Source organism: Microvirga aerophila, from assembly GCF_003332305.1.
In the GTDB taxonomy this organism is placed as follows: Bacteria; Pseudomonadota; Alphaproteobacteria; order Rhizobiales; family Beijerinckiaceae; genus Microvirga; species Microvirga aerophila.
Genome location: NZ_QOIO01000022.1, coordinates 1 through 56,043 on the forward strand (window position 1 = coordinate 1; position 56,043 = coordinate 56,043).

General features: G+C 62.7%; 51 protein-coding genes, 1 tRNA gene and 2 pseudogenes (1 of these 54 only partly in view). 29 read left to right on the top strand and 25 right to left on the bottom strand.

Annotated features, from left to right (window positions below; genetic code table 11):
- Nucleotides 1-241: SDR family NAD(P)-dependent oxidoreductase (locus tag DRB19_RS13315; protein ID WP_114186522.1), on the bottom strand; the 241-nt coding region annotated here is incomplete at its 3' end.
- Between the two features lie 503 nt (nt 242-744).
- Nucleotides 745-3,057: a penicillin acylase family protein gene (locus DRB19_RS13320; protein WP_162815681.1), complete on the bottom strand. Its 2,313-nt coding sequence runs from the start codon at nt 3,055-3,057 to the stop codon at nt 745-747.
- 552 nt (nt 3,058-3,609) lie between these two features.
- On the opposite strand from DRB19_RS13320, the gene DRB19_RS13330 reads away from it, so the two are divergent.
- Together DRB19_RS13330 and vapC are read left to right on the top strand one after the other, a co-directional pair.
- Nucleotides 3,610-3,828 carry an antitoxin gene (locus tag DRB19_RS13330; protein WP_114186525.1) on the top strand — a complete coding sequence of 73 codons (219 nt, stop codon included), beginning with the start codon at nt 3,610-3,612 and terminating at the stop codon, nt 3,826-3,828.
- Nucleotides 3,828-4,241, top strand: a complete 414-nt coding sequence (gene vapC / locus DRB19_RS13335; RefSeq protein ID WP_114186526.1) for a type II toxin-antitoxin system tRNA(fMet)-specific endonuclease VapC — start codon at nt 3,828-3,830, stop codon at nt 4,239-4,241. Before DRB19_RS13330 ends, vapC begins: the two co-directional genes overlap by 1 nt.
- Before the next feature lie 156 nt (nt 4,242-4,397).
- Here vapC and DRB19_RS13340 read toward each other — a convergent pair whose 3' ends face one another.
- The gene (locus DRB19_RS13340) at nt 4,398-4,676 is read right to left on the bottom strand and encodes a hypothetical protein (protein ID WP_114186527.1); all 279 of its coding nucleotides are present in this window, start codon (nt 4,674-4,676) and stop codon (nt 4,398-4,400) included.
- A gap of 216 nt (nt 4,677-4,892) precedes the next feature.
- Nucleotides 4,893-5,066 carry a hypothetical protein gene (locus DRB19_RS29940; RefSeq protein ID WP_162815682.1) on the bottom strand — a complete coding sequence of 58 codons (174 nt, stop codon included), beginning with the start codon at nt 5,064-5,066 and terminating at the stop codon, nt 4,893-4,895.
- A 1,026-nt stretch (nt 5,067-6,092) separates the two neighbouring features.
- Here DRB19_RS29940 and DRB19_RS13345 point away from each other — a divergent pair.
- On the top strand, nt 6,093-8,159 hold the full coding sequence (locus tag DRB19_RS13345; RefSeq protein WP_147022095.1) for an HWE histidine kinase domain-containing protein: 2,067 nt from the start codon (nt 6,093-6,095) through the stop codon (nt 8,157-8,159).
- A 45-nt stretch (nt 8,160-8,204) separates the two neighbouring features.
- Here DRB19_RS13345 and DRB19_RS13350 read toward each other — a convergent pair whose 3' ends face one another.
- On the bottom strand, nt 8,205-9,059 hold the full coding sequence (locus DRB19_RS13350; RefSeq protein ID WP_114186529.1) for a phytanoyl-CoA dioxygenase family protein: 855 nt from the start codon (nt 9,057-9,059) through the stop codon (nt 8,205-8,207).
- Nucleotides 9,060-9,409: 350 nt separating this feature from the next.
- On the opposite strand from DRB19_RS13350, the gene DRB19_RS13355 reads away from it, so the two are divergent.
- The 5 genes and pseudogenes from DRB19_RS13355 (at nt 9,410) to DRB19_RS13375 (ending at nt 14,949) form a co-directional block, all read left to right on the top strand.
- The gene (locus tag DRB19_RS13355) at nt 9,410-10,390 is read left to right on the top strand and encodes an ABC transporter substrate-binding protein (protein ID WP_162815683.1); all 981 of its coding nucleotides are present in this window, start codon (nt 9,410-9,412) and stop codon (nt 10,388-10,390) included.
- An 89-nt stretch (nt 10,391-10,479) separates the two neighbouring features.
- Nucleotides 10,480-12,006, top strand: coding sequence for a sugar ABC transporter ATP-binding protein (locus tag DRB19_RS13360; protein ID WP_114186531.1), 1,527 nt, complete (start codon nt 10,480-10,482; stop codon nt 12,004-12,006).
- Nucleotides 11,999-13,000 (top strand): ABC transporter permease, encoded by a 1,002-nt coding sequence (locus DRB19_RS13365; RefSeq protein ID WP_114186532.1) that lies wholly within the window; start codon nt 11,999-12,001, stop codon nt 12,998-13,000. The genes DRB19_RS13360 and DRB19_RS13365 overlap by 8 nt, the downstream gene beginning before the upstream one ends.
- A gap of 4 nt (nt 13,001-13,004) precedes the next feature.
- Nucleotides 13,005-13,985 (top strand): annotated as a pseudogene (locus DRB19_RS13370) (ABC transporter permease).
- A gap of 34 nt (nt 13,986-14,019) precedes the next feature.
- Nucleotides 14,020-14,949, top strand: coding sequence for a ribokinase (locus tag DRB19_RS13375; protein ID WP_114186533.1), 930 nt, complete (start codon nt 14,020-14,022; stop codon nt 14,947-14,949).
- An 89-nt stretch (nt 14,950-15,038) separates the two neighbouring features.
- On the opposite strand, the gene mscL is transcribed toward DRB19_RS13375, so the two are convergent.
- On the bottom strand, nt 15,039-15,506 hold the full coding sequence (gene mscL, locus DRB19_RS13380) for a large conductance mechanosensitive channel protein MscL (RefSeq protein ID WP_114186534.1): 468 nt from the start codon (nt 15,504-15,506) through the stop codon (nt 15,039-15,041).
- A gap of 296 nt (nt 15,507-15,802) precedes the next feature.
- Here mscL and DRB19_RS13385 point away from each other — a divergent pair, with 296 nt between their 5' ends.
- From DRB19_RS13385 to DRB19_RS13395, 3 genes are all read left to right on the top strand, one after another.
- Nucleotides 15,803-16,411, top strand: coding sequence for a hypothetical protein (locus DRB19_RS13385; protein ID WP_114186535.1), 609 nt, complete (start codon nt 15,803-15,805; stop codon nt 16,409-16,411).
- Between the two features lie 463 nt (nt 16,412-16,874).
- Entirely contained in the window at nt 16,875-17,813 is a 939-nt protein-coding gene (locus DRB19_RS13390) for a sensor domain-containing diguanylate cyclase (protein WP_114186536.1), read from the top strand.
- 119 nt (nt 17,814-17,932) lie between these two features.
- Complete coding sequence (locus tag DRB19_RS13395) at nt 17,933-19,222, top strand: lytic murein transglycosylase (protein ID WP_245439490.1); 1,290 nt, start codon at nt 17,933-17,935, stop codon at nt 19,220-19,222.
- 346 nt (nt 19,223-19,568) lie between these two features.
- Here DRB19_RS13395 and DRB19_RS13400 read toward each other — a convergent pair.
- The 3 genes and pseudogenes from DRB19_RS13400 to DRB19_RS13410 form a co-directional block, all read right to left on the bottom strand.
- Nucleotides 19,569-20,620 (bottom strand): annotated as a pseudogene (locus tag DRB19_RS13400) (IS110 family RNA-guided transposase).
- A gap of 216 nt (nt 20,621-20,836) precedes the next feature.
- Complete coding sequence (locus DRB19_RS13405) at nt 20,837-21,514, bottom strand: DUF4286 family protein (RefSeq protein ID WP_114186537.1); 678 nt, start codon at nt 21,512-21,514, stop codon at nt 20,837-20,839.
- A 6-nt stretch (nt 21,515-21,520) separates the two neighbouring features.
- A complete protein-coding gene (locus DRB19_RS13410) occupies nt 21,521-22,546 on the bottom strand; it encodes a TRAP transporter substrate-binding protein (RefSeq protein WP_114186612.1) in 1,026 nt (341 codons plus the stop codon).
- Between the two features lie 142 nt (nt 22,547-22,688).
- Between DRB19_RS13410 and DRB19_RS13415 the strand changes: the two genes are divergently transcribed.
- From DRB19_RS13415 to DRB19_RS13425, 3 genes are all read left to right on the top strand, one after another.
- The gene (locus tag DRB19_RS13415; protein WP_114186538.1) at nt 22,689-23,498 is read left to right on the top strand and encodes an IclR family transcriptional regulator; all 810 of its coding nucleotides are present in this window, start codon (nt 22,689-22,691) and stop codon (nt 23,496-23,498) included.
- Between the two features lie 510 nt (nt 23,499-24,008).
- Nucleotides 24,009-24,998 (top strand): sialic acid TRAP transporter substrate-binding protein SiaP, encoded by a 990-nt coding sequence (locus DRB19_RS13420; RefSeq protein ID WP_114186539.1) that lies wholly within the window; start codon nt 24,009-24,011, stop codon nt 24,996-24,998.
- Between the two features lie 167 nt (nt 24,999-25,165).
- Nucleotides 25,166-26,215: an L-idonate 5-dehydrogenase gene (locus DRB19_RS13425; RefSeq protein WP_114186613.1), complete on the top strand. Its 1,050-nt coding sequence runs from the start codon at nt 25,166-25,168 to the stop codon at nt 26,213-26,215.
- Nucleotides 26,216-26,248: 33 nt separating this feature from the next.
- Here the strand turns inward: DRB19_RS13425 and DRB19_RS29945 are convergent, their stop codons facing one another.
- Complete coding sequence (locus DRB19_RS29945; RefSeq protein ID WP_162815684.1) at nt 26,249-26,413, bottom strand: hypothetical protein; 165 nt, start codon at nt 26,411-26,413, stop codon at nt 26,249-26,251.
- 478 nt (nt 26,414-26,891) lie between these two features.
- On the bottom strand, nt 26,892-27,155 hold the full coding sequence (locus DRB19_RS13435; protein ID WP_114186541.1) for a CBU_0592 family membrane protein: 264 nt from the start codon (nt 27,153-27,155) through the stop codon (nt 26,892-26,894).
- Nucleotides 27,156-27,489: 334 nt separating this feature from the next.
- Between DRB19_RS13435 and DRB19_RS13440 the strand changes: the two genes are divergently transcribed.
- Both DRB19_RS13440 and DRB19_RS13445 read left to right on the top strand, forming a co-directional pair.
- Entirely contained in the window at nt 27,490-27,921 is a 432-nt protein-coding gene (locus DRB19_RS13440; RefSeq protein ID WP_114186542.1) for a response regulator, read from the top strand.
- Nucleotides 27,922-27,982: 61 nt separating this feature from the next.
- Nucleotides 27,983-28,306 (top strand): hypothetical protein, encoded by a 324-nt coding sequence (locus DRB19_RS13445; protein ID WP_114186543.1) that lies wholly within the window; start codon nt 27,983-27,985, stop codon nt 28,304-28,306.
- A gap of 142 nt (nt 28,307-28,448) precedes the next feature.
- Here DRB19_RS13445 and DRB19_RS13450 read toward each other — a convergent pair.
- Both DRB19_RS13450 and DRB19_RS13455 read right to left on the bottom strand, forming a co-directional pair.
- Nucleotides 28,449-28,524 (bottom strand) — tRNA-Ile (locus DRB19_RS13450).
- A 211-nt stretch (nt 28,525-28,735) separates the two neighbouring features.
- Nucleotides 28,736-29,920 carry an adenylate/guanylate cyclase domain-containing protein gene (locus DRB19_RS13455; protein WP_245439494.1) on the bottom strand — a complete coding sequence of 395 codons (1,185 nt, stop codon included), beginning with the start codon at nt 29,918-29,920 and terminating at the stop codon, nt 28,736-28,738.
- Between the two features lie 180 nt (nt 29,921-30,100).
- Here DRB19_RS13455 and DRB19_RS13460 point away from each other — a divergent pair, with 180 nt between their 5' ends.
- Nucleotides 30,101-30,721, top strand: coding sequence for a TIGR02466 family protein (locus DRB19_RS13460; protein WP_114186544.1), 621 nt, complete (start codon nt 30,101-30,103; stop codon nt 30,719-30,721).
- Nucleotides 30,722-30,763: 42 nt separating this feature from the next.
- Here DRB19_RS13460 and DRB19_RS13465 read toward each other — a convergent pair whose 3' ends face one another.
- A complete protein-coding gene (locus DRB19_RS13465) occupies nt 30,764-31,987 on the bottom strand; it encodes an MFS transporter (protein WP_114186545.1) in 1,224 nt (407 codons plus the stop codon).
- Between the two features lie 159 nt (nt 31,988-32,146).
- The gene (locus DRB19_RS13470; RefSeq protein ID WP_114186546.1) at nt 32,147-32,623 is read right to left on the bottom strand and encodes a YkgJ family cysteine cluster protein; all 477 of its coding nucleotides are present in this window, start codon (nt 32,621-32,623) and stop codon (nt 32,147-32,149) included.
- Between the two features lie 252 nt (nt 32,624-32,875).
- Between DRB19_RS13470 and DRB19_RS13475 the strand changes: the two genes are divergently transcribed.
- Nucleotides 32,876-33,961: a serine hydrolase domain-containing protein gene (locus tag DRB19_RS13475; protein WP_245439492.1), complete on the top strand. Its 1,086-nt coding sequence runs from the start codon at nt 32,876-32,878 to the stop codon at nt 33,959-33,961.
- On the opposite strand, the gene DRB19_RS13480 is transcribed toward DRB19_RS13475, so the two are convergent.
- The 4 genes from DRB19_RS13480 to dnaG all read right to left on the bottom strand — a co-directional run bounded on the left by DRB19_RS13480 (nt 33,958) and on the right by dnaG (nt 39,532).
- Nucleotides 33,958-34,683 carry an LrgB family protein gene (locus tag DRB19_RS13480; protein ID WP_114186547.1) on the bottom strand — a complete coding sequence of 242 codons (726 nt, stop codon included), beginning with the start codon at nt 34,681-34,683 and terminating at the stop codon, nt 33,958-33,960. The genes DRB19_RS13475 and DRB19_RS13480 overlap by 4 nt on opposite strands.
- Nucleotides 34,676-35,077: a CidA/LrgA family protein gene (locus tag DRB19_RS13485; protein ID WP_114186548.1), complete on the bottom strand. Its 402-nt coding sequence runs from the start codon at nt 35,075-35,077 to the stop codon at nt 34,676-34,678. The genes DRB19_RS13480 and DRB19_RS13485 overlap by 8 nt, the downstream gene beginning before the upstream one ends.
- A gap of 372 nt (nt 35,078-35,449) precedes the next feature.
- Nucleotides 35,450-37,447 (bottom strand): RNA polymerase sigma factor RpoD, encoded by a 1,998-nt coding sequence (rpoD, locus tag DRB19_RS13490; protein ID WP_114186549.1) that lies wholly within the window; start codon nt 37,445-37,447, stop codon nt 35,450-35,452.
- Nucleotides 37,448-37,639: 192 nt separating this feature from the next.
- Complete coding sequence (gene dnaG / locus DRB19_RS13495) at nt 37,640-39,532, bottom strand: DNA primase (protein ID WP_114186550.1); 1,893 nt, start codon at nt 39,530-39,532, stop codon at nt 37,640-37,642.
- A 216-nt stretch (nt 39,533-39,748) separates the two neighbouring features.
- Between dnaG and DRB19_RS13500 the strand changes: the two genes are divergently transcribed.
- The gene (locus tag DRB19_RS13500) at nt 39,749-40,324 is read left to right on the top strand and encodes a L,D-transpeptidase (RefSeq protein ID WP_114186551.1); all 576 of its coding nucleotides are present in this window, start codon (nt 39,749-39,751) and stop codon (nt 40,322-40,324) included.
- A 163-nt stretch (nt 40,325-40,487) separates the two neighbouring features.
- Here the strand turns inward: DRB19_RS13500 and DRB19_RS13505 are convergent, their stop codons facing one another.
- Nucleotides 40,488-42,320 (bottom strand): peroxidase family protein, encoded by a 1,833-nt coding sequence (locus tag DRB19_RS13505; protein WP_114186552.1) that lies wholly within the window; start codon nt 42,318-42,320, stop codon nt 40,488-40,490.
- Nucleotides 42,321-43,364: 1,044 nt separating this feature from the next.
- On the opposite strand from DRB19_RS13505, the gene DRB19_RS13510 reads away from it, so the two are divergent.
- The gene (locus tag DRB19_RS13510) at nt 43,365-43,652 is read left to right on the top strand and encodes a hypothetical protein (protein WP_114186553.1); all 288 of its coding nucleotides are present in this window, start codon (nt 43,365-43,367) and stop codon (nt 43,650-43,652) included.
- A 117-nt stretch (nt 43,653-43,769) separates the two neighbouring features.
- On the top strand, nt 43,770-44,048 hold the full coding sequence (locus DRB19_RS13515; RefSeq protein ID WP_114186554.1) for a hypothetical protein: 279 nt from the start codon (nt 43,770-43,772) through the stop codon (nt 44,046-44,048).
- A 45-nt stretch (nt 44,049-44,093) separates the two neighbouring features.
- On the opposite strand, the gene DRB19_RS13520 is transcribed toward DRB19_RS13515, so the two are convergent.
- Complete coding sequence (locus DRB19_RS13520) at nt 44,094-44,504, bottom strand: hypothetical protein (RefSeq protein WP_114186555.1); 411 nt, start codon at nt 44,502-44,504, stop codon at nt 44,094-44,096.
- A gap of 190 nt (nt 44,505-44,694) precedes the next feature.
- Nucleotides 44,695-45,150 (bottom strand): GatB/YqeY domain-containing protein, encoded by a 456-nt coding sequence (locus tag DRB19_RS13525; RefSeq protein ID WP_114186556.1) that lies wholly within the window; start codon nt 45,148-45,150, stop codon nt 44,695-44,697.
- 142 nt (nt 45,151-45,292) lie between these two features.
- Here DRB19_RS13525 and carA point away from each other — a divergent pair, with 142 nt between their 5' ends.
- The 4 genes from carA to DRB19_RS13545 all read left to right on the top strand — a co-directional run bounded on the left by carA (nt 45,293) and on the right by DRB19_RS13545 (nt 48,407).
- On the top strand, nt 45,293-46,495 hold the full coding sequence (carA, locus tag DRB19_RS13530) for a glutamine-hydrolyzing carbamoyl-phosphate synthase small subunit (RefSeq protein ID WP_114186557.1): 1,203 nt from the start codon (nt 45,293-45,295) through the stop codon (nt 46,493-46,495).
- Between the two features lie 184 nt (nt 46,496-46,679).
- The gene (locus DRB19_RS13535) at nt 46,680-47,054 is read left to right on the top strand and encodes a hypothetical protein (RefSeq protein ID WP_114186558.1); all 375 of its coding nucleotides are present in this window, start codon (nt 46,680-46,682) and stop codon (nt 47,052-47,054) included.
- A gap of 75 nt (nt 47,055-47,129) precedes the next feature.
- Nucleotides 47,130-47,681 carry a cupin domain-containing protein gene (locus tag DRB19_RS13540; protein ID WP_114186559.1) on the top strand — a complete coding sequence of 184 codons (552 nt, stop codon included), beginning with the start codon at nt 47,130-47,132 and terminating at the stop codon, nt 47,679-47,681.
- A 36-nt stretch (nt 47,682-47,717) separates the two neighbouring features.
- Nucleotides 47,718-48,407 (top strand): class I SAM-dependent methyltransferase, encoded by a 690-nt coding sequence (locus DRB19_RS13545; RefSeq protein ID WP_114186560.1) that lies wholly within the window; start codon nt 47,718-47,720, stop codon nt 48,405-48,407.
- Here DRB19_RS13545 and DRB19_RS13550 read toward each other — a convergent pair.
- Both DRB19_RS13550 and DRB19_RS13555 read right to left on the bottom strand, forming a co-directional pair.
- Nucleotides 48,404-49,639 (bottom strand): MFS transporter, encoded by a 1,236-nt coding sequence (locus DRB19_RS13550; protein WP_174799970.1) that lies wholly within the window; start codon nt 49,637-49,639, stop codon nt 48,404-48,406. The two genes, DRB19_RS13545 and DRB19_RS13550, sit on opposite strands and share 4 nt — an antisense overlap.
- Nucleotides 49,640-49,808: 169 nt before the next feature.
- Complete coding sequence (locus DRB19_RS13555; RefSeq protein WP_308494301.1) at nt 49,809-50,408, bottom strand: GtrA family protein; 600 nt, start codon at nt 50,406-50,408, stop codon at nt 49,809-49,811.
- Between DRB19_RS13555 and carB the strand changes: the two genes are divergently transcribed.
- The 3 genes from carB (at nt 50,389) to DRB19_RS13570 (ending at nt 55,108) form a co-directional block, all read left to right on the top strand.
- Nucleotides 50,389-53,859 carry a carbamoyl-phosphate synthase large subunit gene (gene carB / locus DRB19_RS13560; RefSeq protein ID WP_114186618.1) on the top strand — a complete coding sequence of 1,157 codons (3,471 nt, stop codon included), beginning with the start codon at nt 50,389-50,391 and terminating at the stop codon, nt 53,857-53,859. The genes DRB19_RS13555 and carB overlap by 20 nt on opposite strands.
- A 104-nt stretch (nt 53,860-53,963) precedes the next feature.
- Complete coding sequence (greA, locus tag DRB19_RS13565; RefSeq protein ID WP_114186619.1) at nt 53,964-54,440, top strand: transcription elongation factor GreA; 477 nt, start codon at nt 53,964-53,966, stop codon at nt 54,438-54,440.
- Between the two features lie 173 nt (nt 54,441-54,613).
- Nucleotides 54,614-55,108 carry a hypothetical protein gene (locus tag DRB19_RS13570; RefSeq protein ID WP_114186561.1) on the top strand — a complete coding sequence of 165 codons (495 nt, stop codon included), beginning with the start codon at nt 54,614-54,616 and terminating at the stop codon, nt 55,106-55,108.
- A gap of 4 nt (nt 55,109-55,112) precedes the next feature.
- On the opposite strand, the gene DRB19_RS13575 is transcribed toward DRB19_RS13570, so the two are convergent.
- Entirely contained in the window at nt 55,113-55,598 is a 486-nt protein-coding gene (locus DRB19_RS13575; RefSeq protein ID WP_114186562.1) for an Lrp/AsnC family transcriptional regulator, read from the bottom strand.
- 115 nt (nt 55,599-55,713) lie between these two features.
- Between DRB19_RS13575 and DRB19_RS13580 the strand changes: the two genes are divergently transcribed.
- On the top strand, nt 55,714-56,043 hold the 5' portion of the coding sequence (locus DRB19_RS13580) for a mitochondrial fission ELM1 family protein (RefSeq protein ID WP_114186563.1). 681 nt of this gene lie beyond the right edge of the window; the window shows 330 of its 1,011 coding nt (coding positions 1-330); it begins with the start codon at nt 55,714-55,716; its stop codon lies off the right edge, out of view.

A 56,043-nucleotide genomic window follows, 5' to 3' on the forward strand; every position in this document is an offset into this window, starting at 1 on the left:
TGTCGCCTCGCACCAGCACGCAGCGGCGCCCTGCCGCCTCGACATGACGGGCCGTCTCGCGAGCGTCCTCATCCTCCTGCTCGTTCAGGTAGCTGATCAGGATGTCGGCACCCTCACGGGCGTAGGCAATGGCCACAGCCCGGCCGATCCCGCTGTCCCCGCCGGTGATCACAGCCACCCGTCCGATAAGCTTGTCGCTGCCGCGGTAGCTTGTCTCGCCGTGGTCGGCCTGCGGCGTCATCTCCGCTTCGTTGCCGGCGGGTCGATATGGTCCTGGTCGGATTGGCTCATGCGGGTGCTCCTTCTCGGGTGAACCTGTCAGTCGTCCGGTCCTCGGGAAGTCCCCGCTAGTCAATTGAACAGGTCGTATTCGGAGGTTCAAGCTGAGGCGGCCTCAATTACTTGGTTCGTGGGGCTGGTTGAGCGGCTTCTACCAGCGCCCATTTGTACGGAACACTCGGTAATGGGCTACCCTTGCGGGGCGCCCGAGCGAGACGTTGAGTCGTGCAGCTCGAACGCCAGGAGCCGCTCCGCCGCGGAGTGTCTCCCAGGGTCAGAAGGCAAAGTTCCCTGCCCTTCTTGAAGTTCCGCTTACCTCGCGCTGTCCAACCGAAGCGCAAGGTCCAAGAACTGCCGACAGGGGCTGTTCCTTATTGGTAGTGGACTGCGAGCTTCAAGCTACCTGCCTCAAGATGCGGTTGCAGAACTGCTTTCCAAGACTCCTCGCGCAACACCGGCGCCCGCTCAGGGTGGCTGGAACACCAGGCGCCACTTGGGCGCGCCCGGCAGGAACGGGGTCGCTCGGCCTCTCACCCAATCTTCATGTCCAACGTTATAATAAGGAGATAGGGGATGACCTGACTGGCTGGTGGGCATGTGGAAGATCCCCGTTGCCTCACGCCCTGGGGCGACGACAAACCGCTCCGAGGCTCCGCTTGAAGGGGCAGCGACCCGAGGCTGGTAGAGATCACCGGGCTGCGGTTCATTCGGTGGGTCGAGAAAGAACGATAATCCGGGTACGACCCGAGTCAAAGGATGTCGGATCTCGGCCCGGTTGGCCGCGCCCCAGGTGAAGGCCTCGAGCCTGCCACCAGCCTGCGCGGCAATGGCCGCCAGGGTCTTTGCGATTGCGGCGTCCACAAGCGCATCCCAGTCTCGGTAGGCAAGGGGCACGAGATGCGCCGGACGCTCCGTCAGCAGTCGCCAAACCGGCTCATCCGCCTGCTTTGGTGCAACAGGCTGGGAGGAACGTTGATCTGATCCTGCCGCCTCTCCGGCCCGCATCGGCGCCGAATACGCGCCATAGACTGCGCGGATCAGTTCAGTCCGAAACGTTCGGACAAGGCGATACCCAACGGAGTCCGGGACAGCCCGGCCGCCCCAGTTCTCTACTTCCGGCACCAGGGAGGCGTACTGGGGATTTCCGGCACCAACCCGCAGGCGGTGAAGCATCAAAGCCTGCCACCGCTCCAGCAACACCCCACGGTCGTCGAGTTGGATCATCAGCATGTCGTGCTCATCGAAGCGGTCTTTGGCAAACAGGCTGTCCCTGATCTGACGGGCCCGGGATCCATGGGCATAGGCGCCAATGCCGAGCCTCGCCAACGCCTCGCCACCGACCACCCGGTTGTTGGCGGTCCAGATCCGGTGATGCTCGGGGTTGTAGATCACCGGCACTTCCTGTGGCGCCAGATAGCCGCTCCATCCCTTTGTCCCGTCCGCCCATGACATTGGCTCACGCCCGTCGAACCCGAAGCGCCGCGGCAGCACGGAGGTAACCGTCCAGCCGATGTTTCCCTGAGCGTCGCCCACGACAAGGTTCTGATGCGGAATGCCCAGCCGGTGACCGATCTCCAGCGCCGCGTTTGCCGTTTCGGCACGCTCGAGCTCCAGCATGCCGCGCAGGTTGACCGCAGCGGGATCATGGGCAATCCAGCGGTAGGCCAGCTTGCGGCCTTGATGGTTGGTGCCGATGATGGGCCCCCAGAGACTCTCCTCAACCGGCAGGATTTCGCAGGCGCCCTCTCCCGAGCAGAGGCGCTCCTCCACGCGAATGAGAGGCTGGGGACCTGTAGGCGTCTGATAAAGGTTGGGGTCTTCTGCAGGTTCGAGGATCACCACGTCACTGGTATCGACAAAGCTGTTGGTAAAGCCCCACGCGATTTTGCCGTTGCTGCCGGCCACAATGTTAGGGGCACCAGGAAGCGTGACGCCTGTGATGGTCAGGGTGCGGCCCGGGTTCTTGTCGTCAAGCACGAGCCGGGCTCGGTACCAGATGTTGGGAACCCGCAGGCCGAGGTGCATGTCGTTGGCAACAATGGCAGCCCCGCGGCTGCTGAGAGTTCCGCCCACTGCCCAGTTGTTGCTCCCGAAGCTTGCTGTCTCTACGGCCCACTCTCCGTCGGCCCTGATCGGCGCGTCCGCTCTATTGGCCGCGTGACGGTCCGGCATTGCCAGCGCCGAGAGCTCGGACCCATCCAGTGAAGCGTCCCAGGATGTTCCCTCGGGAAAGAGAAAGGTGGCTAGAGGCTGTCCGAGTGCTTCCTTGGCCCGACCTCGTCGGCGCTCGGTGGCTCCATCCTGTTCCTGCAGGTCTAGGTACATCGCGTACACGGTCAGCACGGTGTCGACCGCCGTCCACGGTGCTGGCGTCGATCGTAGGACCGTGTACTCAAAAGGCGCGGCCCTCAAGTCGCCCAAGCCGCGGTTCACCCCGGCGACGTAGGCGTCCAGGACCCGGCGTTCGTCATGGGTCATCGCGGCCAGCACCGCCGCCGCGCGGCTGCGGAAGCGGTGCATGCGAACCTCTCGGTCCAGGCTTAGGGCGGCCGCTCCCGCCAATTCCGCAACTTGACCGGCGGCAAGGCGGCGCTGGCCATCCATTTGGAAGAAGCGCTCCTGCGCATGGAGATAACCCAGGGCCCAGGCAAGATCATCACGGCTGCGCCCCACCAGCGTCGGCACGCCCTGCGCATCACGCACCACCTCGACGGGCGCAGTCAGTTCTGGAGCCGCAATGGTGCCTTCCAGAACCGGAAGGCTGGATCTCAACAGCATGAACGCTCCAGTACCAAGGACCATGGCAATGACCACCAATCCTGCGACAATGCTCAGACCCCGACGGATCCAGCTTTGCTTTGGCGCGAGAGGTTCGAACAGCCTCATGAGACCACACCCGCAGCAGACCAGACAGTCCACACATGGCTCAAAGCTAAGCGTCGAAATCAGGCGAATTCCCGTTGGTTTGGGTGTTTCGCGTGGCGGCCGATAAGGTGGCAACCTGTGCAGTTGCTCGCCAGCTTCACCCTGGAGGACCCCACGCTCGCCGCAACGGCTCTAGACCTGGTGGCGGGGGCATGGACATCGCGGATGCGCTCCATCTCGCAAAGGTGGAAGGCAATGTCGCCTTTGTAAGCTCCAGCCGCCAGCTCGCGAAGGTCGCACGGAGGCTCAGTAAAGTTGAGGTTCGCCAACCCTAGGTGCTTTCAAAGCGTCGACAATAATTGGTGTTTGGCCCATGGGGGTGGAGCATGGCATACGGATTGGCGCCAGCGGCTTGAAAGGCATGCGGCTCTATGTATATACTTTCTCGTATATACGGAGGCTCTGATGGCCAAGGCCAAGGTTTTCCAGTCCGGTAACAGCCAAGCAGTCCGACTGCCAAAACAGTTTCGCTTGAACAGCGATGAGGTTGAGATCTTCCGCCGTGGGGATGAGATTGTCCTGCGTGAGACGATGAAGGACCTCACCCGCGCCTTTGAACTTCTCTGCGACCTGCCCGGGTTCGATCGTGAGGACGCGCCTCCGCAGGAGCGTGAGGGCCTGTGATGGTCGAACCCCGCTATCTCTTGGACACGAACATCTGCATCTACATTCGCCGCGAACGCCCCAAATCGGTCCTGGAGCGCTTTCAAGTGCTTGCTCCTGGCGCAACGGCTATTTCTGTTGTGACCTATGGCGAACTCATCTACGCGGTTCGCAAGAGCTCTGATCCCGAGAAAGGCACGTTGGTCCTGCAGGAATTGATTGCCTTGGTCCCCGTTTTGCCAATGGCAGTCAACGTGGCGGAAACCTATGGATCGATCCGCAGCGCTCTTGCGGTCCAGGGGGATCTCATCGGCAACAATGATCTTTGGATCGCAGCCCATGCCAAAAGCCTCGGGTTGACCTTGGTCACCAACAACGAGAGCGAGTTCCAGCGCGTGGACGGTCTCATCATCGAAAAGTGGGTGAAGAGGTAAGCCCAAACCCGGACTGCGCCAGCCCTCGATCCAAGCCCCGCCAGGGAACGGGGCTCGGACCGTTTGGTCTCGCCCGAGCGAGGTCAGGCCACGGCGTTCATAGCGCTTCGATAGCGGGCAAAGCTTACCCGAACCGTAACCGTCCTGATCTGCCTCTCAGTGGGCCCTTAATAGCGACGGGTCCACCAACCGCAGAAGGTTCTCTTGCGTCATACTGTTGAGGAACGGCTCGAAACGTTGACGCTTCTGCTCTTCAAGCATCCCGTTCTGACAGCTTGCCGCAATCTCATAGAAGACATCCAGACACGCCTTTCGGATCGCGATTTGCGCGAGGCTGTCCTCACTGACCGCCATCGTCACGGTCCTCCCCTCGGCTTCCTCCAACAGCGCCTTGACTATGTTTATGACTTCGAGAAGCTCTTGGAGCTTGGTCACAAATCACCCTGATGTGTGTATCACAAGGTACACACATCAGCAGACTGTGCTGTAGCTCGCGTGTTATACCTTTGGTATTCTCAATGGGGCTGTCGGGCAATCCTCACGCCATGCCAGGACCGCATCAAACCATTCGTTGGATCCCGACTCTTCATCCGCACGTAGTGCGCGGACCGGCTGACGCGATCGGTCGGACGCCTCAATCACCTTTGGTTCCTAAGCTCGGCCCTTTGGCTCAGCCCCCTCGAGCCAAGTCTCGTCTTCCACCGTCACCAGCTCACGCAGCATACGAATGATGTCGGCCGCCTCCAGGAGGAGAGCCGAGAGCTCCTCCGGCACCTCGTCAGCAGCCCGGCCCAATCGCTCGGTGATGTCGTCGGAATTGCTCACCCCGAACCTCCTCCCAAAAACATAATGCTGACACGCAGCCGGGGCAAACACCGTCGCGAGACGACGGGTGACTTTCCCCTGCGGGGGCTCATAAGCCCTTGTTGATCGGTCAACTTCAGACAGAACCCAAACCGCGTTCGAACAAGGTGCCCCGTCACTGCGCTCAGCCCTGATGTCACCCCCCTGTCTTCACCATGATCCCATCGCTCCGCGCATCAGGAGATCGGCCGTGCCCTACCCTTAGCCAAGGTGCCAGGATTCCGTCAGCTGTCAAAGGAGCGAGGCTCGTGTGCTCAGCCTTATTTAATTGATCTTCTCCTGCAGCCTTCGCGAGCGCCTTAACAGCATATTTAGGGCATTCTGGTTGCACTTTGGCGTGCCTTGACTCTGTCGCACCGCCATGCATGCGGCAGCGCCGCTTGTTCAATCGCGCCCACTGCGGCCTCCGGACCCAAGCAACCTCGGGAGAGACTAGCACAGTTCCCGCCGAGCCCAGACCTAAGGATACTGTGTATGGAGTTGAATTCTCGAATTCGATAGAAACCCTCTCGTGCCGCGCCAAAGGCAGGGACGGGGAACCAGCGTCTGGCAACAGGCGAATGTGATTCCGGCGGTGGGCACGTCTTGCCATCCGACCTAATCCAAAGTGTATGCTGCGACCGAACGCCTTGACCAAACGCAGGCAACAACTAGCTGATGAGGAGAGTACTGGTTTTGCCCGAGCATCATATGATCCGGCCAGTTCAAAACAGGCGAGCATATGCACGGTAGGGCAGTTCCGGACTTCATCTCCAGCACCACCGAGACAGGCAGCCTCCTCGGGGATCTCGACTGGTCGGGCTCGTCCCTAGGGCATCCGGAAACCTGGTCCCAGGGCTTCCGCTCGATCATCCGCGTGCTGCTGGCCTCGAAGTTCCCCATGTTCGTAGTCTGGGGACCGGGCCTCACCTTCCTGTACAACGACGATTACGCGCCCATCCTCGGGGGCAAGCACCCGGCCGCCATGGGCAAGAGCCTGGCGGATGTGTGGCCGGAGATCTGGGACGAGATCAGCCCGCTCGTGGGCCACGCTTTCTCGGGGAATCCGCCGCTTACGAGAACATGCCGCTCACCGTCACGCGCAACGGCTTCGAGGAGCAGACCTGGCTCACCTTCTCGTACACGCCGATCCGCAACGAAGCCGGAGAGGTGGCGGGTCTCTTCTGCGCCTGCCGGGAGACCACCGACAAGGTCCTGGCGGATCGGCGGCTGGCGTTTCAGATGGAGTTCAGCGACCGGCTGCGCACCCTGTCGGATCCGCACGTGGTCCAGGTGGCGGCGGCGGAAACCATCGGGCGGCACCTTCAGGTCGCTCGCGCCGGCTACGGCGAGATCGACGCGTCGGAGGAAGTCGTCACCGTCTATCGCGACTGGACCGACGGCACGGTTGCGAGCCTTGGGGGCGAGGCCCGGCTTCTCGACGGTTTCGGCCCGGCGGTGATTGCGGAACTGCGGGCGGGACATACCCTGCGCGTCGACGGCTGCCTGACCGATCCGCGATCCATGGGCGAGACCTACGCAGCCACCTGGGCCAGCATCGGCACCCGGTCCCTCGTGGCCGTTCCACTCATCAAGGACGGGCGCTTCAGGGCCATTCTCTACCTGCACGAGCCTGCCCCGCGCCGTTGGACTTCCACCGAGATCGCGCTTGCGGAAGATGCTGCACAGAGAACCTGGGAGGCTGTCGAGCGGGCCCGCATCGAGGAAAGGCTGCGCGACAGCGAGGCGCGGCTTCGCTTGGCCATCGATGCCGGGCGCATGGCCGTATGGGAGTGGGACGCCGCCACCAACTCCATTCAAGGCTCGCCCGAACTCAACAGGATTCTCGGCTTCCCGCCCGGGCACGTGCCCAAGCGAGAGGAGACGCAGGCGCGCTATTACCCCGGCGAGCATGCGCGGCTGCAGGCCGCCGGACAGGCGGCCCTCGCCCGCGGCGAGCGCTACTTCGAGGTGGAATTCCGATACGGCTGGCCAGGGCCGCCGCGCTGGCTCCTGCTGCGGGCCGAGTTCATTCTCGACGGAGGCGGTGCGCCCTCCGGGGTCGTCGGCGTCCTTCTCGACATGACCGACCGCAGGAACGCCGAGGAGGCGCTGCAGCAGCGCGAGCGTGAACTGAAAGCGGCCTTGGGAGCAGCCTCCCTCGGAACCTATGTCTACGATCATGTGACAGGCGAGCTGAAATCATCCGGCCTGAACGTGATCTACGGTTACCCTGAGGATCACGAGCTGACCCTTGCCGATCTGCGAGCCCGCTATCATCCGGATGACCTTGAGAGGCTGGGCAGGATCTTCGGGGAGGCGCTCGATCCGAGCGTCAGTCAGTTCGAGATGGAATTCCGGCTGCGGTTTCCCGACGGCACAGTGCGATGGGTCTACGGCAAGGGCGAATACGTGCGTGACGCCGACGGCCTGAGATCATCCCGCGGTGTCGTCATGGACGTGAGCGACCGCAAGAAATGGGAAGAGCACCAGCAGCTTCTCATCAACGAGCTGAACCACCGGGTGAAGAACACCCTCGCGACCGTGCAGTCCATCGTTTCGCAGACTCTCAGAAACGCCACAACGGCCCATGATGCGAAGGACGCGCTTGAGAGCAGGCTCTTCGCCCTGTCCCGTGCGCATGACGTGCTGACCCGGGAGAACTGGGAAGGCGCAAGCCTCTACGAGATCGTCGCCCAGGCGGTGGAGCCCTACAGCAGCCGCGGGGAAGACCGGCTCCATCTGAGCGGACCGGATGTTCGCCTGTCTCCGCGTATGGCGCTGGCGCTGGCCATGGCGCTTCAGGAGCTTGCCACCAACGCGGTCAAGTACGGGGCGCTCTCGAACGGCGGCGGGGAAATCCTGATCACTTGGGCGGTCGACCGTGCCCGCGCTCGGCCTCGCCTGCCACTCTGCTGGGAAGAGAGAGGCGGGCCGCCGGTCGAACCTCCCAAGCGCCGGGGCTTCGGGTCGCGGCTGATCGAACGGACCCTTGCGCAGGATCTCGACGGAGAGGTGCGGATCGATTTCGCCGCCACCGGAGTCGTCTGCAGGGTGGATGCGCCTACTGAATAGGCAGAGGCGCATCGCAGTTCATCGTGCTTGCGATCTCGTTCGAGATCACTCCGTGCCCATCACGAGGCCTTCGATGTCATGCTTCTGCGTGACCGGAATGAGCTTGTCGACGACGCGGCACACCAAGTGGTCGCGCACGGATTGAGGCAGCGCGTCGTAGTAATCCTGCGTCACCATCAGATCGTGCAAGGCCGCATGTCCCGCGCCGGGAGCATCGACGCCGAGCACCATGACCGGACGGGCGATCGGAGACGGGTGCATCGTGCCGCGGTGGATCGTGAGGGCGGAACGGCATGAGATGTCGCCCATCTGCGGATATTTGCGCACGCCGCGCTCTGCAAAGCGGGGCCAGATGTCCTGCGGCGGGAACATCTCGTATTTCCATTCCCGTCCATCGTCCCATTGCGTGCCGGGCGCAACTTCGAAGGGGCCCATATCCTGTGTCACGTCGACACCGGTGAGGTTGAACGCCAACGACGTGATGCGCCGTTGCTCGTAGGATTCGGGGGGCGATGGGAAATCGCGGTGCCAGGGCTGGTTCTTCGCGCCCTGGAACGGGGTGTCGAAACCAACCTCGACGATTTCATATTTCGGACCCAGCACGGTTTCACAGATGGCCGTGACCCACGGATGCGTGACCAGATCCACGAAGCCCCGGAAATCCTGCGGATGGATTTCCACGTACCAGCGCCGCGGCCCCCGTCCGACCGCTCCGCCCGGCCGCTGAATGGCCTCCCAGAACGCGGTCATCATGTCTTCGCGCATCTGCTCCGCCCACTCGCGGGAGAACGCGCCTTTCAGGCCTACGATGCCGTCGCGGTAGAGCGTCTCGACGCTCTCCGTAACGTCATAGGATTGGCCGGATACGCTGTGCGTGGCTTGGGGCTGGGCGGCTGTCATTGAGGAGCTCCTGGCGTTTTATAGTCATTGGAGTGAGCGTAACAAACACTTCAAACGACGTGAAGTATCCGATTTTCCGTCCCGGGCGAGTGCTTGTCGGGTTCACCGATCTCCCGTGTATTTAGGCAAGCGGCTTCGAAACGAGTAGTCTACGATGTCATGTAAAAGCAGTTCTCCATGGCCAAGCTTGAGGTCATGACCTGTGCCTCCAAGTCCTCCACCACTATTCCGTATGGGCATTTCATGAGAGCGCGGAAATGGGGGAAGATCTTGGCTTGACTAGAATTTTCAGCAAGCGTTCAATGTTGTTACGGGGTGACATAGAAGCGCCCCCACCGCATCCGGAGGAAATGATGCTCAGAAGAACTTTTCTTGCTCTCGCGGCCGGCGTCGCGACGATTGGACTCGCCGCAGGCGCCGCTTCGGCGCAGGAGCTGCCGAAGCTCAAGCAGAAAGACAAGTACAAGGTTGGCTTCGCTCAAACCGAATCGAACAACCCCTGGCGTATCGCGCAAACGGAGAGCATGAAGGCCGAGGCTGCGAAGCTTGGTCATCAGCTTGTCTATACGGATGCGGCCGGATCCGCCGCCAAGCAGGTCGCCGACGTGAATTCCATGATCGCGCAGGGCGTCGATCTGATCTTCCTCGCACCCCGCGAGGAAAAGCCCCTGATTCCCGCCGTGATGGCCGCGAAAAAGGCTGGCATCCCGGTGGTTCTGCTCGACCGTAACGTGGACCAGAGCTTGGCCAAGGCCGGCAAGGACTACGTGACGTTCATCGGCTCGGACTTCGTCGACGAAGGACGCAGGGCGGCTGAGGCCCTCGACAAGGCCACCAACGGCACCGCCAAGATCATCCAGCTCGAAGGCACCACCGGGTCGTCTCCGGCCAACGACCGGCGCAAAGGCTTTGAGGACTACATCAAGAACAAGCCCGGCATGAAGATCATCGCGTCGCAATCCGGCGACTTCGCCCGCGACAAGGGCCGGCAGGTTGCCGAGACCCTGCTCCAGGCGCATCCGGACGCCACGGCAATCTACGCCCACAACGACGAGATGGCGATCGGCGCGATCTCGGCCCTCGAGGCCGCCGGAAAGAAGCCGGGCAAGGATGTGCAGATCGTCTCGATCGACGGCACCCGCGACGCGCTTCAGGCGATCATCGACGGCAAGATGCTGGCGACGGTGGAGTGCAATCCGAAGTTCGGCCCCAAGGCTTTCGAGACCCTGGCGCGCTATGCCAAGGGCGAGCAGATCCAGCCGTGGGTGGTCAACACCGACCGGTTCTTCGACAAGTCGAACGCGGCTCAGCTCATCTCCGACGCATACTAAGACGAACGAAGGGCGCTTTCCATCAAGGGACTGCGCCCTTCCTCTTACGCGAACCCTCTCGGCATGTCCGATGACGGAATAGGCCTCTGATGCCGCTGCTTCTTACCATGCAAAGGATCGACAAACGCTTTGCCGGCGTCCCGGCTCTGCGCTCGGCTTCACTCGAGGTGGAGCACGGCGAGGTTCATGCCCTCATCGGGCAGAACGGCGCCGGCAAGTCGACGATGATCAAGATTCTGACCGGCTACTACGCGAAGGATGCCGGCGAGATCGTCTTCGACGGAAAGCCCGTCGAATTCTCGTCCCCGCAGGATGCACAAAAGTCCGGCATCAGCACCATCTACCAGGAAATCAACCTGGTGCCCTACCGCTCGGTCACCGAAAACATCTGCCTCGGACGCGAGCGCCGTCGCTTCGGGCTGCTGAACTGGCCCGCGATGCATGCGGAGGCCGAAGAGCTGCTGGCCCGCTTCAACATCCGGATCGATGTCCGCCAGCCCCTGATGACCTACCCGACCGCCGTCCAGCAGATGGTCGCCATCGCCCGGGCCATCGGCTTCGACGCCAAGCTCGTCATCATGGACGAACCCACTTCCTCCCTGGACGACAAGGAGGTGGAGGTTCTGTTCGGCGTCATTCGTCAGCTGAAGGCCGCGGGCGTTTCGATCATCTTCGTCAGCCACAAGCTCGACGAACTCTACGCCGTCTGCGACCGCGTCACGATCATGCGTGACGGGCGAACCATTCGGGTGTCGCGCATGGACGACATTTCCAAGCTCGACCTGGTCACCGCCATGCTCGGCCGGGAGCTGAGCCGCGTGTTGCATGAAGACGGCGACAGCCAGCGCGCTTCAGGGCCGCGCGATCCTCTGCTGACCGTGGAGCACCTCGCCGTAGGCCGTAAGGTGCACGACGTCACGTTCGACGTTCGCGAAGGCGAGATCGTCGGATTGGCGGGCCTTCTCGGCTCCGGCCGTACGGAATCCGCCCGCGTCGTCTTCGGCGCCGATCGTCCCGAGGGAGGCAAGATTCAGTTCCACAATGTCCCCAAGCCCGCCGCCGAGCCGGCCGAGGCCATCCTGGCCGGTATGGGATTCCTCTCGGAGGACCGCAAGCTGGAAGGCATCATTCCCGACATGTCGGTGCGGGAGAACCTGACACTCGCGATCATGCCGCAACTGGCGAAGAACGGGGTGGTGGACGAGGCCCGCAGCCGCGAGATCGTGGACCGGTTCATCGAGCGGCTCGGCATCCGCTGCGCAAGCCCGGAGCAGCGCATCCGCGAGTTGTCCGGCGGCAACCAGCAGAAGGTTCTGCTTGCCCGCTGGCTCTGCATGAACCCGCGGCTGCTGATCCTCGACGAGCCGACCCGCGGCATCGATGTGGGCGCCAAGGCCGAGATCCTCAGTCTCGTGCGCGAACTTGCCGGTCAGGGGCTCGGCGTTCTCATCATCTCGTCGGAACTTGAAGAGGTCGTCGAGGCGGCCAGCAGGATCTTCGTGCTGCGGGACGGCAACACCGTCGCGCAACTTTCGGGCGACGCCGTGAACGAACAGGACGTGATGGCCGCCATGGCTCATGGGCACAACGAGCTTCGGGAGACGGTCCATGACTGAGTCCGTCACGACCTTGCCTCCGACCAGGAGCACTTCGGGCTTCGACATCAAGTCCTTCCTGACGCGCCACGGCGCATGGGTGGCACTGGCCCTGCTCATCTTGTTCAACCTGGCTTTCACGCCGAACTTCGCTACGTGGCAAACCCTCAACGTCAACCTGACCCAGGTCTGCGCCATCGTGATTGTCGGCGTCGGCATGACCCTCGTGATCGCAACGGGCGGCATCGATCTGTCAGTGGGCTCGCTCATGGCAATCGCCGGCTCGCTTGCCCCGCTGATCTTCCTTGGGAAGCTCTTTCCCCTGCCCCACCCGGCGGTGGGCATCGCCCTGGCGTTCGTCGTGCCTGTCCTGGTGGCCGGCGCGTTCGGTTGGTTCAATGGCTGGCTGATCACACGCCTGCGCATCCAGCCGATCATCGCGACCCTTGTCCTGTTCATCGCCGGCCGCGGCATCGCCCAGGTGATGACCAACGGCAACCTGCAAGTTTTCAAGGTTCCGGAATTCCAGTATATCGGCCTTGGACGCCTCTTCGGAATCCCGTTCCAGGCGGTGCTGATGGTCGTGATCGTGGTTGCGGCTGGGTGGATGCTGCGTCGCACCGTGTTCGGCCGTCAGATCCTGGCGGTCGGCGGCAATGAGCGCGCGGCGCGGCTTGCCGGCATCCCGGTGGTATCCGTCAAGCGCAAGGTCTACTGGATCAGCGGACTGCTCTCAGGGATAGCGGGACTGATCGTGATCGCCCGCAACTCCGCGGCGGACGCCAATCTGGTCGGTCTCGGCATGGAGCTCGACGCCATCGCGGCCGTTGCCGTTGGAGGCACTCTTCTCACGGGCGGACGGGCCACGGTCGTCGGCACCCTTGTGGGCGCGCTCATCATTCAGCTCGTCCGCTACACGCTTCTGGCCAACGGCGTGCCGGATGCGGCAGCCCTCGTGGCCAAGGCAGGCATCATCGTGCTCGCCGTTTGGCTGCAGCGCCAGAACCAGAGCTGAACCCATGCCCCATCTCAATACCCTGCAGTTGTTTCGTGGCGTCGGCCGCTATGGGGTGCTCCTGGCGCTCCTGGCGCTGATCGTCTTCGGTTGGCTGCGATACGAGAACTTTCTCGGCAGCTTCAACGTGCTGTCGGTGCTGCGCTACAACAGCATGTTCGCTTTGGTGGCGCTGGGGATGTGCTTCGTGATCATCACCGGAGGGATCGATCTCTCGGTGGGATCGGTTGCGGCCTTAGGCAGCGTCGTGGCGGCCCTGCTGTCGCCCTACGGGATCATCCCCGGGTTGATCGGCGGCTTGGCGGCGGGTCTGGCGGTTGGCCTGATCAACGCCTTCGTGATCATCCGCCTGAACATTCTGCCGTTCATCGCCACCCTCGCGACAATGCTCGCGGCCAGCGGCTGCGCGCTGCTCCTGGCAGGCAACCAATCCGTGTCGGTGTCGTACGAGTCCGGCTTCACCGAACTGGGCCAGGGAGATTTTCTGGGCTTCCCAATTCCCGCCTAGATCGCTCTTGCGGCCTATCTGGCCGGATCGCTCATGCTGAACCTGACGGCTTTCGGCCGAACCGTCCTGGCGGTGGGCGGCAATGAGGATGCAACGCGCCTGATGGGACTGCCCACCACCCGGGTGAAGGCCGCCGTCTACATCATGAGCGGCGGCCTGGCGGGGCTTGCAGGCGTTATCCTCGCGGCGCAGTTCGGCGCGGGCCAGCCCATCGAAGGCGTGGGCTGGGAGCTTTTCGCCATCGCATCCGTCGTGGTCGGCGGCACGCTTCTGACCGGCGGCGTCGGCTCCGTGGGCTCGACCCTCGCCGGCGTGCTGCTTCTCGGGTTGATCTTCAACATCCTGAATTTCGAGAACGGGCTCGGCTGGATCAGTCTGTCGGCCTATTGGCAATCCGTGATCCGCGGCGCCCTCCTCCTCGTCGTCGTCGCCATCCAGGCGCGCCTCATGGCGCGCACGGACGACGCGCACGCATGACGCGGCTCCCACCGCCCCTCGCTATGAGCTTCGGATGATTGTCGTCTTCGGTTCGATCAACATCGATCTCGTGTTTCACGCGAACAAGCTGCCGTCCGAGGGCGAGACGGTCCTGACAGATGCATTCACGACCGTCCCCGGCGGCAAGGGAGCCAACCAGGCGGTGGCCGCCGCAAGGGCCTGCGCCCCTGGAGCCGGCCCGGTCATGATGGCGGGCTGTATCGGACAGGACGCCTTTGCGGATCTGGCCCTGGCGGAATTGCGCAAGGCCGAAGTGGACCTTCGCATGGTTGCACCCGTTCAGCGCCCCACGGGCTGCGCGGCCATCACCGTCGACCGTCACGGCCATAACCAGATCACGGTGGCGAGTGGGGCCAACCTCGAGGCCTTGCATAGCCTTGTCCAACCCGATCTTCTGCGGCAAGGCACGCTCGTGGTGCTGCAGAACGAGGTTGGCGGGGGCGAGAATCTAGCGCTGGCCCGCAAAGCCGCCGCTCAGGGCGCATCCGTGATCCTGAACGCTGCGCCTGCCCGTCCGATCCTGCCCGAGGAGTGGGCCGGCCTTCTCTCGGTGCTCGTCGTCAACGAGGCGGAGGCGCGGGACATCGCAGGCGCTGCGGGTCGGGAGGCGCTTGTTTCCCTGGCGCGGTCCCTCCGCGCGACGGTCGTGGCCACATTGGGCGCGCAAGGGGCGTTGGCAGTCTCTCCCGACTGCTCCGGGCATCAGGTGAGCGCCCTCGCGCTCGAACACGTCGTCGACACCACGGGAGCGGGAGATACCTTCGTGGGAGCGCTTGCGGCGGCTGTCGAGGAAGGCCTGCCGTTGAGCGACGCCCTTCGCTTTGCGTCCGTGGCCGCAGGTCTTGCCTGCACCAGGGCCGGGGCGCAGACGAGCGTGCCAAGCCGGGCGGAGATCCTGGCCCGGCTCCACGATCTTGCGCCTGCCCAGTCAGTGTTGGTTTAGCCCGCGGGGCAGCGCTCCAGATCAACCCTTAGCTTCGAATACGGGATTGTCGGCCGTGCGCTCGCGCCCCCAAGGCCCGAGGGGAGAATTCAGAGCTTCCCTACGGGCTTGATGTCGCTCGCGCTCGCACCCCGGTCGGTGGCCAGGAGGTCTCTGATCTCGGACAGGAGCTTCACGTCAGCGGGAATTTCCGGAGCCTGAGGCACATCGGCCTTTGCGTCCTCCTGCCGCTTCAGGCGGTTCATCGCCTTGATGACGAAAAACAGCACCCAGGCGACGATGAGAAAGTTCAACGCGACAGTCAGAAACTTCCCGTAACCGATCACCGCTCCCTGCTTCTTCGCGTCGTCGTAGGACGCTCCCTCCTGCACGGTCGATGACAGGGGCAGGTAGTAGTTCGAGAAATCCAAGCCTCCGGTAACCGCGCCCACGATCGGCATGATGATATCTTCGACAATGGACGTCACGATGGCGCCGAACGCGACGCCGATGATCACGCCGACCGCAAGGTCGACGACATTGCCGCGCATGGCGAACTTTTTGAACTCGTCGAGCATCAGGTTGCCTCCAAGGCCGGCCCCGCCACTGTCGGTCTGCCATCTCCCGAGACTGCAGACCTGATTCAGTCATATACATCCAGCTTGAGGGGCGGCTAATCGTCTGAACGAATTTCCCTCCTGAGTACTTCCGAATGGCCCAAGTGGCAGAGAACGCCACAACGCGCGGAGCTCGTCTGCAGGTGCGGCCGGTCTCCCGACCCCCATACGCAGCATCGTTGCCTATCTTAAGATATATCGACCTGAAAGGAACCCGCTAACCTTGGCTTCGTTGCTCCCGAAAGGGGAGACGGGTCATGCCAGATTTCGTGCTGAAGCTCGTGACACTGGTGAAGCCTTGCGTCCTGACCTTATTGCTCGCCGTTCCATTCGCGGCTGGCGCGATGCCTGCGCGCGCGCAGGACATTTTCAGCTTCTTCAGGGCCCTCTCCCGCCCGGCTCAACCGGCTCCCACGTTCCAGCCCTTCGATTACACCCCTGCTCCGGCCATTGAACAGCCCAGGCGCAAGCCGCGGCCCCGTTCGAAGCCTGTCGTTGCCGAGCAACCCGCGATCAAGTTGCCGGTTACGCCGAAAGCTCCCGGTGACATCGAGAACCCTGTGCCGGCCCTTTTGGCCGACAGCACCTTGCGTCCCGGCGACATGGTGATGTTCCCAGACGGCCTGCGGGTTTTCAGCGGAAAAACCGGAGGTCCGCATAAGCTGGCGGACTTCAAGCTCCTGTCGCAAGCTGGCAAGGCCGTTCCGCAGGCGACGCGAAAGCTCGTCGCGAAACTGCGTCCTGGCGAGAACCTTGCATGGAGCTCGGACGGCCTCAGGTCAGAGGGCAAGCTCGCGGCCAACACCAAGGATGTGACGACCACCGGAAGTGTGCGGCGGACGGGAAGCCGGCAGGGCTCGCGCTGACAGCGGTTGAGAAGCTTCTCGATCTAGAACCTGTTCCGGGCTTCATCACCAATCCCGAACCGGAATGGGAACGGCTATTTGCGAGCGACGAGCATTTCGTCGGCTGCAGGTGCGGACTTTCTCGCATGCCCTCGTCGCTAAAGTCTGGCTTCTCCCTCGCGTCTCATCCTGAGGAGCGGCCGAGGCCGCGTCTCGAAGGAGGATCCAACAATTTCCGGAAACGCTCCGCTCTTCAACACGAGGGCTGTAGCAGTGACGTTCTATCGTAACCCGTGACCATGTTGAGGAGCGTGCTGAGCCGATCAGATTGATGCATGACGTCGGTGTGCTCGGAGGCAGCCTGTCGGGCTTGTTTCGTGGGGCGGCTCCTGTGTTGAAACCACAAAGGGCGTGCCGGATTTGACAGTCGCCATGGCGCTTGGCAGTGACTGGCTATCCTGATTTCCCATTACGTCAGACTTCAATGACCTTATTTCCATTTGATCCTGATGACACAGCTCTCCGTTGCCTTGTGGAGGCCCTCACGGAAAGTGGGCAGGCTGTGTCCATCTTCGACAGCGAGGACAACCTTCGGTACGCGAACAAAACCTACCAAGGCATGTTCCTCGGCGACTACGATGGTCCATTCACCTTCACGGACATCACCCGCCACGCGCACAGGAACGGGCTCGGCGTACGGATCGACGACGGGGATGTCGAGGCCTTCATTGCCAGAACCCTTTTCCGGCGACGGAGCGTGCCGCGCAAGTCCTTCGAAACCGATCTGGTTGATGGCCGCTGGTTCTGGATCGAGCACACGGTGCTCTCGAACGGGTGGGTGCTGTCGGTCGGCGCTGACATCACGGCCTTGAAGCACAATGAGAAGTCTCTGCGCCAAGCCCATGACGCGGCGCTCACGGCATCACGGACCGATCAGCTCACAGGGCTGTCCAACCGCCGCCATATCCTGGGACTGCTCGATGAGAAGCTTGCCGCCAACGAGAGCACAGGATCCGGCTTGTGCGTTGCCGTGCTCGACATCGACCACTTCAAGGCCATCAACGATGCGCATGGGCACGAGGCAGGCGACGTCGTCCTGGAACATTTCGCGCGGGCCTGCCGGGAGAGGGTGCGGACACAGGATCATCTGGGCCGGACCGGCGGGGAGGAGTTTCTGCTTCTGCTCCCCGAAACTCGGCTCGACGACGGCGTGCGCATCATCGATCGAATCCGGGACGGCTTCCCTCCGGCGCTCCTGGCGCACAGCAAGCTCGAGTTGCCTTGCACCTTCAGCGCCGGCGTGACCGAGGCCCTGCCGGACGATGACCGCAGCTCTATCCTCCGCCGGGCGGACCGCGCTCTTTACGCCGCCAAGGCAGAAGGACGGAACCGCACCAGGGTCGGTCTTGAAGGGAAACATTGAGGGCACCAGCCACTTCATGGCTTGAATTGGATCAGTGCCGGCAATGAAGGCGCTGTCGCCCGCTATCGCAAGGGTGGCACCCATTTGATCCTCGCCCGTCCTGTCCTAGTCTTCCTGCCATGACAGTCCTCGTCCACCGCCTCCGCTTCGCAACAGCGGCTCTTCTAACATTCGTCGCCTGCGCCATGCCCCTGGTGGGATCTTCACGGACGCACGCACAGGCGCTGGACGCACCCGTCGCCACCGAAGCGCAGTTCCGAGACTGGCTCTTACGGACCGTCTGGCCTGATGCGGAAAGACAGGGCGTCTCCAGGGACACGTTCGAGCGCAGCTTCGCCAAGGTCACGCTCGATTGGGATCTCCCGGAGCTTCAGCCGCCCGGCCGGGCGACTCCCCCAGACAGCCAACGGCAAGCAGAGTTCCAGAGCCCGGGTCGCTACTTTGCCGAAGCCCAGCTCACCTCCCTCGCAAAGCGTGGCAATGAACTCCTCCGCCAGTGGGCCGCCACTCTTGACGACATCGAGCGGCGTTTCGGCGTGCCACGGGAGATCGTCGTCGCGATCTGGGGACGGGAGTCGAATTTCGGCCGTGTCACGGCACGGCATCAAGCCGTGAGAGTGCTCGCCACTCAGGCTTTCATGGGGCGGCGGCGCACGCTGTACTATCCGGAGCTCCTGTCGGCTCTGGTGATCCTCGAAGAGGATCATCTGTCCGGCGAGGCCCTGCTGTCGTCATGGGCCGGAGCCATGGGACAACCGCAGTTCCTCCCTTCGAAATTCCTGCGCTACGCCGTTGACGGGGATGGGGACGGGCGACGGGATATCTGGCAGTCAGCGCCTGACAGTCTTGCGTCCATTGCGAGTTTTCTGCGCGAGCACGGCTGGAGACCGGAGCAGCGCTGGGGCATCGAGGTTCGCGTGCCTCAGACGGTGACCTGCGCTCTCGAAGGACCGGGCCAAGGCAGAACGATGCAGGAGTGGCTGCGGCTTGGATTGGCTCCCATCGGCGATGCTTCCTTGCCGGAGTGGAGCAGCAACCCAACCGCCTTCCTGCTGATGCCCGCAGGTCGACTGGGACCATCCTTCCTGGTTTCCAAGAACTTCTACGTCCTCAAGCAGTATAACGAGTCCGACCTGTACGCGCTGTTCATCGGCCACCTCGCTGATCGTATGAGGGGCGCCTCGGCTTTCGCCGGGGAGTGGAGACCAATCGATTCCATGAGGCGTAGCGACATTCACGCGATGCAGGAGCGCCTGAAGAGCGATGGCTACGATGTGGGCAGGGTGGATGGCCTGATAGGGTTCGCAACCCGCACAGCAATCGGTCAATGGCAGGCGAAAAGTCGACGCGATGAGACCTGCTACCCGGATGCCGGCCTGATACAAGCCATTCGCGGAGCCCGTCCGTGATGGACCGGACGAATTTTCACGGTTGCTCGCCCGTCACCTCACTGGACTCTCAGCACGACCTTCGAACCGGGCCTTTTGACCCAATGTATGGACCGGCCGTGCGTCGCAAGAGGCTTTGGAAATGGTGAGATTGGTCTTGCGCTAATGTATCCGACCCTTACGGAGCAGTGCTCCTGGCCATCATGGATATCCGCGCACATTGGTTCTCATTAGCTGATCGGCCCTTTATGGCCCTTTGGGTCACCAGAGCCCCAATGTGACGGCGCGACCGTTCTCCATCTCCTCATCCTCTCGCAGACCTCGGCGAGCTCAAAGTGACGACTGATGCGGACAGAGGCTTTCAGCCTCAGCCTGCCATAGCCGCTGCTCGTGGTTCATAGACGCGGTTCTGGCTCAGCACACTCCAGGCGATGCGAGCCAGCTTGTTGGCCAGAGCTGCCGCCAAGACATTGTGGTGCAGGCGCATTGAGGCAGCGGTGAGCCATGCCCCGAAACTGTGCTGGCGCCATTTTGCCGGCCAGAGCAGCAGCACGCGAGCGGCCTGGATCAGCAGGGATCGCAGGTAGCTGTTGCCGCGCTTCGACAGGCGGCCCAGCACGGTTCTATCCCCAGTGGAGATCTGGCGCGGCACCAACCCGAGCCAGGCGCCGAAATCGCGTCCACGCTGGAAGGCCGCGCCGTTGCCGATAGCGGCCACCATGGCACTGGCGATGATCGGCCCTACCCCTGGCACACTCATCAGACGCTGGCAGGCCTCGTCAGCCGCCACGAGAGCTTCGATCTCCTCGGTGACTGCCTCAATCCGGCCGTCGAGATGATGCCAGTCCTGCACCAGGCCTTCGATCAAGTGTACCATCCGCAGGGTGAGAACATCGGTGCGTTTGGCCAGGATGTCGGGCAGCGCCTGCCGCAGGGATCGCAGCCCCTGTCGGACAGCGATGCCACGCTCGAGCAGAAAGGTGCGGATCTGGTTGACCACTGCTGTGCGCTGGCTCACCAGCCGTGAACGCACGCGGTGCAGGGCTTGCAGGTCGAGCTGCTCAACCGTCTTGGTGGGCACGAAACGCATGGTGGGGCGGAGCACTGCCTCGGCAGTGGCCTCGGCGTCGCGGAAGTCGTTCTTGTGGCTTTTGCGGAAGGGCTTCACGAACTGAGCGGGATCAGCTTCACGTCGTGGCCGAGGGCCAGCAACTGGCGGCTGAGATGGTGGGCTCCCACACACGCCTCCATCCCGATCAGACAGGTGGGCATGTTGACGAGGCGCTGCTCGACTTGGCCACGCGAGAGCTTCTGGCGCAGGACAATGGCGCCGCGGGCATCCAGGCCGATCAGGTGGAAGCTGTTCTTGCCGATGTCGATGCCAAGGGTGGCAACAGGTTGAAGCGGAGCATTAGGCATGGCTCAGATCCTCGTGCTGGGCGCCCCTCCTGAAGGGTGCGCCGGTAAGCACGGCCGGTCCATCCCATTAGCTGTCTTTTCGACTTCGAATATGAACGGCCACTCAATCGCATGAGCTTGTCTGGTCGCCGCAGTGATGCGGCGACCAGAGGGAGAGAGCCCCTGGTGAAGCTAGACCATAAAACCCGCAACCCGACCCATCATCTCTGTGGCGGATCAGAGGTCGCAAGACGTTAAGGTATAGGAAAGGCGGTAGAGCGAAGTGGCGGTTGACGACAGGGCGCCGGCTTGTTCCAAGGACGTCGCACCAAGCTCTGCCGCCACTACTTCCTTGAGTGCCTTGGGATCGTACCCTGACACGAGGATGATCCAATCTGCGACGGCGTCACCGCCGCGGATCTTCTGCTCCGCGGTTGCGGGCGCGTTCGGCGTCTCGGTTCGCAGAAGGTGGCCCCCGGTTATTCCCGGCAACGACGGCAACCGCGCCAGCAGCGGTCTCAGACTTCGGTGCACAGCCTCAGCTTGGCCAACAGCGGGAGAGAAGCGCAGCGTCAGCATGAACTGGGCGACTCCACCGCCGTTGGTTTCGAGGATCTGGCACTGACTGCGCACCATGTTGCGATGGTGCGGCATCATCTTCGTGGACCAGGGCGTCGGATCGTTCAGGCGCGCCAGGTAATGGGGCGAGGTCAAGGTCCTATACGTCTCCAGCTCGTACAGGACGAAGAAGCCTTCACCCCCATCCTCACTTGCCCATCGCGATCCCCGTCGAAAACCGGGGATGCTCATCCGCTCGGGAAAGTGCTCGTGCGAATGCCAGTCCTCGAATTCGGATCGCAGAGCTGGGGCTATATCCCACCACATGGCGACGGCGGCAGCGCCAAGGAGCGACATGGATATTCACCGGCTGCCGCGAAGGCGCGCAAGTTCGCTATTGACCTCTTTTGCCAATGGCTCTCCCACCTCACCGATGAACTTCTCGACAACCGGCTGGACCTTCTCACGCATCCTATCGAGTTCCGGAGCCTCAAGTTCGTTGACTTGCATAACCTTTTGGAGGCGTTCGATTGATTCCGACTCTTGCGCCTGTAGGAGTTTGCGCTCTTCTGCCTTCGCCTCGTCCGCCGCCTCACGAATGACGGTCTGTTCAGTCGGAGACATGGAATCCCACGTCTTCTTGCTCATCAGCAATGGCATACCGGTATAGAAGTGACGCGTGATAGACAGGTACTTTTGTACTTCCGCGAACTTGGCAGACTCGATAACTCCAACAGGGTTGTCCTGCCCATCGATGGTCCTGCTTTCAAGGGCAACATAAACCTCTCCGAATGTCATAGGGACCGGATTGGCGCCGAGCGCCTGGAATGTCTCGATGTAGATGGGCGAGGCGATCACTCGCACTTTCAGTCCTTGGACGTCTTCAGGCTTTGCAATTGGACGCCGGCTGTTGGTGATATGCCGGAAGCCGAGGTCCCATATTCCAAGACCGATAATGCCCTGATCAGCAAGTTTGCCGAGCAGCCTTGTTCCAACCGGACCATCGCTTATTGCGTATGCCTCGCGAAAGTCTTTGAATTGGAACGGGAAGTCGAAAATCATGAATTCCTTGTTCAGACCTGCAAGGAGACCAGTTGCCATCGTGGTGAAATCAAGCGTTCCGCCGCGCACCGCCGAAAGGTTTTGAGGATCGCCGCCCAGGACAGCGCCTGGGAAGAGGTTGATCTTAATCTTCCCACCACTTTTCTGGGACACCAAGTCGGCGAACCTCTGCGCGCCGATACCCATTGGATGGTCCTTCGCGAGGCTGAAAGCGAATTTCAGGTTACGGTCTTTGATCTCTTGGGCTTGCGAGCCCAGGGACATAGCGAGCATCGCGATACTAGCGAGGCAGCCCAGCGCACTGCGACGAATCATGGTGTGTCTCATGGTTCCCTCCCGGCTAAGTGGAACGCTCGACTCGGCGCTCCTTCCCGGCATACCTACCCTTTCCTGATGGCATTCAGAAATTGAATGGTTTTCAAAAAACGGATAGGCGTTGGACGTTCCGAGGCTTTCTAACAGGTGCCGAATGAGCGGATCTCTCGAAAAATCCCTGGCGATCCTCGAGTATCTAGCCGGTCGTCCAAATGGCGCACCGCTCGTGGCGATTGCCACCGAGCTGAACCAGCTTCGCAGTAGCTGCCACCGCACTCTTCATGAGCTGGTTCGATACGGATATGTCCGGACGCTGCCACAACGCGGAGATTATGCCCTCACGACCAAACTGGCTTCACTGGGTCTCAGCTTTCTCAGCAAGTCGGGGGTGGTAGATATCGCTCAGCCGGTCATTGATCGGCTCGCCGAGGCGACCGAGGAGTTGGTTCGACTCGCCATCGTTGACGATCAGCGGCTTACTCTGGTGGCAAAGGCGCAAGGGGCGAGATCCGGACTGCGCTATGATCCTGACATGGGTATTGAGTTACAGCTCTCGTGCAGTGCGGCCGGGCACGCTTGGTTGATGACCCTGCCGGAGGAAATGGCTCTTGAAGCCGTCACGCGCCAGGGGTTTGGTCAGCGGACGCATTTCGGCCCTAACGCGCCAACAACCTTCAAGGCGTTGCTTGAGATGCTGCAGGAAAGCCGTACGCGAGGCTTCAGCCTGCTGTGCGACGTCTATGCCCCGGGGATGAGCGCGATGGCAGCTCCTGTCCAGCGCCGCGGAGAACAGGCAACCGGCGTCGTGGTGATCGCGGGCCCATCGATGCGTCTTACCGAAAAGCGCATGCTCGAGTTTGGCCCCGAGCTACTGCGCGCTTCCGCTGAACTCGCTCACGCCAGCGGCGCCTCGCCCTTACTCCAATCCGCCAATCTGGGGACCTGGGGAAACCGTCTTGATTGATCCGGAAGCATTGGCTTCGGGAGAGTTCAGGACAACCGCTCCTGGCACTTCGCGGAAGTAAGCCGAACGTCTCCCCATACAGGAACACCGGACGTCGTTCTTTGCCACCTCCTCTCCGGATCCCAAGGATAAAGGAGACGGAATGAGCAAAGACGCCGCTACGTCGAATTTCAGTCAGCTTGACTGTCATTGCGTAAGCTTTCGCCCTTGGAGCTGCTCACGCCACGTCGAACGGCTCGGGCGCAAAAACCATAGGCGCGCGCAAAACATTGCCCCGAGGCGCGCACCGTGCAACAAAAAGGTAATCTGCGACTTCCATCGCGAACAGCGATCCTGAAAGCATCCGCGGTGCAATGAGACATCATTTAGGGCGATCTCACGAGTGCTTCTCATGAGGTTTCAGCGAGCTCGCAACGCCGTACCGCCCGACAGGCTGGGTCATGCCCGAGCTTCGCAGCCGAGCGGACGATCTGCCAGAACTGCACACAAGATCCAAAGGAGGAAACAAAGATGACACTGAAATGGTCAGCACTTGTAACGGCCGCGCTAGGCATCGCGATCACAGGAGGGGCGGCTCAGGCCCAAACGAAGCTGAAATGGGCGCACGTCTACGAAACGTCGGAGCCGTTCCACACGCAATCCGTCTGGGCCGCGCAGGAACTCGCGAAACGCACGAACAACCGCTACCAGGCTGATGTCTATCCGGCGTCCCAGCTGGGCAAGGAAACCGACCTCAATCAAGGCCTGTCCCTCGGATCCGTGGACATCATCGTCTCAGGCTCCAGCTTCGCAGCGCGCAGCTCTCCGCCTATTGGCATCACCTACTACCCATACGTTTTCCGTGACGCGAACCACCTCCTGGCCTACACCAAGAGCGACGTGTTCAAGGAGCTCGCCAAGGGTTACTCGGACAAGACCGGGCACCAGATCCTCGCAGTGACCTACTATGGAGCGCGTCACACATCGTCGAACAAGCCCATCAAGGCCTGCGCCGACATGAAGGGCTTGAAGATCCGTGTCCCAGACGTGCCCGCCTATTTGGCGATGCCCCGTGCTTGTGGCGCGAACACGAGTCCCATCGCCTTTGCGGAGGTATATCTTGCGCTCCAGAACGGAACCGTCGAGGCTCAGGAGAACCCCCTCACGACGATTGAGGCCAAGAAGTTCTATGAGGTGCAGAAACACATAGCCCTGACCGGGCACATCGTGGATCACCTGAACACCGTGGTGTCCTCCATTCTTTGGAAGAAGCTCTCCGACGAAGACAAGAAGATCTTCTCGGAAGTCGCCCAAGAGGCTGCCGCACGGGCGAGCGCTGAAATCATCGCCAAGGAAAAGGAACTGGTCGGCTTCTTCAAGGACAAGGGACTGACGGTTACCGAGGTCGACAAGGAGGACTTCAAGCAGAATGTCCTGAAGAGCGTCACGTTCGAGTCCTTCGGGTACCGCAAGTCGGATTACGATAAAATCCAGGCGATCAAAAGCGAACCTGCTTTGTAAACATACCGCTGCCCTGCCAGAGGCTCGTTTCTCCTGGCAGGGCAACGACCGATAGACGTCGGCTGGCTCCACCATTCCGCAACAAGTCCGGAGGGTTGGCCGACAGCGAGACCATGGAACATTCCGGGATTGTTGTTCTGACTGCTGCAATCGATGGGAGTAGCGAAGTGACCACAACTGCTCTTTCTGCAACGTTGTTTGGAGCGCAAGATCTTCGCATGGTGGAGGAACCTCTCAAGCCGCTGCCACCTGGAATGGTGCGCGTGCGTTTTCGAGCAGGCGGGATCTGTGGGTCCGATATGCACTACTTCAGGCATGGCCGAACCGGCGACTTTGTCGTGGAGACGCCTTTGGTTCTCGGCCATGAGATCGCGGGCGAGATCGTCGAGATCTCCGGCGATGCTTCCAGCTTGGCGGTCGGTGATCGAGTTGCGGTCAATCCTTCGCGGTGGTGCGGCAAGTGTCCGCGTTGCCTGGAGGGCCGCCCGAACTTGTGCGAAAACATCTACTTCATGGGATCGGCATCAAAGAAGCCCCATATGCAAGGCGGGTTCGCGACTTACTTCGACGCTGTTCCGGCGCAGTGCATCAAGGTCTCAGGCAACACACCGATCGCTGCTGCGGCCCTCGCGGAGCCACTAGCGGTCTGCCTTCACGCGGTGAAGCGAGCAAGCGTGGTGGAAGGAAAGCGAGGCATCATCTTTGGCGCCGGGCCGATTGGCCTTCTGACACTGCTGGTAGCCCGGCAGGCTGGAATGTCGGAGATCGCAGTTGTTGACCTCATGAGCGCTCCCCTTGCTTTCGCAAAGCGTCTTGGCGCTGATCACATCATCGATATCTCGGCTGGTGAGAATGACCTCAAGGCCCTTGCGGCCGAACGGCCGTTTGATGTTGCTTTCGAGATTTCTGGAACGGCTGCCGGGCTCACATCAGCGATTTCAAACGTTCGTCGCGGTGGCACGGTCGTTCAAATCGGCAACTTGCCCGGAGGGGCGATTCCGGTGCCGGCCAACATGATTATGGCCAAGGAAATCGATCTGATGGGATCATTCCGGTTCGGGGAGGAGTTCGAACACGCCGTTCGCCTCATCGATGATGGAAAGATCGACGTTCTCTCGATCGTCACGTCCCAGCGCCCATTGTCAGAAGCGTTGGAAGGATTCCACTTGGCTCTCGATCGGTCCCAAAGCGTGAAGGTTGTGCTGACCGCCTCCTGAATGGGTCTGCATCCACGCGTGGGTTTATAGGAATTACTTGCTCCGGCTGAACAGATTGCAGACGGCTGAAGCGGCAGCGAACAAGGCCGCGCCACCCATGGCAAAGGCCGCCCATTCGCTGAGAACATGCGCGAGGATGTTCTCGGGGATCTGTTGCGTGAGGGCGTGATAAACCTGGTGCAGGGGGACGACGACCATTCCAAACAGCGCCCCGTTCTGGGCGTTGTATCCATTGTCACAGCATTGAGCAGACTTGCATTTTTTCATATTCGTCGGTTTACTCGATTTCTACGGCTTGGCGATAGGGTCACCACTGGCGGCAGTCCCATTGCCTCCGGCGGTCTTAGCCAAAAAGCAGCGTGGCTAAACATTGATGACGCCCTCCCCTTACTCCCATGCGACCTACAGGATCTCCCTCATCGGGAGTGTCTGGATGGTGTTTTGCGACGACCATTTCAAGGCAGGCTTTTCAACACGATCGTTAGCAGAATTGCTTGTGTTGCAGATGATCGAGGCTCGGTGCGCAGAGGAGAAGGCGTCTCAAGTCCTGATCGAGGACGGACTCGTGTGCGAAAAGCACCTGTGTCGCTGCTTTGAGGGGCCGCCGCCCGGAACGTCCCTGGCTTAGGTAGAGGTCACTCCATCAAGGCGCTCATCGGACATATCAGGCTCGCAGTCAGGTGTTCGCGCCTTTCGAAAGCCTCCGGCGAGAGCGCGAGCGCACATAGCCGATGATCGTAAAGATCAGCCACGCGGCTTGAGTAATGAATGACGGCAGATTGAAGTCAAAGATCAGCGAATAGAGAATGGCAATGGCGCCGATCCCGTTGAGCAATGCATAGCGGTCATCCTCGACCTTCAGTATGCCCAGTTGCAGCAGGCCATAGGCTGACAGATAGGCCGCGACACCAATCAGCCCGATAAAATCAGCTATGCTCATGAACGTCCCCGTTTGATCTGCGGAAGACCATACTTCGTTGTGGCCCGTTTCATAAAGGACGACGCGAAGCCTAAGCTCGCACGGCCGAAATTCTGTACAGGCTGCCGGTGTGCCTGTGGGCCTTGCCGAGGATCATGCCTGCAACCTGCCGATCACGCAGTCTGCGTTTGCAATGCGCTTGGCGTCTCGACGGTTCACGCCAACAGCTCCGCGAGCCCGCATGATGGGCTGTTAACGGATTGCTCACCATGCTGCGCGGAAGGCGCTTTCGGCCGTGAACACTCCGTTCGAGTTCGAGGTTAACCAAGCGAACTCCCGAAGGAAGGGCCCCCGCATGATCCCGATCGCATCTCTGTGGAGTCGAGCCGCTCAGCATGAGTGCCCGCTCCATGAACCAGGCCGCAGCCGTGTTCTCGTCGTTGAGGACGACCTGATGATTGGCGCTTTAGCAGCCGAGGCCTTGGACGAGGCTGGGTTTGCGGTCCTGACCGCCGCCAGTGCCGAGGAGGCCGAAGTCATCCTTGCTCAAGAGGCGATTGACGTCCTGTTCACCGATATCGACCTGGGCGGTCGGGATGGGTGTGACCTCGCCCAGCGGGCCCTCAGGGCACAGCCCGGACTTTCGGTCGTTTTTGCGTCGGGCCGCTCGCGAAGGTGCCATGGAGATCGCATTCCCGCAGGGGCGGCGTTTCTTGCCAAGCCCTACCGGTTGCCGCACCTGATCCAGGAACTCCACCGTGCGGCGCAAGGAAGGTCATTCTCGTAGCAGCCAGCATCGGACCCGCTGTGGCAGGGGCCGTCGCATTGTCACTCGAAGGGAGAAAGTTATGCGCTTTGTACTCGCCGTTCTTGGATGTACATTCTTGATGACCTCCTCGGCCCTTGCTCAGGTGCCTGCCGAGGTCGAAGCGTGTCGCCTCTCCGGATTGACAGCCCTCAAGGAGCGGTCGCCGTCAATCGAACACCTGACGTTCGACATGGAGTCCCTCGCCATCTCCAAGGCGAACACGAGGGTCGAGGATACGCCGATCCGTATGGTGATCATGGGCGAGGCCTATCTCCAGCGCGAAAAGAGCGACAAGCCGAACCGCTTCGTCTGCCTTGTCAGCGACAAGGGCAAGGTCGTGCTGACCTTCTTCACCGAGCAGTAGGCGCGCCTCTCCGGCTGTGCCATGGGACCGTATGAAGAACCCGGCCGATGCGATTGCTCGGAGGAAATGAGTGGCGACGATTGCCATGATGCGCAAGGCGCGAGAGGGGAAATATAAGGATTGCCTTCAGGACCTTGGCGAATGGTGGGCCCGCCCGGACTCGAACCGGGAACCAGACCGTTATGAGCGGCCGGCTCTAACCATTGAGCTACAGGCCCTTCCAAGGAAGGCGAGGATTTGGGTCTCGCGGCAAAGGGGTGTTTGTCCCCTTCCATGACGGTTTGCTTCGAGCCGCCTCTGTTCTTGTGGCACATAAGAGCATCCGTCAAGCCGCTTTTGCCCAGGACCAGCCCCTGGGAAAGCCAGCGACGGTCACCCCGACTGGCCGGAACACCCAGCGAGCGCCGGGTGAACCCTGACCCTCCCGGATCAGGGCCTGAAGATCTCGATCTTGTCCTCGAAGCCTTCGACCGCATGAAGCCCCAGGGGCGTCGGATCGCCCCAAAGATGCTCGACGAAGGACTTCGACATCAGGAGAGGCTCGCCCAGGCGCTTGTTCAGGTCCGCGATGCGGCTGGCCAGATTGACGTCGCGCCCGATCACCGTGAAATCCAGGCGCTGGCCCGATCCCACATTGCCATAGGCCGCATCCCCATGATGCAGCGCGATGCCGATGCTGATCGGCACGGGGAAGCGTCCCTCGTTGTTGGCCGCCTGGATGCGGCGCAAAGCCTTGTTGGCGGCCGACAGGGCGGCTTGGGGCGCGCCGCCCGTATCGTCGCCCCGGTCCCGAACGATGGCCAGCAGGCCGTCGCCCAGGTATTTCAGCACCTCCCCGCCTTCATCCTCGATGGGCGGCACGAGGCAGTCGAAGTAGTCGTTCAGGAGTTCGACGGCGCTTTCCGGGCTCAGGGTCGAGGAGATGCGCGTATATTCACGCATATCCGCGAACAGGATGGCCGAACGGATGCGCGTGACCTGCCCGCGCTGGATCGCGCCCGACAGGATGGCCCGGTGCGGCTCGTCTCCCACGTAGATGCGCAGCACCTCGTCGAGCCGGCTGCTCGTGGCGCGCAGCTCCGTTACGAGCGCAAAGGACGGCATGACGAGACGCAGGATGGTCAGCGCCCGGTCGTCGAATCCTTTCGCCGACCTGGTCGCGAAGGAGATGCCGTTCTCGGCTCCATTGATGAAATGGATCGGGACCACGAGGTAGTGGCGAAAGCCGGCCGACTTGAGCTCCGGAAGGATCGGGAAGAGATCATCCGGCGTCTCATTCAGATCGAGAAAGAGCCATTCCCCGGTCTTGCTTACATACGCGAAGGGACTTGCCTGGTAGACGGCCTCGCGCCGCTCGCCATGGGGCAGGTAACGCACCACCGTCCCCTCCCCGGGGGTCCAGAACCGGCCGATCCCGGCATATTCGGAGTGAAGGGCCTCGATGGCCGATGCGGCCCGATCGATGGGAAGGCCAAGCTCGATCAGCCTCTCGATGAACCCGGTCATGACCGCATTCGGGTCGTCCATCCGGGAGCCGGTCGTGGTCAGCCAGTCCCGAAGGGCAATGACGCGCGAAAGGGTTTCCTGGTCGAGGCTCCGGGCGAGGCCGAGCATGTCGAGCGAAGGGGTCCGGGAGTCGGGGGATGGCTGCATAAGGCCAAGGTGGGTGGTGTCCATTGCTGCTGCAAGCCGCTTGAAACGATGGGCCCGGAAAAACCCGGCAGGTGGTCATGCTCGCATTTTCAGGCGGAAAGTTGGTTTTCACCTTGCCTGAAAATGCGCTAGATCCCAGCCATGGCACAAATTGATACTCTTTTCGTCACCAAGATCTACCGCGCGGAACTCGCCGGCGACAGGGCCGAGCGCCTCAATGCCGAGCTTGAGGCGGCCTGCCTGTCCATTGCCGAGGACGACGAGGCCGGCCAGCGCTGGTGCGCGAAGAACAGCTATCCGGGCTACACCTCCTACGCGTCGCTCAACGACCTGCCCTGGCGGGTGCCGGTGTTCGGCGAGTTGCTGAAGGCCCTCAACGCCCATGTGACGGCCTACGCCAAGGAGCTCGAATTCGACCTCAAGGGCCGCAAGCTCGTCATCGACAGCCTCTGGATCAACATTCTACCACCAGGCGGCGTCCACACCTCGCACATCCACCCACATTCGGTGGTGAGCGGCACCTACTACGTGACGGTTCCGGAGGGGGCGAGCGCCCTCAAGCTCGAGGATCCGCGTCTCGGCTTCATGATGGCGGCCCCGCCCCGCAAGGCGAAGGCCAAGCCCGAGAACCGGCAATTCGCCTATATGAAGCCCAATCCCGGCACCGTGCTGTTGTGGGAAAGCTGGCTGCGCCACGAAGTTCCGGTGAACGAGGCGGAGAGCGAGCGCATCAGCATCAGCTTCAATTACAACTGGCAGTAACCGAAGCGTTCCGCCCATCGCCGAAAGGCCGCTCAGAACGCCTCAGCCCTCGCGGCCCTTCGGCTTCTCGTGCGGCAGGAAGTAGGTCAGCAGGCCGATGGCCGGGAGGAAGGAGCAGACGTGATAGACGGTCTCGATACTGGTCTTGTCGGCCAGCTCGCCCAACAGCGCGGCTCCGAGCCCTCCCATGCCGAACGAGAGGCCGAAGAACAGGCCCGAGATCACGCCCACCCGGCCGGGCACGAGTTCCGTCGCATAGACCAGGATGGCTGAGAACGCCGAGGACAGGATCAGGCCGATCACGATGCTCAGCACCCCGGTCCAGAACAGGTTGGCGTAGGGCAGAGCCAGGGTGAACGGCAACACGCCGAGGATCGAGATCCAGATCACGTATTTGCGCCCGATCCTGTCGCCGATCGGCCCGCCCAGAACCGTGCCGGCCGCGATGGCGCCCAGGAACACGAAGAGGTAGACCTGCGCATCCTGAACCGTGAGCTGAAACTTCGCCATGAGATAGAACGTGAAGTAGCTCGTGATGCTGGCCGTGTAGAAGTTCTTCGAGAAGACGAGCAGCATGAGGATCGTGATCGCCCAGGCGATGCGTTTCCGCGAATGCACAGGCTTGACAGCCTCCGGCCGCGACTTGTCCTTCAGGGCGACGAGCTTCGCCTGATACCAGCGCCCCACGTTGAACAGGATGATCATCGCCAGCAGGGCGACGATCGAGAACCACGCGATGCTGGGCTGCCCCATGGGAACGACGATGAAAGCCGCCAGCAGCGGCCCGATGGCCGTGCCGGCATTGCCGCCGACCTGGAAGACTGATTGCGCCATCCCATGCTGGCCTCCGGACGCCATCCGGGCGACGCGCGACGATTCCGGATGGAACACGGACGAGCCCAGGCCCACCAGAGCCGCGCCCAGAAGCAGCATCGGAAAGGTATGGGCCTGCGAGAGGATCAGCAGGCCCACCAGGGAGAACCCCATGCCCACCACCAGGGAGAACGGGCGCGGCCTCCTGTCGGTGTAGTAACCGACGACGGGCTGGAGGAGCGACGCGGTGATCTGGAACGTCAGGGTCAGAAGCCCGATCTGCCCGAAATCGAGCCGGAACGACTCCTTCAGGATCGGATAGATCGCCGGAAGCAGCGACTGGATCAGGTCGTTCAGGAGATGCGAAACGCTTACGGCGGCCAGGACCGGAACGGCAACCCTCTCGGCCACGTTCTGCGGGGCGGCGGTCAGGGCAGGCGATCTGGTGTCCATTGGCGTCTTTTCCGGCAGCCGGTCTTGATGCCGGCAAACTAAGCACTTGCTGGTTGTCTATAGACCAGAACTGCTGCTCGATCTCCACCTCGTGCTGCAAAGCTGGGTTGTGAGGCGGACATCCCGCCGGATCGGAACAGAACGGGCGACCGCAGGCCTTTAGCGCTCCTTCTCGTCCCATTCGTAGACGCGCTCGGGCCCGTCCGCGTAATCGGCCGTCTCCTCCTCAACCTCGTGGAACGTGATCTTGATCTGGGGCACGACGCTCTCGTCGCCCTGCTGGATGCGCTCGAAGCGCATGAGGTCGTAATAGGCGCAGCGCGAGCGGTTGGGATAGGACCGGCAGACCGTAGGCCTCGCATGATAGACGGTGCAGCCGCGGGTCTTCTGGTCGAGGAACTCGCAGGTCTTCTCGAAGATGACGTCCTTCACCTTCTTCAGGACGCGCTCGCCCTCGTAGTCGGCCGTGTAGCGTTGCGTCGCCTCCTCGGGCGAGACGCCGAAATGCTTTGCCAGCCTGTTGATGTCACGCTTGTTGACGCCGACGCGCTCGTAAACGGAGCAGCAGAAAGCCGGGCACTTGTTGCAGTCGAAATAGACGCGAGGCTGATCGTCCTTGATGACTTTTTCGGCCATGCGCACTCCCTTCCGACCCGATCAGGGTATCATGGGGGCCTGACACACTCTTTCAAGAGACCGAGCCTGACGAACCTCTCTGCGACCGGCGGTTTCAACAGCTTCCCGCCTGCGCCGGAATGTCGGCGTCGGGCGGCAGCCTGACGACGGTTGTTGTGAAGCCGCGCTCATCCGTCACAATCCCGTGCGGTGCATTGCCGTTCCGTCGATCCTTACCATCTCGGTGAAGTTCGAACGGAATCGCCCAACTGCATGAATTCGATCCTTCGCTTCGCCCGCCAGACCGTCGGCGTCCTGCTCGTCGCCATGCATGGATCGGCCTTCGGGGCCATGGCGGCCCCGCTGCCGGGAGTTCAGGCGCACGCTGCCTCCCAGCCTGACATGGCGTTGATCGACAAGGCGGTCGAGCAGGCGAGAACCCTTGAAAACCTTCATGCGTTGATCGTGTCCCACAATGGGAGCGTCGTGACCGAACAGGTCTTTCGCGGGCCCGCGCTCGACCGGGCCGTGAACATCAAGTCCGCGTCAAAGACCATCATGTCGGCCCTTGTCGGGATCGCCATCGAGAGGAAAATCCTGAACGGGGTCGATCAGCCCATCGGCAGCGTTCTGCAAGCGAGCATTCCCAAGGAAGCCGACGAGCGGGTCGGCGCGATCACCGTCGGCAACCTGCTCTCCATGCAGGCCGGGCTGGAGCGGACTTCGGGCCGAAACTACGGCTCCTGGATCAGCAGCGGCAACTGGGTGCGCGATGCGCTGTCGCGGCCGTTCGTCGACGAGCCTGGCGGGCGGATGCTCTACTCCACCGGCAGCACGCATCTGTTGTCCGCGATCCTGACTCGGGCGTCGAAGCGCAGCACTCTCGAGCTTGCCCGCGACTGGCTCGGCGAACCTCTCGACATCACGGTTCCGCCCTGGACCCGCGATCCGCAGGGCATCTTCCTCGGCGGCAACGAAATGGCCCTCTCGCCACGCGCGCTCCTGCGCTTCGGGGAGATGTATCGCCTTGGCGGAACGATCGACGGCAAGCGGGTCGTGCCGGAAAGCTGGATCAAGGAATCCTGGACACCGCGCACGGCTTCGCCCTTCACCGGCGATGCTTACGGCTACGGCTGGTTCATCAAGGACGTGCGCGGGCATCCGGTCTATTACGCCTGGGGCTATGGCGGGCAGATGCTCTATGTGGCGCCGAGCCTTGGCCTCACGGTCGTCATGACGTCAAATTCGACGCAGCCGTCGCGACAGGGCGGCTACAGGGACCAGCTTCACGCTCTCCTGACGGATGCCATCATTCCGGCAGTTGCAGGCCTGAACGCCGCGTCCACGAACGTGAACTAGTCAGCTGTCAAAAGCCGCAGCACGAAGGGCAGCAGGAGCGCGGTGACGAGCGCATTGAGCCCCATGGCGATGCCCGCGAAGGTTCCCGCAAGGGAGTTGACCTGGAACGCTCTGGCGGTGCCGATCCCGTGCGACGCCAGTCCCACCGCAAAGCCGCGGGCCCGCCAGTCCTTCATGCGCAACGCGTTCATGAGCGGCGTGACCATGATGGAGCCGATGACGCCGGTGAGCATGATCAGGATCGCCGTGAGGGCCGGATCGCCGCCCAGCGTCTCGGTGATGCCCATGCCGACTGGAGCGGTGACCGATTTGGGCGCGAGCGATATGAGGATGGTCTCGGGCATGCCGAAAAGCTCGGCAACCCAGACGGCTGAAACAATCGCCGTCACGGACCCGAAGACGAGCGCCACCATCATGGGCAGGATGGCGCGCAGCACCACGCGCCGGTTCTCATACAGCGGAATGGCAAGCGCGACGGTGGCGGGGCCGAGCAGGAAATGCACGAACTTCGCGCCTTCGAAATAGACCGGATAGGACGTGCCCGTCGCCCAGAGCACAAGCGCAACCGTTACAACGGACATCAGGACGGGATTGCACAAGGGGTGCCGACGAAACGTCATCGAGATGCGATCAGCAATCACATAGGCCGCAAGCGTGACCGTGAGCCAGAGCAGCGGGCTTTGCGAAAGATAGACCCAGAGCGAGAAGGACGGATCAGTCATGGGTCGCGCCCTGCCGTTCAGTCTCGATGGATGAACCACTGAGCCGCGACACGACCACGAAGGTCACCACTGTCACGACAAGGGTGACGAAGGTCGAAACCACGAGGGCAACCACGAGACCAAGCCCGTACTGCGCCACCACGTCGAGCCTTTGAACGACGCCGACGCTGGCCGGAATGAACAGGAGCGACAGGTGCGCGAGCAATCCCTTGCCGGTGGAATCCAGCGTCTTACCGAATTCCGGAAGCTTCGCCCTGATGCGGTCGCGCAGGCCCAGGAAAATCAGCAGGAACACCATCCCGAGCACGGGCCCGGGCACAAGCCAGCCGAGACCGCGTGTAACGGCCTCGCCGAGAAGCTGGCAGAGCAGGATGATGGTCAGGCTTGGGATCATGCAGGTACGACTTCAGGGTTGCTGCCGCAGTTGGGACATGAAGTTGTTCGCCGCGGGAAATAGCGAACCTTACATGTTGGACAGCTCTCGACGACATCCACGTGGGCATGGAAATTGTCCCAGTCCATCATCGCTTCATGAATCTCTACAGCGGTCTCAAGGGACTCGGACTGGATCCGATGGAGAAAGACGGGCTCTTTCAACCAGCCTCCGATTGCTCGCAACCGCGTGACTTCGCTCAGAGATGTGAGAGCAATGCTATGATCAGCCCCGTCATACCACGCTTCAAAGGTTTCCTTGTCCAAGCGTCTGCCTCGGAAAGTTTAGCTGCTCCTAAGAAAAAGGCGACCCGGAGGCCGCCTTTCAATTCTCTTAGTTGTCCAGGAAGCTCCGGAGCTTCCGGCTCCGCGACGGGTGCTTCAGCTTGCGCAACGCCTTGGCCTCGATCTGGCGGATACGCTCGCGGGTGACCGAGAATTGCTGGCCGACCTCTTCGAGGGTGTGGTCCGTGTTCATGCCGATGCCGAAGCGCATGCGCAGGACGCGCTCCTCGCGGGGCGTGAGCGAGGCCAGCACGCGGGTGGTGGTCTCGCGCAGGTTCGACTGGATCGCCGCGTCGATCGGCAGGATCGCGTTCTTGTCCTCGATGAAGTCGCCGAGGTGTGAATCCTCCTCGTCGCCGATCGGCGTTTCGAGGGAGATCGGCTCCTTGGCGATCTTGAGGACCTTGCGGACCTTCTCCAGCGGCATGGCGAGCTTCTCGGCCAGCTCCTCCGGGGTCGGCTCGCGGCCGATCTCGTGCAGCATCTGGCGCGAGGTGCGGACGATCTTGTTGATCGTCTCGATCATGTGCACCGGAATGCGGATCGTGCGGGCCTGATCGGCGATCGAGCGGGTGATCGCCTGCCGGATCCACCAGGTGGCGTAGGTGGAGAACTTGTAGCCGCGCCGGTACTCGAACTTATCAACCGCCTTCATGAGGCCGATATTGCCCTCCTGGATCAGGTCCAGGAACTGGAGGCCGCGGTTCGTGTACTTCTTGGCGATGGAGATCACGAGGCGCAGGTTCGCCTCGATCATTTCCTTCTTGGCCTGGCGCGCCTCGCGCTCGCCCTTCTGCACCATCATGACGATGCGGCGGAATTCCTGGATCTCCAGGCCCGTCTCGCTCGCCAGGTTGTGGATCTGCTCGCGCAGGTCGTGGATGCCGTCCTTGGCCTTGGCGACGAAATCCTTCCAGCCCTTGCCGCCGAGCTTGGAGATGCGCAGGACCCATTTGGGGTCGAGCTCCCAGCCCTGGTAGTGCTTGAGGAAGTCCTCCCGGCCGACGCCGTGGCTTTCGGCCAGGCGCATCAGGCGGCCCTCATGGGAGATGAGGCGCTTGTTGATGTCGTAGAGCTGCTCGACCAGGGCCTCGATGCGGTTGTTGTTGAGCGACAACGACTTCACGGAGGCCACGATGTCGGCCTTGAGCTCGCGGTACTTGCGCTCCTGGGCCGGGGTCAGCTGCTTGTTCTGCATGCGCTGTTCCACATGCTCGACCTGCAGGCGGCGCAGCTTCTTGTAGTTGTCGGCGATGGAGTCGAAGGTTTCGAGAACCCGCGGCTTCAGCTCGGCTTCCATGGCCGAGAGCGACACGTTGTTCTCCATGTCGTCATCGTCGAGGTCGCCTTCGGGCGGGGCGGGCTCGTCACCCTCCTGCGCGGCGGCAGGCTCTTCCTCGCCGTCGCCGAGCTCGTCCACCTTGGGCGCGCCCTTGCCGTCCGGGCCCGCATAGGTGGCCTCGAGATCGATGATGTCGCGCAGGAGCACCCGGCCCTCGACGAGCTCGTCGCGCCAGATGATGATGGCCTGGAAGGTGAGCGGGCTCTCGCAGAGCCCTGCGATCATGGCCTCGCGGCCAGCCTCGATGCGCTTGGCGATGGCGATTTCGCCCTCGCGGGACAGAAGCTCGACCGAGCCCATCTCGCGCAGGTACATGCGCACCGGGTCGTCGGTGCGGTCGGTCGGCTCCTTGGCGGTGGTCTCGCGCACTGCCACCGCGCGGGTCTGGGAGGTCTCGACGAGGTCGTTGCCTTCGGGCTCTTCCTCCTCGGCCTCGGCCGGCTGGTTCTCGTCCGCCTCTTCCGCCTCGACCACGTTGATGCCCAGCTCGGACAGCTGGCCAAGCACGTCCTCGATCTGCTCCGAGGAGAACTCCTCGGAAGGAAGCACCTCGTTCAGCTCATCGTAAGTGACATAGCCGCGCTTCTTCGCGAGCTTGATCATCCGTTTAACGGCGGCATCGCTCAGGTCGAGAAGAGGCCCGTCGCTCTGTTGCTCCGGAGCCGCGGTCTCGCCTTCGTCCCGTTCGGTTGTCTTGGTCGCCATGCTGTTGCTCTACTCCGGCGCCCCACCGGACCTCTCGCGAAGACCGATAATGCGCGAATGGGCGGCAAAGCTGATCGCTCCGGCCACCCGAATCTCGTTCCCAAACATAAAACAGTGAGTCGCTTGACTAACCGTTAACCATCCCCTGCTCAAACCGCAGCGCTCCACCCTTGCCGCGCCCCTGCCCGAAGGTCAGTGGTCGCGGTGGACAACGGAGTTGTCCAGGTCGGCCTCGGCACCCTCGACGGAGGACAGCTGGTTTTGGACCTCTCGCAGCCAGGCGAGATTGGCCTCATTGTCCTCTTCGGCGAGCGCGCGTTCAGCAGCCCGAAGCTCGCTATGTAACGTGCGGGCGCGGCGATGCAAGGTGATGGCTTGTCTCAATGCGTCCTCAAGCCGCAACGAATCCGCGTGCGGATCGAGCATCCACCGATCCCCGGGCCGCACCAGAGCCATCAGCCGCTCGGCGGGCTGGGCCAGGCCGGCCCGCTCGAGGCGGGCCTGCATGACGCCAGGATCGGCAGGCTCACCGCTTGCCGCCCCGTCGAGGAGCATCCTGCGCAGGACTTGGGAGGTCTTGCCCTCAAATTCAAGCTCCACAAGGGTTTCCGCGTGCTGATTCAGCAATTCCGGGTGCACCAGGAACGCGCACAGGATCACCGCCTCCCGGGGACTTTCCAGGGAACTGCCGGTAAAAAGCGGGCTGCGGGCCAGGAGCGGGCTCACGCTGAGACGGGAGCTTGGCAGAGTCGGCGCGGGGCCCCGGCGGTCCCGCCTCTGCCCGCCGGCCTGGCGGTTGAAGCGCCCGCCCCGGGCATCGGGATTAAGGGCCGCGATGCGGGTTTCCATCTCCTCCCGGTAGTACCGTTTCAGGGTGTCGTCGCGAATCAGCCCCAGTGATTCGCGCAGCCGCTGCTCCAATCCGGCCCGGCGTTCCGGCGTATCGAGGGGACCCGCCTCCATCTCCCGGCTCCACAGGATGTCCACCAGGGGCCGCGCGCTGCCGATCACCCGCTCGATAGCGGCCGGGCCTCCGGAGCGGGCGAGATCGTCCGGGTCCTGTCCCTCGGGCAGGATGGCGAAGCGCAAGGACTTTCCGGAGGTGAGGTTCGGCAAGGCCACGTCGAGGGCCCGGTAGGCCGCCCGCCGCCCGGCCTTGTCCCCGTCGAAGCACAGGATCGGCTCCTCGGCGATGCGCCAGAGCAGCCCGAGCTGGTCCTCCGTCAGCGCCGTGCCCAGGGGCGCGACCGCGTTGGGAAAGCCCGCGACCGAGAGGGAGATCACGTCCACATAGCCCTCGACGGCGATCACCGTCCCTCGGTCGTGGGCGGGCTGGCGGGCCAGGTGATAGTTGTAGAGGAGCCGCCCCTTGTTGAAGAGCGGCGTATCCGGCGAGTTGAGATACTTGGCCGACACGTCCGCGCTCATGGCCCGCCCGCCGAAGGCGATGACCCGGCCGCGCATGTCGCAGATCGGGAACATGACCCGGTCGCGGAACCGGTCGTAGGGCACCTTCACGTCCTCGCCCGAATAGAGCAGCCCCGCCTCCACCATCATGTCGATGGACACGTCCTTCCCGGCGAGGAAATCGCGCAGGGCGAAGCGCTCAGGCGGCGCGTAGCCGATGCGAAAGCGAACTTGAGTGTCCCGGCTTAAGGCGCGCCCGGCGAGATAATCCCGCGCCTTGGCGCCGAACCGGCCCTGAAGCGAGGCCTCGAAGAACTCCGCCGCCAGCTCCATCACGTCGTAGAGGCTCTTGCGCTTGACCTCCTCGGCCCGGTCCTCCCGGGAGAGTTTCGGCAGCGGCACCCCCGCTTCGCCGGCCAGCCGCTCCACGGCCTCGGGGAAGGACAGCCCCTCGGTCTCCATCAGGAACGTGAAGATGTCCCCGTGCTTGCCGGACGAGAAGCAGTGATAGAACTGCTTCTGGTCGTTCACGTAGAAGGACGGGGTCTTCTCGGCGTTGAAGGGCGACAGCCCCTTCCATTCCCGCCCGGCTTTTTTCAGACGCACGCGCTTTCCCACCACGGCCGAAACCGGCAGCCGGGTGCGGATCTCTTCCAGGACTTGCGGCGGGTAGCGCACGAGGCGGTGTCTCCAAACCTGCTGCATAAACTAGCGCGGGACCGATGAAGAAATAATACGAACGGCAAAGCTTTCCTGTGCCCGCAATCCACAGGCCCGCCGCATCGCCCCCGGCCCGGAACGGAATGCCGGCGCAGCCGGAACCTTAGCCGTTCTCGGCGGTCATCTTTGTGCGGTCCATTTTCATGCGCTAAAACAATCCGGGGAGGACAGCCGATGAGGGGATGGAATGCGTTCGCGGCGGCCGCGCTTGCGGCGCTGGTCCTGACGTCTCAGGCGAGCGCCGCCGAGATCGCCATCGTGGTGGACAAGACCAAACAGCGAATGACCGTGTCCGTGGACGGGCAGGAGCGCTACGTGTGGCCCGTCTCCACCGGCATGGGCGACTACGCCACGCCCACCGGCGCCTTTGCGCCGTCCCGCCTGGCGAAAGTGCATTTTTCCCGGGAATGGGACAACGCCCCCATGCCGCATTCCATCTTCTTCACCGATGCGGGCCACGCCATCCACGGCAGCCGCGCCACGGGCCGGCTCGGCATGCCGGCCTCCCATGGCTGCGTGCGGCTGGCCCCCATGAACGCCAGCATCCTGTTCAACCTCGTGGCGGAAGCCGGAACCGCCAGCACCAAGATCGAGATCGTCGGCGTGGAGCCCATCGGATCGGGCTTTGCGGGCGCAGACGGCCCACGGGGCGACTACAGCCGCCTGACCAGCTTCGACCCCCTCACCTCCGGCATCATGGCAGGCGGCGACACCCCTCGCCTGCGCTCCGAAGCCCGCCCCAAACCCTGACGCCGCAGGAGCAGCCTTGATGAACGGGATGCTGGCGGGCCGGACGACCAGAGAAAGCCCGGTCCAGCCACTTATGGCATCAAGCTTGCCCTGTCCTGGCTCAAGGCAGCGCCGACCGGAGATTTAAGGCTGCTCTGCTATGCAAGATCGCGCGACCTGAACTTCAGATCAGGTACCCTCCTAAATTGTCGCCAAGATGCACGCCGCGCAGAACAACGGTAGCCTCACCGAATGTGATCACCGTATGGCCATTGTGAATGGCCGCTTCAGGTCGGCCATCGCCCTCGAATTGCAACTTGTCGGCGTCCGTTTCGAAATCGGTGATCGTGGCGCGGGTTCGCTCTCCATGAAATCGGAAAGTGTCCGCCCCTTCATGCCCGATGAGCGTCTGTCTGCCCGCCGCCGCCACCAAGGTGTCGTCCTTCGCGCCGCCCTCCAGCGTGTTAGTGCCGGCGGTGCCGATCACGAGTTGCGGTGCATTGGGATGCTCGGCCACCTCGCCCGGCTCAAGTGTGGTGCGCCGCGCCGCGAACATGAAGGCATCGTCCTGCAGGTCTGGAGTCTTCGTATTGCGCTCGATGATGTCGCTTAAGGTTGTGCCCCTGACCATGTCGGCCGCCGTTGGACGGAGAGCATTCTCGAAATAGAAACGGTCGCCGTCGCGCAGACGTTCAAGCTGGTCGGCGATGATGAGTCCAAACGTTTCTCCGACCATGGCCCCGGGCGCGTGCTTCTCCGCAAGGCCGCCTGTCCACAGGTCGATCTCCTGGACGGACGCGAATGCCACCTTCATGGCCGCGACGGTTCCTGCGTCATCGGTAATCTGCTCGAAGGTTTCATAAGGCGTGAGACCAAGCGACTCGCGGGTCTGGTTGAGGGTGCCGAGCCCAAGGTCGCGCCCGCGCTGGATGTTGATCGAGGCGAGATCCAAGGCGACAGGCGGGTCGAACAGAAAGTTGCGCAGATCCTCGACGATGCGGACGTCCATCGCCTGCGACGCGTCCGAGAGAAGGTGGCGGAGGAAACCATCCGCTCCGGTATGGGCTGAAAAGGCCTCGGGCGGCATGAAGAACGTATTGCGCAGGGCTGAATCCTCGCCCACCAACGCACCGTTATTGTCGATGCGCTCGGTCTCCGCCGACACCAGGGAATGGCCGAAGCGATACGCCGCCCCGGCGAATTCGGCGGAAATGCGCGGATCGACCCGGGGATCGTAACCGCGATAAGCATCGAGGGCGTCGTCCCCGAGAAGTTTTGGCAGGAACTCCCGGTAGGTGATGTTCGCCAGTTCCGCGATGACGATGGCGCGAGCCTCCTGGTAGAGACGCTCGCCGCTCCAACGCGGGTGCTCCACCTCGAGGCGATCCACCTGATAATTGTGCTCGCGGACGAACAGAACCTGCAAGGCCGTGAGCGACGGATTCTCGGCGGCGCGGGCATCGCCAGCCACATACTGGCCGTTCACGATGGGCAGGTTATCGCCCTCGGATATCTTCATATGCCCGTCTGGTAGCCGCAAGGAGGCAGCCACCGCCTTTGTGGAGCCATAGACCTGCGAGCCGTCGAGCCAGCCGGTTACCGCGTTGATGGCGATTGCCGGGTTGTCGATTGCGGTCCCGCTTCGCGGGTCAATGATCACACGGGTCATCGGGATGACTGAGCCATCCGGAAACACCGCGTCCCCGTCCGGCACAGGCACATCGATCCGGGTTACCCCGTCGAGATCAGTGAGATCGAGATCGTGGTCGAGAAACTGGCCCCAGGCATACATCATGCCGGAAAAGCCCTGTGTGTTGGCCACGGCCGCATCGCCTTCCCCGACCACGATGTTGCTGATTGCACGCGGATTCGGACCATCGACTAGCTGCAAGATGCCGTCCGCAAAATGCGCGTCGCCGACGCGCATAAGCGCCGTTCCCTGGGCATTTAAGCCGGAACTCTCACGATTGTTACCCGAACCATCAATGGATCGAAATCCCTGCGCGTTGTCAGTCATCGCTAAGTCCTCAGATTGAGACCGGAGATCGCTGCCGAGGCGCCTGAGATCACTGCCCGATTGTGGGAACAATCTGCGCGTGAAGTGTCAGAAATGGGATTGTATTTGTCAAAGTATTTATTTATATATTATAAGTATATTGTTAATAACATAGGTTAAAAAACACATTTTCTGAAGTAACATATTCTTAGTACTAAGAATGCGCGCTCTCAACGCGGCAATAGTTTAATATTACTAAATGATGGAATTTGGCTCATTTGCACATTCGCGAAGATCTGTCTCAAGGCGTCACTTAAACCGCTGCAGATTATTTCGGTCGAACGTAAAACCGAATGCAAAATATGCCTTTCTCGTCTGCTTTCGCGGCATCCATTTCCAAGTCGCCCACCGATACGCGTATGGGGCGTGGAGAGATCATGCTTTCCCATGCTTTCATCCGACCCGCCAAGCTTTCCGAGCGGGCGTATGCATTATTTGACTTAAGAACTCGACCATGCGCCGAAGCTTTCGATCAAGGCGCTGGTGGACAAGGTCAACCTCTTTTCAATTCTGCTCAGCCATGCGCTTGTTTCTAAATAACTATCCTTGCGCTTCTACTTCTCAAACTAAATGTTCCCTTTTTGTTCTTGACAACATTCCCAAGCTTGGCTATGGGTGAGGTGTCTGATCCACTGAGGGGCGCGCTCGCGAGGCGTCGCGGCTGTGGGATCGGGCACGGTCCCGCAGGCTGGCTCACGCAGGTCGGTCTGGCGGGAGGCCCAGGCACAAGCCGTGGGATCGGGGTTGGTCCGGGACCCGTCCGCACCTAAGCTGCGGCGTCCGTCCCGGGCAGCGCCTGAACCATCGCCGCCTGCTCGCCTCAAAAAGCCGTGCGCGAGGCGCCTGTCCGGCTCATCGCTTCTCACCACCATCATCGAGCCGGACCGCGCGTCGCGCCACCCTCGATTGCTCTTCAAGGCTCGGGCCGTTTCGGCCCGGAGCCCGAAGACGCCTGCCTGATTTTTTCAAACCGTTCCTTTCATCCAAGCCATTGCCGAGACATTCATGACCCACCCATCCATGATCCGCACCCCCAGCCGCACCGAACGCGTTCTCTTCAAGCTGCCCGATTGCGACGACACCTTGCGGCGTCTGGCCGACGTGCTGCGGGTGCCGCCCGAATGCCGCCGTCGCGCCTGCCGCCGGGAGGGGAGCTGCCAGGGCGGCTATGGGCCGCCGTGCTTTTTCGAGAAGCGCGAGTTCTTCGCCGATGCGCTGCGCGATAACATGCACGATTACCGCCAGCTCTGGACCGAGCAGCGGGCGATGCTGCGCGCGTCCCTGCGCCGCTAGCGCGCCGGGCCTGAAGGCCTCCGGGGCACGGAGGCGGGATCGGGGGGCGCGTCAGGAACGAGGCCCGACCGAGCCCGTTGAATCCCGTGTTCCCTGAAAAAATACGCGAGGAAGCCTATGACCAAGGTTGGGCGTTTATCGATCGTGCTTGCCGGATGCCTTCTGGCCGGCTCTCTTGCCGGCGGCGCTTCCGCGCAGCCCCGGATGGATCGGGATTGGGACGGCGGCCGCGACTGGCGTGACGGGGATCGCGGCTGGGATCGGGGTCGGGACCGGGACTGGGATCGCGGCCCCCGTTGGCGCGGCCGCGACCAGGACTGTTATTACGAGCGCCGCCGTGAGGTGAACCGCTTCGGCGACGTGGTCATCCGACGCTACCGGGTGTGCGAAGACTAGACGAACCGGGTGGCGGACGAGACACGTCCCGCCACCCTTGCGTCGTTATTGGGGCGACGGCGGCGTGGCCGGCGCGGGAGACGGCGACGTGGGCGAGCCCGTGGTGCGGGACTGGGACTGCACCCGGTCGAACATGCTCAGGGCGGCGTCCACGCAGGCCCGGGTGGATTCCTCGTCGCCGCAGACCACGCGAAGCTGGGTGTCGCCGCTGCGCAGGAAAAAGCGCGCTCCGCGTCCCGAACGATCATTGTCGTCGTCGTCGTCATCGCGCATGACGCGGCCGTGCCGCCCGCCCCGGTCGTGGTCCCGGTCGCCGTCCCGGTCTCGGTCCCACCGTCCGGCACCGTCGTGCCAGCGCCCGCGAGGCTCGTCGTCCCGGTCGCGGGATGAGGTCTGGCTCCAGGCCGACGTGCCGATGAGGGCCAGTCCGACTGCTAGGATCAGGGTTTTCCGCATTCGGATCTCCGTTCTTGCGACGTCACGGGAATGCCCGGGAGCATCCCTTCGAAGCGGCGTCTGGGGTTGTGGAAGAAGGCACTGGGTGAACCGGACGCCGGGGTTTAGGTTCCAAAGGAGCCGGCAGGGCAAGGTCCAAGAAAAAGGCGGGCTGAATGCCCGCCTCCGCGTGATCGAGCCTTCGGGGAGCCTACCCCTTGGGCAGCATCTCCTTCACGAGGCCGCTGGCTTTCCCGAAGTCCATCCGGCCCGCATACTTGCCCCGCAGCGCGGCCACCACCTTGCCCATGTCCTTCATGGAGGCGGCTCCCGTCTCGGCAATCGCAGCTTGAATAGCGGCATTCACCTCGGCGTCGTCCATCTGCTTCGGCAGGAAGGTGGAGATGACCTCGGCCTCCTCCCGCTCCTGCTGGGCAAGCTCGGGGCGGCCGCCCTGATCGTACATGGTGATCGATTCCTGGCGCTGCTTGATCATCTTCTGCAGCAGGGCGAGGATCTCCTCGTCGGTGGCCTGGCCCTTGCCGGCGCCGCGGGCCTCGATGTCCTTGTCCTTCAAGGCGGCCTGAATCAGCCGGATCGTGCCGAGCCTGCGCTTGTCGCCGGCCTTCATGGCCTCTTTCATCTCCGTGGTGAAACGTTCGCGCATGGCGCATCTCCTTTGCTTTGCAGGCGCTTGAGCGTTGACGGACGGCCACCGGCCCCTTAAGTCACAGGACACAGTTCAAGGGTGGCCCAAGGCTGCCCGCTCAAGCGCGCCCGTTGGCCCCGGACTTAAAGAGATCATGACGATGCTGCAAGACAAAGACACAGCGGGAGGCTGGACGGAGCCGCGCGCAACCGCCGTTCTCGTGCTCCAGGACGGCACGGTGGTGGAGGGCTTCGGCATCGGGGCGATCGGCGAAGCCACCGGCGAAGTCTGCTTCAACACGGCCATGACCGGCTACCAGGAAATCCTGACCGACCCGTCCTATGCGGGCCAGATCATCACCTTCACGTTCCCGCATATCGGCAACGTGGGCACGAACGACGAGGACACGGAGAGCGTCAACGCCGCCTCCTCGTCCGGTGTGCGCGGAGCCATTCTGGCGGCGGCCGTCACCGACCCGTCCAACTGGCGCGCCTCCCGGCATCTCGACGCCTGGCTTAAAAGCCGCGATATCATCGCGCTGACCGGCATCGACACCCGGGCGCTCACGGCGCTGATCCGCGACAAGGGCATGCCCAACGCGGTCATCGCCCACGACCCGAACGGCGCATTCGACCTCGAGGCCCTCAAGGCCCGCGCCGCCGCCCTGCCGTCCATGGACGGCCTCGACCTCGTGCCCATGGTGACGAGCGGCCAGCGCTTCGACTGGGACGAGACCACCTGGAACCTCGGCGAGGGCTACGGCAAGCAGGGGGAGGCCAAGCACCACGTGGTCGCCATCGACTACGGGGTGAAGCGCAACATCCTGCGGCTGCTCGCCCGCGCCGGCTGCAAGGTCACGGTTCTGCCGGCCACCGCCACGGCCGAGGACGTCTTGGCTCTCAAGCCGGACGGGGTTTTCCTGTCCAACGGTCCCGGAGACCCGGCGGCCACCGGCGAATACGCCGTTCCGGTCATCCGCAAGGTGCTGGAGGAGCAGATCCCGACCTTCGGCATCTGCCTCGGCCACCAGATGCTGAGCCTGGCCGTGGGAGCCAAGACCACGAAGATGCACCAGGGCCATCACGGGGCCAATCATCCGGTAAAGGATCAGACCACCGGCAAGGTCGAGATCACCTCCATGAATCACGGCTTCGCGGTCGATCCGGAGACCCTGCCCGCGAACGCGGTGGAAACCCACGTGTCGCTCTTCGACGGCTCGAATTGCGGCATCGCGCTCACCGACCGCCCGGCCTTCTCGGTGCAATACCACCCGGAGGCCTCGCCGGGCCCGCAGGACAGCCACTACCTCTTCGACCGCTTCGTGAAGCTGATCGAGGAGCAGAAGGCCAAGCGCCAGGCGTGAGAATAACCGGCTCCGGCGGGGCGGCTATGCCTGGCCGGACCTGAACTCCACGTTAGCCACAGCTTACTGAACAATATTTCACAATCCGCGACAAACAGGACATTGCCCATCCGGGCCAAATCACGGTAACCCTTCATTAACTACAAAAAATCACGATCAAGCCTTGGTTCTTGGGGGTTTCTCAATGACGATTGATGACGATTCCGGCGAATTCAGCCGCCTGCACAACCTTTTCACCTTTCATCTCGGCATCGCCGTCGGCGTGTCTTGGCTGACCTCGCTCTATGCCGCCTTCTATGCTCCCTGGGTCCGCAACATCCGCCCGCTCATCGACCCGTCCTACATGGGACAGGTGGAAAGCACCTGGTCGTTCCTGTTCGTCCTGCCCGTGGTTTTGACGATGGCGTGGCTGCTGACGGTCTTCGGCCACAACACCCTGCGCCGGTTCCAGGTTCTCAAGAACCAGGCCGTCGAGTTCGGCATCGCCGGGGCCGTTGCCTTCGTGGTGTTCTATCTCTCCATCGACCGCGCCGTCGCGGCGATGCTGATCGGCCAGTAAGCTCCGGATTCTGGCCGCTGAGGTCGATCTTTCCGTAGCGCGATGCGTTCTTCCGCCAGCCGGATGGAGGAACGCATGGTACGACCCACGGGAGCTGGCGCTGGCGCCTTTCAGTCCTCACACGGGATTGAGACCTATGTCTTTCGGGACAACGGTTTCATTCCCAATAACACCCTTCCGCTGATCGTCCGAAGACGCGCCATCACCCCGTCTCCGGAAGACCCCGCCAAAAGCTTCGAGGTCCTGTTCCGGAATAACGGCTGGAGCAACTCCTGGCGCAACGGCATCCACGACTATCACCACTACCATCCGAACGCCCACGAGGTGCTCGGCATCGCCTCGGGCTCCGGCAGCGTGCGCTTCGGCGGGGAGGACGGCGAACTCGTCGCGATCACCACCGGCGACGTAGTGGTGATCCCGGCCGGCGTCGGTCACGCGCTTATCAACGGTAGCAACGACCTTCTGGTGGTTGGGGCCTATCCAGGCGGCCAGGACTGGGACACGCTTCGCGACGATCCGAACGTGATAGCCGAATCCCGCGGGCGCGTCGCCCGGGTCCCCCTGCCCGACTCCGACCCGGTCGATGGGCCCGATGGGCCCTTGGTGAAACTCTGGGGCCGGGAGTGATGACGGGGCAGTGACCTTCGGCTAAGAGGTCTCGTCATGAACTGGCGAGATTACTGGAACCAAGACACGCCGATTTATGCGGGCGAGCGGCACAAGCTCCTGCATTACCGGCTTGTTGCCAACGACATCATCCGCTTCATCCCGTCTCGCGGGGCGGCCGTGCTCGATTACGGCTGCGGCGAGGCCCTGTTCGCCGATCGGGTGGCGGCCCAATCCGGGCACCTCTTCCTGTGTGATGCCGCGCCTGTGGTGCGCGAACGTCTCCACGGGCGGTTCGCCGGCAACGAGCGGATCACCGTCCTAGCTCCGGACGGGGTATCGGCCCTGGCGGATGCCTCCCTCGACCTGATCGTCGTGAACTCTCTCCTGCAATATCTCTCGCTGGAGGAACTGCGCAGCCTCCTGAAGCTCTGGCGCGCCAAGCTGAAGGCAGACGGCAGGCTTGTCATCGCGGACGTGATCCCACCGGACGTAAGCCCACTCACGGACGCGAGGGCCCTGCTGTCGCTCGCCTGGAAAGGCGGCTTCCTGAAGTCCGCGATGCTCGGCCTCGCGCGAACGGCCTTTTCAGAATACCGCAAGATCCGCGAGGAGATCGGGCTGTCTCAGTACAGCGACGACGAGATCGTCGACATCCTGGATGATGCCGGCTTCGCGGCCGAACGGGCGGAGCGCAACATGGGGCACAATCCGGCCCGCATGACGTTCGTGGCGCGGCCGGTCTAGCCGTTGGAAACGGCGAGCCGCAGGCGACGCTGGTCGCTCGCCACCGACAGGCCCAGGACCACGAGGCCGCCCACCGCGAGAAGCGCTCCGACCCAACCCGTCGACGCGAAGCCGTAGCCGGATGCGATCGCAAGTCCGCCGAGCCAGGCGCCCAAGGCGTTGGCGATATTGAACGCGGAGTGGTTCAAGGCCGCCGCCAGGGTCTGGGCATCCGCGGCAACGTCCATGAGGCGTGTCTGAAGGGCTGGCCCGATGGCGACGCTACAGCCTACCAGAAATACGCAGGCCGAGAGCATGTAAGGGTTCTCGGCGGTGAGCGAGAGTACCGACATGACGACGATGCTGCCAACCAGCGTTCCGGCGATGGTGGCGATCAACGCCTTGTCGGCAAACCATGCACCGACGAGATTGCCGACGATCATTCCCGATCCGAACAGGGCCATCATGACCGGGACAATGCTCTCGGGTATGTGGGCTACTTGGGTTGCGGTCGAGGCGATGTAGGAGAAAACCGAGAACAGGCCGCCGAAGCCCACGGCCCCGATACCAAGGGTGAACCAGACCTGCTTTCGCTTGAAGGCGCCCAGCTCGCGCAGAGGAGTTGCTCCCTCCTGCACCCGGTCCTTCGGCAGGAACAGCCAGATCAGCGCAACCGTGAGCGCCCCCATGACGCCTACGGCCGCAAAGGCGATCCGCCAGCTCATAGCTTGGCCGAACCAAGTGGCGACAGGAGTGCCGATGAGAGTTGCGACCGTGAGGCCCAACATCACCCGGGCAACGGCCTGGGTGCGCTTGTTTGGGGGAACCAGCGAGGCTGCGACCAGCGCTGCCACGCCGAAATAGGCCCCGTGCGGCAACCCGGTCAGGAATCGCACCAGCACAAAGGATTCGAAGCTCGGTGCAATGGCGCTGACCACATTTCCGACGGCGAAGACAGCCATCAGGATCAACAGAAGGGTCTGCCGTGCGAGCTTTGCCGCAAGGACCGCGATGATGGGAGCGCCGACCACCACGCCAAGCGCATAGGCGCTGATGGCATACCCGGCCTCGGGAGTGGTCACGCCGAATTCCTGCGCCAGGTTCGGCAACAGGCCCATGATGGCGAACTCGCCGGTACCGATTCCAAAACTGCCGACAGCCAGTGCCAGCTCGATCAAGGCCACCGCAAGGCGCGAGCGTGGAACGGCGGTCTTCCCGACCCGAACCGCACCATCGACCTCTGCCATCGTCATGTCCGACATGGAGCCCCCAAATTCACTTTGCCCGGCAATTTCGCTTGGGCGTCTCGGGCCCTCGGTTATATTGCACTGCAAAAAGACTTGAGGGACCCGACGAAACGCAGGTCTGGCCTGCAATGAAAGCCTGGAACGAACCTATGTGCCGTCTGGGCAAGCGGAGGTTCTAGGCAAATGTCCAGGCCTTGTGCGCCAGGAAGCTCCACAGCATCACGATTCCGGTCGTCACCAGCTGAGCCGGGAGATAGGGCGCAGCAAGCCAGACAACGAAGGCATGCATGAAAAGCCACGTCAGCAGAAAACCCACCAGAGCCACGAGGGCGAAACGCCAGGTGGCCTCTCGGTGGGGGCGGCTGCTCCGATAGGTGTGCGTGCGGTTGAGGGCATACGACACCAGCCCGCCGGCGATGTAGCCGGCAAGGGTCGCCGGGACGGGCGAGGCCAAGTTGCCTTCGACAAGACCGATCAGAATCCCGTAATGGGCCACGGCCGCCGCAAGGCCCACCCCCGAGAAGGCGGCGAACTGACGGGAGAGACGGTGTAGGGCATGAGTGGTCACGTGCCCTCGATAGCGGTTTGAAGCGGCGCGGTCACCCATTTCATCGTGGAGCAGCGTCGCCTTGGCACTTTCTTTCGGCGTACAGGGCGTGTAAGAGCCTCCCTCAACCTTCAATCCGATCACACGCCAGCTGCGCTCGAAGCGCCGCATCATGCGGCCGCGCGGCTGGACACGCCTGGGTGGCCATATGCCGAAGCGGACAGACATTTCCTCCATCCTCATCGTCGGGGCCGGTCCGATCATCATCGGGCAGGCCTGCGAGTTCGACTATTCGGGCACGCAGGCCGTCAAGGCGCTCAAGGAAGAGGGATACCGGATCGTCCTGGTGAACTCGAACCCGGCGACGATCATGACCGATCCGGATCTCGCCGATGCCACTTACGTGGAGCCGATCACCCCGGAGATCGTCGCCAAAATCATCGAGAAGGAGCGCCCCGATGCGCTTCTGCCCACCATGGGCGGCCAGACGGCGCTGAACTGCGCCCTGTCGCTCAAGAAGATGGGCGTTCTCGAGAAGTACGGCGTCGAGATGATCGGCGCGACCGCGGAGGCCATCGACAAGGCCGAGGACCGTCAGCTCTTCCGCGAAGCCATGACCAAGATCGGCCTCGACACGCCGAAATCGCGGCTTGCCAACGCCTCGGCCCTGAAGAAGGCCGACCGGGACGCCTATCTGGCCGAGCTCGCCCGCATGGAGGCGCTCGACATCCACCCGGGCGACAAGAAGCGGATGATCGCCGCCTACGAGATCAAGTGGAACGCGGGCGAGAACGATCGCCGCAAGCGTTATCAGGAGCACGCTCTCGGCGAAGCCTTGCTGGCGCTCGCCGCCGTGGGCTTGCCGGCCATCATTCGTCCGTCCTTCACCATGGGCGGCACGGGCGGCGGCATCGCCTACAACCGGGACGAATTCCTGGATATCGTCGAGCGCGGCCTTGATGCGTCGCCCACCAACGAGGTGCTGATCGAGGAAAGCGTGCTCGGCTGGAAGGAGTACGAGATGGAGGTCGTCCGCGACAAGGCGGATAACTGCATCATCGTCTGCTCCATCGAGAACATCGACCCCATGGGCGTCCACACGGGCGATTCCATCACGGTCGCGCCCGCCCTGACGTTGACCGACAAGGAATACCAGATCATGCGCGACGCCTCCCTGGCGGTTCTGCGCGAGATCGGTGTTGAGACCGGCGGCTCGAACGTGCAGTTCGCGGTCAATCCCGAAAACGGACGCATGATCGTGATCGAGATGAATCCGCGCGTGTCCCGCTCCTCGGCGCTCGCCTCCAAGGCCACGGGCTTTCCCATCGCCAAGGTCGCGGCCAAGCTCGCCGTGGGCTACACCCTCGACGAGATCGCCAACGACATCACCGGCGGCGCGACGCCCGCCTCCTTCGAGCCGACCATCGACTACGTGGTCACCAAGATCCCGCGCTTCGCCTTTGAGAAGTTCCCCGGCTCCGAACCGACCCTCACCACGGCCATGAAGTCGGTGGGCGAGGCCATGGCCATCGGCCGCACCCTGCCGGAATCCCTTCAGAAGGCGCTGCGCTCGTTGGAGACCGGCCTTACGGGCCTCGACGAGATCGAGATCGAGGGCCTCGGCAAGGGCGACGACAAAAACGCCATCAAGGCGGCGCTGGGCACGCCCACCCCGGACCGGCTGCTCAAGGTGGCTCAGGCGCTGCGCCTCGGCATCAGCCACGACGAGGTCTATGAGAGCTGCAAGATCGACCGCTGGTTCCTGGAGCAGCTCCAGGCCATCGTCGATCTGGAAGCGAAGGTGAAGGCCTATGGCCTGCCCCAGACGCCGGGCGCGTTCCGCCACCTCAAGGCCATGGGCTTCTCCGATGCGCGCCTCGCGGTGCTCACGGCCAAGGCGGAGGCCGAGGTGCGTACGCTTCGCCGCTCCCTGGACGTGCGCCCGGTCTTCAAGCGCATCGACACCTGCGCGGCCGAGTTCGCCTCGCCCACGGCCTACATGTACTCGACCTACGCGGCGCCGTTTGCCGGCAAGGCTGCGGACGAGGCAGCTCCCTCCGAGGCCAAGAAGGTCATCATCCTGGGCGGCGGCCCGAACCGGATTGGTCAGGGCATCGAGTTCGACTATTGCTGCTGTCACGCCTGCTTCGCTCTCAAGGATGCAGGCTACGAGACCATCATGGTCAACTGCAACCCGGAGACGGTCTCTACCGACTACGACACCTCCGACCGGCTCTATTTCGAGCCGCTGACGCAGGAAGACGTGCTTGAAATCATCGAGACCGAGCGCTCCAGGGGCACGCTCCACGGCGTCATCGTCCAGTTTGGCGGCCAGACCCCGCTCAAGCTCGCCCGTGCCTTGGAAGAGGCGGATGTGCGCATCCTCGGCACCTCGCCGGACGCCATCGACCTCGCTGAGGATCGGGACCGGTTCAAGCGCCTGCTCGACAAGCTGCACCTGAAGCAGCCCAAGAATGGCATCGCCTATTCGGTGGAGCAGAGCCGCCTGATCGCGGCCGATCTCGGCCTGCCTTTCGTGGTGCGCCCCTCCTACGTGCTGGGCGGCCGCGCCATGGCGATCATCCGCGACGAGGCGCAGTTCGAGGATTACCTGCTCGGCACCCTGCCGAGCCTGATCCCGTCCGACGTGAAATCCCGCTACCCCAATGACAAGACCGGCCAGATCAACACGGTGCTTGGCCAGAACCCGCTGCTCTTCGACCGCTACCTGTCGGACGCGATCGAGGTGGACGTGGACTGCCTCTCCGACGGCAAGGACGTGTTCATCGCGGGGATCATGGAGCACATTGAGGAGGCGGGCATCCATTCGGGCGACTCCGCTTGTTCGTTGCCGCCCCGCTCACTCGCGCCGGAAATCCTTGCCGAACTTGAGCGTCAGACCAAGGCGCTGGCGCTCGCCCTTGACGTGGGCGGCCTGATGAACGTCCAGTACGCCATCAAGAACGGTGACATCTACGTGCTCGAGGTCAATCCCCGGGCCTCGCGGACCGTGCCGTTCGTGGCCAAGGTCATCGGCGAGCCGGTGGCCAAGATTGCCGCCAGGATCATGGCCGGCGAGAATCTGGCTCAGTTCGGCCTGACCCCGAAGGAATTGCCGCATATCGGCGTGAAGGAGGCCGTGTTCCCGTTCGCGCGCTTCCCCGGCGTCGATGTGCTGCTCGGGCCGGAAATGCGCTCCACCGGGGAGGTGATCGGCCTCGACAAGAGCTTCGGCGTTGCTTTCGCCAAGAGCCAGCTCGGCTCGGGCACCCAAGTCCCAAAGACCGGAACCCTGTTCGTTTCGGTGCGCGACTCGGACAAGTCACGCATACTGCCAACCGTCCAGATGCTGGAAGGGCTTGGCTTCCAGATCGTCGCGACGGGGGGTACTCAAAAGTTTCTTGAGGAGAACGGCGTCAAGGCTTCGCGGATCAACAAGGTGCTCGAGGGCCGTCCGCACGTGGTGGACGCGATCAAAAACGGCGATATCCAGCTCGTTTTCAACACCACCGAGGGCGCTGGAGCGCTGTCGGACTCCCGCAGCCTTCGTCAGGCCGCCCTCTTGCATAAGGTGCCTTACTACACCACTCTTGCAGGTGCGATTGCCGCAGCCGAAGGCATCAAGGCCTATCTGGGCGGGGATCTCGAGGTTCGGGCGCTTCAGGATTATTTTGCCTGACGCGCAGGCCTCAATCGGAACTGCGAAGCTTCACAGAAGTTTTCGTTGACATGCGAGGGCGTCGGAAACGGCGGCCTCGTACCTCTTTTTGAACGAGACGAATGATGGACAAGGTCCCTCTGACGATCAAGGGTTTCGCGGCGCTTGAGGAAGAACTCAAGCATCGTCAACAGGTTGAGCGCCCTCGGATCATCCAGGCGATCGCAGAAGCGCGCGCGCTTGGCGACCTGTCGGAAAACGCCGAGTATCATGCCGCTAAGGAAGCCCAATCCCTCAACGAGGGCCGCATCCTTGAGCTGGAAAGCCTTATTTCCCGCGCCGAGATCATCGACATCACGAAGCTCTCTGGTGACCGGATCAAGTTCGGCGCAACCGTGAAACTCGTGGACGAGGACACGGAAGAGGAAAAGACCTACCAGATCGTGGGCGAGCCGGAGGCGGACGTGCACTCGGGCCGAGTGTCGGTCTCCTCCCCCATCGCCCGTGCCCTCATGGGCAAGACCATCGGCGACACGGTCGAGGTCGTCACCCCCGGTGGCGGCAAGTCCTATGAAGTCGTGGGCGTTCAGTTCGGCGCGTAACGAGCAATCTTGTCAGAGAGCAGTGTGTGGGGATCGCATGTGGCGGTCCCCGCTTTTTTAGCGCTGCTTTTGCGCGGTCCGGGACGTGTATAACGACCTGAAATGACCTCGCCCGTTGACGTCGATCAGCCAAGCCCAACTTCTTTAAGGTGAGACGAAACGGGAGAACTGGAATGCCCTTCAGCCGCCGCCATTTCCTGACCGCAGCCGCTGTAGGGCTGACAACCCCTGCCCTCGCGCAGTTCGGCGCCGCCCCTGCGTTCCCCCAGGCCTTCTCGTCCTTCGCGGTCGATGTGGAGATGCTGAGGGCGAAAGGACATGGGCCTTACGCCGACATCGTCGGCGTGGCTGCCCTTGAGGAGCTACAGCGCTCCTTTGCCGACCGGACGGACCCACGCGGACCGCGCTTCGTGCTGCGCGTGACGAGCCTTGTCCTGACGTCCAACCCGGACAGGGGTGGCGGCGACCGGTGGCGGGGTGGAGGCGGGAGCGGAACCGATGCCCTCGAGGGCGAGGCCCTAGCCGTGGGTCCGAGAGGCGTGGTCCTGGCCCGTCATCCGCAGCTCGCGGTGCTGGACGTGAGCAGGAGCATCGTCGACCCGGACGAGCCCGGCCGCACGGCGGCGGTCGCCCGGCACTACGTCCGCTGGCTCCGGCGTCGGCTTTAAATCGTCAGACCGCCGCCTCGGGCACATCCTCGATTGGCACCAGGGGTTCGTCCTTGATGAGATCGAGCGTCAGGGCCGTGCGGACGTTGCGGACGTTCGGAAGGGATGTGAGTTCCGACACGAGGCCCTGGAAGGCAGCTAGGTTCGGGGCCACGCATTTCATGATGAAATCGATGTCGCCGGAGAGCGTCCAGCATTCGCGCACCATGGACCAGTCGTTGATCCGCTGCTCGAATTCCTGGAGTTCCTTCTTACCCTGGACATCGAGCTGGACCATGGCGAAGCACACGATCTCGAAGCCCAGGCCCTTGGGGTCGAGCATGGCCCGGTAGGCCTTGATGATGCCGGCGCTCTCCAGGGCGCGCACCCGGCGAAGGCATGGGGGCGCCGACAGGCCGACACGCCGCGCCAACTCCACGTTCGTGATGCTGCCGTCGGCCTGCAGTTCCTTGAGGATGGCCCAGTCTATGGAATCGAGGCGTCCGCGCACGTTAACTCCGGTAAAGGCTCGTCTCGGCTGAGTAGACCGTGTAGAGGGTCTGCACAAGAAGGGCGGGCAATTAAGTCGCAACGAACTTCATGCATTCCACAGGCTCGATGATCAAATGTTGCGCAATCTCGGCTTAACCTCCTGGGTGCTCAGCGACGGCAAGGCCGGCGACGAACTCCAGGCGCTGAGCCTCGCGGAAGCCCTGGATCTGTCGCCGGAGATCCGCCGCGTCCGCCCGAGCGCGCCCTTCGCCTGGGCCATGCCGTGGGGCCCTGTGGATCCTCGCGAGCGGCCGGGCGCCCATAATAGCCCCATCGCGCCGCCCTTCCCGGACATCCTGATCGCCTCCGGCCGCCGGGCCGTGCCGTATCTTCGCTTCGTGAAGAGCGCCTCCGGCGGGCGAACGTTCACGGTCTATCTCAAGGATCCCCGCACCGGGCCTGCG

Bases quoted from the DNA above. Each gene is read 5' to 3' on its own strand.
- DRB19_RS13515 (WP_114186554.1), top strand. From the start codon at position 43,770: ATGACCAAGGTTGGGCGTTTATCGATCGTGCTTGCCGGATGCCTTCTG.
- DRB19_RS13525 (WP_114186556.1), bottom strand. From the start codon at position 45,150: ATGCGCGAACGTTTCACCACGGAGATGAAAGAGGCCATGAAGGCCGGC.
- DRB19_RS13420 (WP_114186539.1), top strand. From the start codon at position 24,009: ATGACACTGAAATGGTCAGCACTTGTAACGGCCGCGCTAGGCATCGCG.
- DRB19_RS13455 (WP_245439494.1), bottom strand. From the start codon at position 29,920: ATGCTCGGCCTCGCCCGGAGCCTCGACCAGGAAACCCTTTCGCGCGTC.
- DRB19_RS13320 (WP_162815681.1), bottom strand. From the start codon at position 3,057: ATGCTGTTGAGATCCAGCCTTCCGGTTCTGGAAGGCACCATTGCGGCT.
- DRB19_RS13470 (WP_114186546.1), bottom strand. From the start codon at position 32,623: ATGGCCGAAAAAGTCATCAAGGACGATCAGCCTCGCGTCTATTTCGAC.
- DRB19_RS13510 (WP_114186553.1), top strand. From the start codon at position 43,365: ATGACCCACCCATCCATGATCCGCACCCCCAGCCGCACCGAACGCGTT.
- DRB19_RS13520 (WP_114186555.1), bottom strand. From the start codon at position 44,504: ATGCGGAAAACCCTGATCCTAGCAGTCGGACTGGCCCTCATCGGCACG.
- DRB19_RS13385 (WP_114186535.1), top strand. From the start codon at position 15,803: ATGCCAGATTTCGTGCTGAAGCTCGTGACACTGGTGAAGCCTTGCGTC.
- DRB19_RS13535 (WP_114186558.1), top strand. From the start codon at position 46,680: ATGACGATTGATGACGATTCCGGCGAATTCAGCCGCCTGCACAACCTT.
- DRB19_RS13395 (WP_245439490.1), top strand. From the start codon at position 17,933: ATGACAGTCCTCGTCCACCGCCTCCGCTTCGCAACAGCGGCTCTTCTA.
- DRB19_RS13360 (WP_114186531.1), top strand. From the start codon at position 10,480: ATGCCGCTGCTTCTTACCATGCAAAGGATCGACAAACGCTTTGCCGGC.
- DRB19_RS13390 (WP_114186536.1), top strand. From the start codon at position 16,875: ATGACCTTATTTCCATTTGATCCTGATGACACAGCTCTCCGTTGCCTT.
- greA (WP_114186619.1), top strand. From the start codon at position 53,964: ATGGACAAGGTCCCTCTGACGATCAAGGGTTTCGCGGCGCTTGAGGAA.
- DRB19_RS13365 (WP_114186532.1), top strand. From the start codon at position 11,999: ATGACTGAGTCCGTCACGACCTTGCCTCCGACCAGGAGCACTTCGGGC.
- DRB19_RS13465 (WP_114186545.1), bottom strand. From the start codon at position 31,987: ATGGACACCAGATCGCCTGCCCTGACCGCCGCCCCGCAGAACGTGGCC.
- rpoD (WP_114186549.1), bottom strand. From the start codon at position 37,447: ATGGCGACCAAGACAACCGAACGGGACGAAGGCGAGACCGCGGCTCCG.
- DRB19_RS13505 (WP_114186552.1), bottom strand. From the start codon at position 42,320: ATGACTGACAACGCGCAGGGATTTCGATCCATTGATGGTTCGGGTAAC.
- DRB19_RS13410 (WP_114186612.1), bottom strand. From the start codon at position 22,546: ATGAGACACACCATGATTCGTCGCAGTGCGCTGGGCTGCCTCGCTAGT.
- DRB19_RS13540 (WP_114186559.1), top strand. From the start codon at position 47,130: ATGGTACGACCCACGGGAGCTGGCGCTGGCGCCTTTCAGTCCTCACAC.
- DRB19_RS29945 (WP_162815684.1), bottom strand. From the start codon at position 26,413: ATGGTCGTCGTCCCCCTGCACCAGGTTTATCACGCCCTCACGCAACAG.
- DRB19_RS13545 (WP_114186560.1), top strand. From the start codon at position 47,718: ATGAACTGGCGAGATTACTGGAACCAAGACACGCCGATTTATGCGGGC.
- DRB19_RS13405 (WP_114186537.1), bottom strand. From the start codon at position 21,514: ATGTCGCTCCTTGGCGCTGCCGCCGTCGCCATGTGGTGGGATATAGCC.
- DRB19_RS13460 (WP_114186544.1), top strand. From the start codon at position 30,101: ATGGCACAAATTGATACTCTTTTCGTCACCAAGATCTACCGCGCGGAA.
- mscL (WP_114186534.1), bottom strand. From the start codon at position 15,506: ATGCTCGACGAGTTCAAAAAGTTCGCCATGCGCGGCAATGTCGTCGAC.
- carA (WP_114186557.1), top strand. From the start codon at position 45,293: ATGCTGCAAGACAAAGACACAGCGGGAGGCTGGACGGAGCCGCGCGCA.
- DRB19_RS13485 (WP_114186548.1), bottom strand. From the start codon at position 35,077: ATGATCCCAAGCCTGACCATCATCCTGCTCTGCCAGCTTCTCGGCGAG.
- DRB19_RS13570 (WP_114186561.1), top strand. From the start codon at position 54,614: ATGCCCTTCAGCCGCCGCCATTTCCTGACCGCAGCCGCTGTAGGGCTG.
- DRB19_RS13480 (WP_114186547.1), bottom strand. From the start codon at position 34,683: ATGACTGATCCGTCCTTCTCGCTCTGGGTCTATCTTTCGCAAAGCCCG.
- DRB19_RS13500 (WP_114186551.1), top strand. From the start codon at position 39,749: ATGAGGGGATGGAATGCGTTCGCGGCGGCCGCGCTTGCGGCGCTGGTC.
- DRB19_RS13415 (WP_114186538.1), top strand. From the start codon at position 22,689: ATGAGCGGATCTCTCGAAAAATCCCTGGCGATCCTCGAGTATCTAGCC.
- DRB19_RS13555 (WP_308494301.1), bottom strand. From the start codon at position 50,408: ATGTCTGTCCGCTTCGGCATATGGCCACCCAGGCGTGTCCAGCCGCGC.
- carB (WP_114186618.1), top strand. From the start codon at position 50,389: ATGCCGAAGCGGACAGACATTTCCTCCATCCTCATCGTCGGGGCCGGT.
- DRB19_RS13375 (WP_114186533.1), top strand. From the start codon at position 14,020: ATGATTGTCGTCTTCGGTTCGATCAACATCGATCTCGTGTTTCACGCG.
- DRB19_RS13435 (WP_114186541.1), bottom strand. From the start codon at position 27,155: ATGAGCATAGCTGATTTTATCGGGCTGATTGGTGTCGCGGCCTATCTG.
- DRB19_RS13330 (WP_114186525.1), top strand. From the start codon at position 3,610: ATGGCCAAGGCCAAGGTTTTCCAGTCCGGTAACAGCCAAGCAGTCCGA.
- DRB19_RS13445 (WP_114186543.1), top strand. From the start codon at position 27,983: ATGCGCTTTGTACTCGCCGTTCTTGGATGTACATTCTTGATGACCTCC.
- DRB19_RS13350 (WP_114186529.1), bottom strand. From the start codon at position 9,059: ATGACAGCCGCCCAGCCCCAAGCCACGCACAGCGTATCCGGCCAATCC.
- DRB19_RS13550 (WP_174799970.1), bottom strand. From the start codon at position 49,639: ATGACGATGGCAGAGGTCGATGGTGCGGTTCGGGTCGGGAAGACCGCC.
- DRB19_RS13475 (WP_245439492.1), top strand. From the start codon at position 32,876: ATGAATTCGATCCTTCGCTTCGCCCGCCAGACCGTCGGCGTCCTGCTC.
- DRB19_RS13355 (WP_162815683.1), top strand. From the start codon at position 9,410: ATGATGCTCAGAAGAACTTTTCTTGCTCTCGCGGCCGGCGTCGCGACG.
- DRB19_RS13440 (WP_114186542.1), top strand. From the start codon at position 27,490: ATGATCCCGATCGCATCTCTGTGGAGTCGAGCCGCTCAGCATGAGTGC.
- vapC (WP_114186526.1), top strand. From the start codon at position 3,828: ATGGTCGAACCCCGCTATCTCTTGGACACGAACATCTGCATCTACATT.